This is a genomic window from Marinobacter antarcticus, assembly GCF_011049865.1.
GTDB lineage: Bacteria > Pseudomonadota > Gammaproteobacteria > Pseudomonadales > Oleiphilaceae > Marinobacter > Marinobacter antarcticus_A.
This window is the reverse complement of sequence record NZ_DRGY01000144.1, coordinates 1-57,671: the sequence shown is the minus strand read 5'-3', so window position 1 is coordinate 57,671 and position 57,671 is coordinate 1. Positions and strand designations below refer to the sequence as shown.

Below are 57,671 nucleotides of genomic sequence, written 5' to 3'. Positions count from 1 at the left end.
TAATCGGCATAGCCCAACTCTGCGCGCAGGGCCTCAAACAGAACCCAGTACCGTTTTGCGCATTGTTCACCGAACTCCTCAATCAGGTGCTGACGAAGATCCGCGGTAACCCGATCGTTATCCAGCAGCGTGTTGTCTACGTCGAGTAAAAAAACAAGCTCGTCGGAGGCGCTCATGATGTCTCCGGCTTCAACGTCGGGTTGTGCCACTTTCCGCTAGGCGCAATAAGCTCATCGGCCTCCTTGGGGCCCCAACTTCCGGCGTCATAGGGAATCACTTTGTGGTGATGGGCCAAGACCGGGTCAACAACCGCCCAAGCCGCCTCCACCGCGTGTTCGCTGGTGAATAACGATCGATCGCCGGCAATGGCATCTGACAACAACCGTTCATAGGGATTATCTTCCTGAAGATCGTCATCCGTTAAAACCAGTTCACGCTGATCGCCAATAAATTCCTTACCTGAACGCTTCACCCGCGCCGCCAAGGCCACGGCAGAGCTGGGGGACAGTCGAAATCGAACGTAATTGGCGCGACCGGTGTCGGGATGAGAATCGGCAAATAGCTTTGCCGGCGGTGGTTTTAATTGAACCAGTATCTCCGCCACGGTGTTCGGCAGGCATTTGCCCGAACGCAAATACCAGGGCACACCTTCCCAGCGCCACGAATCGATAAAAAGCTTCAAGGCACAGAACGTTTCAACATCTGAGTTTTTCGCTACCCGTGGCTCGCTGCGGTAATCGCGATATTGGCCTCGCACCAGGTCGTCAGGTTCCAAAGGTCGCATCGCTTCAAACACTTTGGCCTTTTCGGTGTGCACCGCACGAAAACCGCGATGAGCCGGCGGTTCCATGGCAAGCAAGGCGACAATCTGGAACAGATGGTTTTGAATGACGTCGCGTAAACATCCCGCCGTTTCGTAAAAACCGCCGCGTTCCCCAATGCCAAACGATTCGGAAAGAGTAATTTGCACACTGGACACGCAGTTCCGGTTCCAAATGGGCTCCAGAAAAGAATTGGCAAAGCGAAAATACAGAATATTCATGATCGCTTCCTTCCCCAGGAAGTGATCAATCCGATAAATTGCGTCGTTCGCGAACACCGATTGTGCTTGTTTGTTAAGCGCCCTGGCCGATGCCAAATCGCGACCGAACGGCTTTTCAACAACGACTCTCGCGGCGACCGCCAACTTTGCGGTATCCAGCGCGTTGATCACGGTGCCAAAAAGAGAAGGGGGAATGGCCAAATAGAAGGTTGGCCGTGCAGCGCCGTCCAACGCTTTTTTAAGCTTGCTGAACGTATCCGGCTTTTTGTAATCGCCATCTACGTAACAAACCAGCGCGAGCAGTTTTTCCAACGCCGGCTGGTCGTCGACCTTTCCTGAACTTTTGACACTGTCGGTTATTCGTTTACGCAGCTGTGCCTTGGTCATGGGCGTGGACGCCACCCCAACCACCGGTACGTCAAAGCCGTCGCGCTTAACCATTTGGTAAAGCGCGGGAAAAACCTTTTTGTACACCAGGTCGCCGGTCATGCCAAATACAACCAGTGCGTCAGACGCCAGCTTTTCATCGGGGGCGTCAGTCATCTCACGCGCCCTCCTTTTTTTCATCGTGACCGCCAAACTCTTTTCTCATGGCAGAAAGCACCCGGTTGGCGAAATCGCTGTTGCCCCGCGACGAAAACCGCGCGAACAAGGCCGCGCTGATAACAGGTGCCGGCACACCTACGTCAATGGCGGCGGAGACGGTCCAACGACCTTCGCCGGAATCTGACACCCGACCGGCGTAGTTATCCAGATCCGCATTCCCTTGCAGTGCATGCGCCGTTAAATCCAGCAACCACGAGCCAATAACGCTGCCGCGTCGCCACACCTCGGCAACCTCGGGCAGATCGAAATCGTATTCATACAGTTCGGGGTGCTGCATAGGCGATGTTTCGGCATCAGAGTCACGCTCTCGTTTGCCCGCATTGGCGTTGTGCAGAATATTCAGGCCTTCGGCATACGAGGCCATCATGCTGTACTCGATGCCGTTGTGAACCATTTTCACGAAATGGCCGGCGCCGTGAGACCCGCAATGCAAGTAGCCCTGTTCAGCCCGTGAAGGCTCGCCCTCGCAACCCACCGTGCGCTCGGCAGCCTCAACGCCGGGCGCCAGCGCCGCGAAAACCGGATCCAGATGCTCAACGATGTCGGCCTCGCCACCGATCATCAGACAATAGCCGCGATCAAAGCCAGACGTGCCGCCACTGGTACCCACATCCAGGTAATGGAGTTTCTTTTCTTTCAGTTCAGCGGCGCGACGTACGTCGTCATGATAGATGGAGTTCCCGCCGTCAATGACAATATCGTCGGGTTCAAGTAAGGGAACCAATGTTTCGAGGACCTTGTCCACGACACTTGCGGGCACCATCATCCAGACAACGCGCGGTTTCGGCAGTTTGGTGACCAGCTCTTCCAAAGAAGCCGCTGCCAAAGCGCCCTTCTCGACCAACGGTTGCGCGGCATCCGGGTGCGTGTCGTAGACCACGCAATCAACATCGCGCAATAGCATCCGCCGCACCATATTTGAACCCATGCGCCCCAATCCGATCATCCCCATTTGCATGGTTGTTCTCCTTTTAAAACGTATTTCCGGCGCGGCCAACGCCAGTCTAGAACAATATCAGTGTCGGTTAACGCTCTTCAGAAACGATGTGCACATCCACACGATGCGTCAATCCGTCATCCACGAGCGCAATAAACGGGCCGTCTTGCACCACGTCGTCAAGCAGTAAGCTTGGCGTCGCGTCTGTGGTTGAATGCTGTTGCACCTCAATCACATAAAGAGACTCACCAAAACGATAATTCAAGGTGTAAGACGCCCAGTCAGCGGGAATGCAGGGCTCGATACTCAGTGTATTGGCGCGCCGCTGAATGCCCAGAACAGACTCCACGATTAGCCGGTACATCCAGCCCGCCGACCCGGAATACCATGTCCAGCCGCCCCGGCCCGCGTGGGGCGCCAAAGCGTAAACATCCGAAGCCAGAACATAGGGTTCTGTCTTATACAAAGCGGTTGCCTCGGGGCTCGATGCGTGGCGAATCGGATTCAGCATCGCTAACAATTTGCCGGTGCGCTCAGTGTCGTGCAAAGCCGCGAAGGCCATAACAGACCACACGGCAGCGTGGGTGTACTGCCCGCCATTTTCCCTGACACCCGGAACGTAAGCCTGGATGTATCCCGGGTCTGGCTCGAACACGTCAAACGGCGGTGCCAGCAGTTTGATCACCGCATCCTCAGACTGAACCAGGCGTTCATCAACCGCCTCCATGGCCATGTGCATGCGCTCTTTCGATGCGGCGCCAGAAAGCACAGACCAGCTTTGCGCAATCGAATCGATTTGGCATTCTTCATCTTTGGCGGTGCCCAAAACCGACCCATCGTCAAAGTACGCCCGGTGGAACCAGGCGCCATCCCAACCGTGTTTTTCAAGGTTCAGCCGGAGCGCCGCCGATTCCTTTTCGCCGCGTGCGACAAATTCCTCATCGTGCCTTGCCCGAGCCAACTCCATGAACTGTTTTATGGCTTCGTGTAAAAAGAACCCCAGCCAGATGCTTTCTCCTTTTCCCTTCGCGCCGACCTTGTTCATGCCATCGTTCCAGTCGCCGGTTCCCATGAGGGGCAACCCATGAGCGCCAAAACCCAATCCGTGGGAAACCGCCCGTACACAGTGTTCGTAGAGGGTTGCAACCTCGGGGGATTCTTCGGGAAGTTCGTAGTAAGACTCTTCATCCGGATCAAGCGGGCGGCCTTTCAGGAAATGAATGTGTTCGTCCAGAATGCCGGCATCACCGGTTGTTGAAACATAACGGCAGGTTGCAAGTACCAGCCATAAATAGTCATCGGAGCAACGGGTTCGCACCCCGCGGCCCAAAGGCGGATGCCACCAATGTTGCACATCGCCTTCGGGGTATTGGCGCGAGGCGCTCAGCACTATGTGGGCGCGCACCAAACCTGGCTCGGTATGCACCAAAGCCATGACATCTTGCAGTTGGTCGCGAAAACCAAACGCGCCCGACGCTTGATAGAACGCGGTGCGCGCCCACAAACGGCTGGCCATAACCTGATAGACCAGCCAGCCATTTGCCAGGGTGTTCAAGGCTTTGTCTGGCGTTTCGACGTGTACTGCACCAAGCGCCTGGCCCCAGTATTTCGTGACGTTCGCAAGTTCTTTGCTGGCCTCAGCTGCGCCTTCAAAGCGTTGCAGCAAGGCACGTATTTCGATGTCGTCACGGGCCGCGCCCAGCTTGAACACTATGTCTTTTTGTTGCCCGTCTTTCAGATCGAACGGGACACGAATCGCAGCGCACGGATCGAGCGCCGCTCCTGTGTTGCCCGCAAGTCGCGGTTGAGCCATGGCAGCCGGGTTAATGTGTGAGCCATTGCGCCCCAGAAATTCCGTGCGGTCGCCCGTCACCGACTGGTTGCTGTCGCTATCGCCACCGCCATCGACCGCAAAAAAAGCAAGCCGATCGCCAAAATCCATACTGTAAGGGTTGCACGCAACCAACGCGCCGCTATCCGCGTCAAACCGGGTGCTTACCTGAGCCATCGTTTTGGCTCGCAGGTCCCCCAACACCCATTCCACATAACCGGTGGCCGACAAGCGCCGACTGCGGCCGGAGTGATTGGCGATTTTCAACACCGCAAATTTGATGGCTGCGTCGCGGGCAACGTAAATCCACAATTCGGATTCAATATTATCCTGTATGTGCGTGAATACGCTGTAACCAAAACCATGGCGACAACCATAGGTTCCGGTGCCCCGCACCGGCCAGGGTGACGGAGACCAGAACTGCCCCGTTTCTTCATCGCGCAGGTAGAATGCTTCGCCCGTCGAATCACTCACCGGGTCGTTGCACCAGGGGGTTAATAAAAATGCCTGGGAATTTTCACTCCACGTGTTGGCGCACCCACTTTCCGACACCAGTGTCCCAAACACGGGGTTTGCCAATATGTTGACCCAGGGCGCGGGCGTTGTCTGGCCCGGTTCAAGCGTTATGACATACTCCCGGCCGTCGGCTGAAAAGCCCCCCAGGCCGTTATTAAAGAGAAGGTCAGAATGCTGTTGGGTGTCTGTGGTCGAGGATGAAGCGCTTTCCTCCTCCTCTTGATCGGCCAACGGAGCTCTCTGTTCAACAGAGCCAGACGCTGAAGCCTGCGCCGCCATTTGCTCATCAAGGGTTTGGCCAGAATCGTGCAACACAATCTTGGCCACAGATTTGAACAGAACACGGTCCTCCGGTGCCAGATCGCTTTGCAAGCGCACGAACACACCGCCAGGCTTATCAAGCACATCCTCCTGATTGCTTGCGACAACCAGTTTTACTACCTCATCCTCAATGGATTGTTCAGCCGCTGCGCCCTCCTGATTACAAATTACCATGTCTACCGCTAATCCCCTGGAACGCCAGTAGGCATGGGCCAGAATCAACTGGCGGGTCAATTCCAGCTTCGACGCTGGACCCAGTTCCAGCAAAACGATCGGCAGATCACCCGAAATTGAAAAGCCCCACAAACCTGATTGATCCCGCTGATTTTTTAAGATCACGGCGGGATCAGCCCGCAAGTCGGAATGGCTATAAATGACAGATCCGGCAAGGCGATCAAAAACAGCAGCGTCGCGCTCAGTGAGTTCGAACGTCTTTAAATAAGACTCAAATCGTTGGCTGGCTTGATGAAAACAACGTTCGATGGCCGCGCGATTCTGATATTTCTTCAGCAAACTCAAGCAGGCTTCGCGGCTTTCGGCGGCGCCAAACAGATACGTAACGACGGCGGATTGCTCTGGGTCAAGATTGACCTGACTGCGAATGGAAACGATCGGATCAAGCACTGATCCCTGGGTTGCCGACAAGGGCGCCGGATGGGTCATCGCTTGCGGGTTCGCCGTTGTAGCACCCCGGCCGATAAAGCGGGCGCGGTCTGTCTCGTACGACATTCCGGATGCCATCGCACCGTCTGCAAAAAAACCATGGAACAGCCACGGCCGCTTAGTGTGGCCGCGGCGGTGGCAAAGAATAACCTGGGCGTTTTCCATTATTTCGGTTTGCACAAAAAGCTTGCTGAAAGCGGGATGGGCGTCGTCAACGGCGGGGGCATCCAGAACAACTTCGGCGTAACTCGTGAGATCAAGCTGCCTTTGATTGTGGGCGCCATTAACGATGGTTACCCGGCGTAATTCCACGTCGTCTTCCGGGGCAACAACCACCTCAGTGCGAGTGGATACGTCACAGACATTGCTGTCCAGAGTTGCTTTTCCACCTGCGAAGGACGCGTGATAATTTGCGGCAGGCTTGAGCGTTGGCTGAAAAGCCGTTGACCAGAAATCTTCTGTGGCTAAATCCCGGACATATATAAACGTGCCCCAGTTATCGCGGGTAAAGTCTTCTTGCCAACGCGTTAACGCAACGTCCCGCTGGCGACTGTACCCGCCGCCCGCGTTGGTAATCATTGTGTGATAACGACCGTTAGATAACAGGCAGGTTACGGGGGTTTGCGTGCTTGCGCTAATCATGTGCAACGTGAACTCATACACTTACCTCATTAGGTAAACAGATCGCTCAACATCGACAACTCATAACGGACTGCGGGTTCGAGAATCGAACCGCGTATGCTGACACTGACACTATTGAGAGTAGACCCTCCCAAGACATTGAGCCACCGAATAGCGGCTCCCTCGACTCCGTTATTTCCCTTATATTCCCGCGTACCAGGCATAGCCTCGATCTTCCCAGAACCCGCCGTTGCCCCCACCAATGTTGTCAAAGCTGTCTACCACTTCAATAGACATTATGTACTTGGCCATTTTATAGCCGAGCTGCCGTTCTACTCGCAGCCGAAGCGGCGCGCCATTGCCGATGGGCAGGGCTTCACCGTTCAGATCGTAGGCAAGCAGGGTTTGGGGGTGCTCTGCGTCTTCCATATCGATGCTTTCGTAATACCGGCTTTGGGAAGACCCGTATTCATCGGCGCAGTGGAACACCAGGTACCGTGCGCCGGGCAGCGGCTGCACTTGTTTCAATAAAGCGTTCAGGCGCGCGCCCGTCCACTCACCAATTGCGCTCCAGCCTTCAACGCAATCGTGCCGGGTAATCTGGGTGCGGGATGGCAAGGCTCGAATGGCTGCCATATCGAGATTCATCGGGTTTTTCACTCGCCCGCCCACTTTTAAAACATAGTCCTTGAAGTTGTTGGCGGCGAGCTTACGGTATTCAGACGTCTGGGGATTGGTACTGCCGTTCTGGCGGAATTGTGGTGAAATGTCTTCGCGGGCAAACTCCCTGGCCATGCCTTTCCTTGGGGTTATCGCATGCTGTGCCACATCACTCAGGGTTTCACCACTGCTCAGAATGTCTGTAAACCACGGGGTGCGGGACAAGCTGTCGCAGCCCGTAAGGGTCAGCAAACCCCCTGTGCCCGCCAAAGCTTTGATAATACTGCGCCGAGTGAAATCAGTCATCGTGCTTCTCCTTGTGATTGGTGTCAGTGCGGTACCGATAATGGCCGGTAATCATCGACCTCAGATTATTCAGAGGCCCGGTGACAATGACCTCAAACAGGTGTACCACCACGAACAACACCAGGCCAGAAGCCGCCAGAAAGTGAATGCTACGGGCAGATTGCCGGCCTCCATAAAAGGTCAGAAAATCACTCATAACGGTGTCCATGCGGGGAGACATGCAAAGGCCAGTGGTCACGATCAACGACCCAAGACCAAAAATAACAAACAGGTAGGCGAGCTTCTGCAACACGTTGTAGCGCGTAGCGGCTTCACCGGTAGGATGCTTGAATCTGAGGTGGTCCTTCACCGACTCGCCAAAGCCGAGCCAGTCAGCCCGAGTGGGTACCAACTGGCGTAGGTGGCCGCTGAACGCCGCCCAGATCAGGAACACAGAAGCGTTGATCACCAATAGCCAGGCGAAAAAGAAATGCCAGCTTCGGCCCATGGACAGCCAACGCCCGCCGGGAATGGTTAACCATGACGGAAAGGCCCGTTGGTCTGCATTGCCACCTTCGCCGCCGGAGAGCCCAAGTACGCCGGTGGTCTCAAGGCTATGGCCGTAAAGCCGGACTTGACCTTCAATACCCGACTGTTCCGTGTTGCGAGCGTCGATGGCTAACCAGGGCGCATTAAAATCCGAAGCGGAGCCCCAGTAAAGGTAAGGATGAGCATTGAAAATCTGAAGCCCACTCAATAAAAGAATGAACAAGCAGACGGCGCTGACCCAGTGGGCCAGACGCATAGGCAGGCGGTGCTTGTAGAACGTGCGGTGATGTCCCTTCAAACGCGGCATGTTGTTTGCTCCGTTGTTCGCGCCTTAGTCAGCGAGGGCACCTGACTCAACAGATAACCCTTCATCACATGGAATGCTACCCAATAGCACCCGCGGAGGTATCACTGATGTATAAAAAAATCCTAAACAGAAGGTCACGGCGGCCGAATGCTTTCCGTTACAGAATCGTGAAGTTTCCGCTACACACTTTTTAACACCTTGTGATTGCCACGTGATGGCCATCCCACAGTATTATTAACAGGCCGGCTCATCGGGCAGGCCGAAACCACTCAGGAGAAAAAACAATGAACAAACTCACGACAGTCGCTGCAATGTGTGTATTCGGTTTCACGGCAAGCGCCGCCCAGGCAGGCAGTATGGATGACGGCAAAGACATGATGAAGGACGGTTCGAAATCGTCGATGGAACACAACAGCATGAAAAGCGACGGCATGGCAAAAGACAACATGGGCATGAAAAATGATGGTATGGCCATGGACAACGGCAAAAAGCCCATGCATGACGACATGATGAAGGACGGTATGATGAAGGACGACATGAAGGCAGACGGTATGAAGCACGACAGCATGAAGAACAACAGTATGGAAAAATCAGACGCAATGAAATGATCTGATGGTTCCGGCCTGGTTTGGCCGCTTCCCGGGTTGTAGCGCTGCGCCAACTCCATTGACGTCAACGGCTAATGGTTAGTCAATCCGCGGGCTGTCATGGATAAAATCCGGAAAGCAGAAGCAAAAAAAGCAAATCAGTGCGTTACTGATTTGCTTTTAAGTATGTTGGACGAGTTAAAAGAAAAATCCGTTTGAACCCATAAAGTCGGATAGCAAAAACCTCCCCCCGGGAAACGGTCAATCCCATTGACCATTCTTGCCCCGTTAGTGCATTCTTTCCTACGCATCATGGCCTTATCCCCCGAGATCAAGGAGAATTATAATGAAAAAAATCGCTCTGAATACGCTGGCGTTCGGTATGTCACTGGCGTTGGCCGGTACAGCTTTTGCGTCCGAATTTACCAATATGGATCCTGTCACTCTGCGCTTGGCGCACGTGGTCAACGAACAGGACGGCTTTCAGATTGCCGCCGTCAAATTTCAGGATTTGGTGGCAAAGCGCACCGAGGGCGCGGTGAGCATCGAGATTTATCCCAACGCTTCGCTGGGCGACGAGCGCACCCTGCTGGAAGGCATGCAGATCGGCACCGTCGACATGGGAGTGATCACTAACGGCCCGGTTGCCAATTTTGTGGAGGAAATGGCGGTTTTCGAGCTCCCATTTTTGTTTCCTTCACCGCAAGCCGCCTATAAAGTACTCGACGGGCCCATCGGTCAGGAACTGCTCGACAAGCTTTCCGAGGTCAATCTGAAAGGCTTGGCCTATGCTGAACGCGGCTTTCGTAACCTGACGAACAGCGAACGCCCGATCAACACGCCGGAAGATCTGGAGGGCCTGCGCATTCGCGTTATGGAAAATCCGGTGTATGTGGATACTTTCCGTGAATTAGGTGCCAATGCCATCCCGATGGCGTGGACGGAGGCTTTGACCGCCATGCAACAAGGCACCATCGATGGGCAGGAAAATCCGGTTAACGTAATCAACTCATTCAAACTGAACGAAACTCAGGATTATATGACCCTCTCGCGGCACACCTATGCCCCGGCAATCTTCGTGATGGGCATGCCAGCCTGGAACAAACTGCCGGACGCGGCTCAGGATGTGCTGGCTAAAGCCGCCCAAGAGGCCGCGGAGTATGAGCGTAAAGTAAACGCCGAGATGGAATCGGGACAACTGGCGGAACTGCGTGAAGCCGGTATGCAGATCAACGACACCCCGGATATGGAAGCCTTCCAGGCCGCCGTTGCCCCGATATATGAAAAGTACGGCGAAAAGTTCGGTGATTACCTACCGCGCATTCAGGAGGCGCTCAAGTAAGTGCCCAACATTACCCATCCGCTGGTGAAACCGTTAAAGCAAATTGAGCGGGGGCTGGATGCGATCGTCCAGCCCGTGGTTTTTGCTGGCATGGTGGCACTGATCGGGGTAATAACCCTGCAGATCGTTTCCCGGGTGCTGTTTAGCGCAGTCGGCTGGACCGAAGAAGTCGCTCGCTTTCTGCTGGTGTGGATCACTTTTTTGGCAGCCACCCTGGCTTTTCAGCGTGGCCGGCATATTGCCGTAACCTTTGCCGTAGACGCCCTGCCCGGGCGTTTACGGCATGTCGCTCGCGCTGTCACTATCCTGACGGTGATCGCCTTCATGGTGGCATTGGTGGTGATCGGCTATCGCTATATGCAAGTCCAGAGCTTTCAAAAATCGGCCTCATTGCGGCTCTCCATGACTTACGTTTACGCCGTGATTCCCCTTAGTGCCGCCGTGATGGGCTGGTACGCTTTGGTTGATCTGTTAGAGCTACTGCTGGATGACGAACGTGTTGAGGAGCCTCCTCAATGACGTTACTACTGTTCGGGCTGTTTTTTGGGTTCATGCTGCTAGGCGTGCCTATAGCTTTGGCTATCGGTGCCAGCAGCATGGTTGCACTGAGCCAGGCAGGCGTGCCTTTGATGGTGGTCACCCAGCAAATGTTCCAGGGCATCAATTCGTTTGCCCTGGTGGCCATTCCCATGTTCATCCTGGCCGGCGACCTTATGGCGCAAGGCAAGGTGAGCGAGAGGCTCGTCAACTTCGCCGATTCTCTGTTCGGCTTTCTACGCGGAGGCTTGTCGGTAGTGTCGGTGATGGCGGGGATGTTCTTCGCGGCAATTTCTGGCTCCGGGGCCGCCACTACCGCGGCGGTAGGCGCAAGCCTTGTGCCGGAATTGCGTAAGAAGGGCTATGACCCCGCGTCAGCCGCCAGCCTGATTGCCGCAAGCGGAACCATCGGGGTGGTGATTCCGCCTTCCGTGCCCATGATCATTTATGCGGTGATTGCCCAGCAATCCGTATCCAAGCTGTTCCTGAACGGCTTTTTGCCGGGACTGGCCATGGGGTTGGGGTTGATGGCGATTGCCATTACCCAGGCCTACAAGCGCCAGTACCCAAAAGGTACACCGCTCTCCCTCAGCACTATCTGGCGCACGCTGAAAGGCGCCAGTTGGGGCTTGATGACACCGGTGATCATTCTGGGAGGCATATTTTCGGGTATCTTTACGCCCAGTGAGGCCGCTGTGGTGGCGGTGAACTACGCCTTAATTGTTTCGCTGTTCATTTACCGCGATCTCAAGCTGGGCGATGTGTATCGCATCCTGATTCGCTCGGCGATTACCACCTCGGTGATCATGCTGGTGATCGCCACCTCTGCGGTGCTGAGCTGGACGCTCGCCAGCTGGCAGGTACCTGCCGCCATTGCTCAGGCGGTGCTTTCAATATCTACCGATCCCTACGTGATCATGCTGCTGGTGGTAGGGGTCATCCTGCTAACCGGCGTATTCATCGAAACCGCCAGCGCCCTGATCATTCTGACGCCTGTCTTGCTGCCACTCGTGCTGCAACTGGGCATCGATCCGATTCATTTTGGCCTGATCATCGTAGTGGGGCTGGCGATCGGCATGATCACACCACCGGTGGCGATCAATCTTTATGTCGCCTCGTCAATTACGCAACTGCCATTGGAACGCATCACACGGGCGATCGTTCCCTACTTGCTGGGGTTGATACTTGTGCTGCTACTGATCGTGTATATTCCCATTCTTGCGGGCTGGTCAGGGGCTTGAATACCGGCGCCCAGGGCACCTTCAGAACAGCGCTTTTGCCGGATCAGTAACCGGAAAACTCCTCGGTACGGATACTGTCCTCGTTGACTTGCAGATCGACCAACAGCTGACGCATTGCTTTGACCATGCCCGGTGGGCCGGACAAATAGTAAATGGGTCGGTTCAGATCCGGCACGTATTTCTTCACCATTTCCGCATCGATCCGACCCCGCTCGCCGGGCCAGTCATCTGGTGCTGAGTCGGAGGCAACCGATATGTAACTGAAGTTCGGATTGTCTTTGGCCAAACGCTCGAAGTCGGCCTTGAGCGGCAGCTCAGCCGGTGTGCGGCTGGCATGCAAAAGCGTGATCTGATGAGCTGTTTTGTCGTGAGTAGCTTGGGCAATCATGCTGCGCACCGGCGTCACGCCGATACCACCGATGATAAAAACCGCCGGAGTGGATGTCGTATTGTGCAGCGTGAAGTCGCCATACGGCCCGTCCAGTTTGATTTCAGTACCGATCGGCAAATCCTTCCATGTTCGCTTGAACGCCGTGTCGCGCATCCGCATAGCCGCGACCAGTTCGGGCTCGTAAGGCGCGTGCATCAGCGTGAAAGTACGTTTGTTACCCTCCTCGTCGGTTTCCGGGGGATCCAATAAGGTGTAGTCGACGGATTGGCCGGCACGAAAATCGAACCCTGCTGGCTTGGCAAAATAAAAGGCCATGGTGCTCTCGGCAATCGATTCCTTCCTGATGAGCTTTACATTCGTAATCACAGCATGCCTCCCGAAACCGGAAATTGGCCCAACTGGGGAATTTCGAGACTTTGATCAACAGCGGTGGGCTCCGTCGGACCAGTAACAAGTCTACCATCCATGTTCATCGTATCGATTAATCCAGTCTGTGCGCTGGCTAACACAGAAGCCGTGCGGACAATGCGCGACGCTTTTGCGGAAATAGGTCACGACACCCGCAAAGCGGCGAGGCAACTGCATCCGAATGTGGGCCACCGAATAGCCCCTATTCGCTGTTGCGTTGGGCTCTCTCGGTTTTGTTAGCAACGCTGTTGCCGCCGATAAGGCCGATAAAAAAATCGAAAACGTCACCTGCGAAGAATTTCTTGCGCTCGATACGCAAAATCAGAACCAAATCGTCTACTGGATTCATGGTTACGAGTACGGGAAGAACGGGACCACTGAAACAACCATTGGCATGGATCAGTTCGATCAACCAATGGGCGAGATCATCGATGCCTGCGAAGCGACACCGAAGGAAACCGTTCCTAAAACCCTTAAAGAACGGATCACATCCAAGCCAGACTGATTAATCTGCCTGTCCGGCGCCTTAGCCCGTCAACGGCGAAGCCGCCGTTCAAAACATGGCGCTGGCGTGAAACTCTGGTCTAAAACCACTAGCAAAGACTCTTACCACTGAAGGTGGAGTCAAACATCCCGCCATGCGGCAAATTCGACAATGGGCTGCTCCACGTTACTTTTTTATAGCCTTCAACATGTTCTCGATTGAGAACTTCATCTATCTGCGGAGCACAAATCGCAGAATTTGAGATGATTAAAAGATTTATAGCCCACACAGTCCAGGAACTGATGCCTAACCCTGCTCGTACTCGCGAACCAACTCCTGCAGAAAATAGAGACCGCCGGAACTCAAAAAGCACCGACCTGCGCCCGAACGAAACAGCAAATTGCGTTTATCCAGGTAATCCAATGCTTCGGACAGGCCTTTTTCGAAGCGTGCCGCCCGGAGAATATCCTGATACTCGTCATCGCCAGCCATGGCACTGAAGTCTTGTTCATTCAAGCCGGCATCGGGGCGGCCCAGGTAGTCCAGGTCCCGACCACTGCGAGCGAAATAACGTCCGATAAGGAGCAGTACCACCTGCACGCGGAAGGCATTCTCGTCGTGCTCCTCGCTCTCGTCGTCACTGCTTTCTTTTAGAAAGAAGAATGCACCGATCTCATTGAATACCAGCTCACTGCCCAGGTGTTCATACAGAATCCTGAAATGGGAGAGGTGGTTATACAAAACATTATAGAGCGGGTTAGCACGCAGCTCCGACCGATTGCTGTCCCAGATATCCCTTACAATGATCCGCCCGGTCTGAAACTCCCGATAAATGGCGGCACTGTGGGCCGGAAGGATCTGCTCAAAGCTGTTTGAAGCGTCTCTCGCGTCCGGCGTGTTAGTGAAATCAGACATTGTCTGCCTCTGTTTCAGTTTTCGAAATGTCGTCTAGCAGGCGTCGCTTGCGATAGACGAATTGCTCTGTTTCCGGAGTCTGTTTGAGGGTGCGAAAACGATTGGTGGTTATCACCTGCATCCCTTTCGGGGGCGAGTTGACCAATCGGTTCAGGGCGGCTAACAGGTCCGGGAAACGGTAACCGGGGATGAAATTCTCCAATCGGCCATGCAGCTCCTGAACCAGATCCTGGGTTGGTCGCAGCTCCAGGGTTTCCAGCCACTGATAGAGCTGGTTGATGCGCTGAACATCAACACGGGGGTGTCGTCCACTACCCTCCACTTCCTCCAGCACCGGTACTTCAGCCGTGCGTATGAGGTCCGCAAGACGCAAATTCAACTCGCTGAACAAGAGCTGGTAATAACTGGCTGATTCACCAAACGCATAGTGTTTAGGTCGCTGTTGGGCTCGCAGGCCAACCAGGAAACCAACACGTCGGGCGAAGTCGCCACCCTCCAACCATTTCCGACGCAGGCTCAGGGTTTCGGTATCGTCCTTGAGCGAACGCAATTTTCCGTAAAAATGCTCCATGGCGTTGTACTGGGCCATGCCCCGGCGGGTTTTGCGCAGAAAGTGTTCAACCTCCTGAGCGACGGCCTGAATCGGTTTATGCAGGGCATTCAGGCTGATGGACGAACGAAAAAGCTGATCCGCCAGGCTTTGCTCGTCGTTTTTTTCCAGCAGGCTCACCATGCTTTCCAGAGTTTCGAACAGGTTGCTGCCGTCGGGCAAGCGCGTATCAGGATTCAGAAACATCATGGTGGGTTTGATGTGGCGGTCGTACAGAGTGACGATCTGCTCAAACAGGTTTTGGCGGAATGCCAGGTATTTGTCCGGCACCCGGCTGGCGTCACCGGACATCTCGGCCAGTTGGGCGCTGATGGTTTGCATGCGCAACACGTTCTGGCGCAGCAGGCCAATCAGCTGGCTGACCCGTTCATTCAGATCATCCCGCAGTTCCGTGTAGTCCGAATCGGCTTCACTGAAACTGCTGGTTTCCAGGCGGTTGCGAACATCCCGCAAGGTCACCAGATGACCCCGCAGGCGGGCATCCGTCAGTTCCTGGTAAAGGGACGCATTACAGGCCCGCATCAGGTTGATTAACGAGTCCTGAAACACCAATCGGCGCTCGCCCTCGTCCTTCATGATGTCAATGACCAGGCCCGTTCGGAACAGGTTATCGGTGTTCACGGCAAGCCGAACTCTTTCCCGGTCAGGCTTGCCAAGGTTACGGGTGTACTCCATCACTTCAGCCACCAGATCGCTCTCCCGAATGTAACGGGTTTCGTTGCGATCCATTCGCTCAATCAACCGAAACAGGATTTTCGGGTGATCGAAAAGCAGGCGTGTCGTATCTAACGTGCTGAAGCGTTTACTCATCCGCTGGTTCCAGCAGGCTGTTCTGAGTTTGATCTGCCCAGTAGCTCAAAGGCTCGCCGTTGGTGAAGCCTTCCGCTCCGCCCCAGAAAACAAGGGTTCGCTGCGAGCTGTAAGGGCGGGCCGTGCGCATCTGCCCAACCTCCAGATGGCGGCCGATCAGGTAAATCAATTCGGAACTGGCGCTGTGGGTAGCAGCGGAAAACAGGTTGAAGCCCTGCTTGCCAAGGCGCTCCAGCAGTGACGGCATCTGGCTGATGTCCACACTGGCCATCTCGTCCAGCACCATGGGGAACGACAGCGTTACGCCGGGGTACAACACGCGCTTGAGCAGACGGTACACCAGTTCCAGATTAATCAGGGCCGTGGTCGAAGTGGACTGACCTTTCTTGTCCAAAGTGGCGGCGTGTTCCTTACGGGTGCTGTAAGAAATGCCAGTAATGACCGCGTCCATCGTCAGGCGCGTGCTGCCGCCCTGCTCACCAAAGAAATCGGCCACAAATACCCGTAAACGGTCATAAAAAGCATCGGATTGCAGCTCGTTGCCATAGGGATTGATGTTGTTGGCCTCTTCCACCAAATTGCGGAATTTCGGGTCGGTATGGATCTGCACCCGGATTTCCACCAGATCATTGATCCGGACGCCCTTCAACTCGCGATTTAGCTGATCTTCAAAACGGGCAATATGCTCGTGGTTGGATTTCAATGCCTGACGGTAACTGGCGACGGTTTCGTTATGAACCGCAACCTGCTCTTGGAGCACCTGCCAGCGCTCTGTCATACCCGCAAACAGATCCGACAGGTTTTTAAAGGTTTCGCGGATAACAGACATCGCCGGGCTGTCTTTTTGCAGTTCACCGTCGCTGTCTTCATGAATGCCCTGATAAACAAACTGGCGCAGGTTGTCGAGGATGTTACGGCGACCGGTTTCCAGACTATCCAGCTGGGTCTGCAGGTCGTCGAAAACGGCCACAGACACCGCTTCAATCGCCAGCGGCTGCTCCACTTGAACGGCCTTCAGATGTGGAAAGCGGTGTTCCACCGTGCCAACACTTCGGCTAAGGCCCACCAGTTCCCGTTCGCGCTCTTCGATACGCTCCTTGTCGGCCTTGAGCCTTGCGGCTTTCTGCTGAACCGTGCCCTGCTTCGATTGCTCCAGGCCGGCTTGTTCTTCCAGTTTTGCCAGTTGCTCCTCAGCCGCCTGTTTTTCCTCAGTGGCATCTCGCAATGTGGTTGCCGCCAGCGGATAACGAACCAGCGTTTCCAGATCTTTCTCAATGGCGCGAATTTCCTTTTCCGTGCGCTCAATCAGCCGAGGTCTGTCTTGCTCTCGATCGTTGGTGTCGGCCAGCTCTCGCCGCTCCTTATCCAAACCATTGATTTCGCCCTCTATGCCCTGTCGCTGCCGGGCAAAATCCTCCGGTCGGGCCGGCTGAGCCGGGTATTCAGCATCAAACCAGTCAAAACCCCGGTCATTGGGCGCGAACAAACGGGCGAACGCTTCGATGGTATCCTTGCTGCCGGCATCCAACGCCTGGCCGGGGCTGGCCATCATCATGCGCGGGTCCACCGCTCTCAGCGGAGCGGCTGTGGCTTCATCCAGTTGGTTCTGGAGCTGCCATTGCTGATTGCTCTCGCGCTCATTGAGCCTGTCGAGTTTTTGTTCCAGCTTGCGCCTGGCGTTCTGGATCTGCTCCAAACGGATTTCGGCCTGTGCGGCACTTTTTAGCGCGGCCAGGTGATTTTTCTTGCGATCGAACTCCTCCTTCTGGATGTCTTCAATTTCCTGAAGCGTAAAATCACCGTACTGAGAGGCCAATAACTCGCCGTCTTTCTGATTCTGCTCGGCTTGTTTGATGCGCCGTTCCGCCGAACGGATCTCTCCTTTCAGGCTGTCTGCGTCCTGATTGAGCTGTTTAAGGGTTTGTTGCAGATATCGCAGCGCATCATTCTGCTCGGAATAGGCTTCAGCGGCGTGTTTGCGTTGGCTGCCAATGTCCTTCAGGGCGCTGAACATGCCGTCCCGGAACGCGGCGAAATCGTGCTGGCTTCGCAACAGATTCTGATACGCCAGGTATTCGCCGTTGAGTTTCTCGAACCGGGGCCGTTCCTTTTCAACCCGGTTCAGTTGAACCTGCTGCTGTTTTAGTTGCTCGTGGCGATTGAGAAAATCATCGATGTTGAAATCAAAGGCGTCGTCGGCAAATTTTTTATCAGCCTCGATGATGCTGGCCACCGCATTGGCCATGGCCTGATCGTCGGCCTTCATCTCAAACAGCAGAAGAATCAAGGTGCGCAGGGACTGCACTCTGCGCTCGTCAGATTCCCCCAGCGGCAGCACTGAGTAACGCACAACATCGGCGTTCATAAGCTCGCTGCTATACAGCATGGTTTTGAGCTTTGCCGGGTCATTCACAAAGCGGGTCGCTTTGGAAAGCTTTTTCAAAGCATCCGCCAGCCTGCTGAATGACAGCTCAGGCACCGCCCGCCCGATGCCATCTTCATCGTCGACATCCCAGAAAAAAGGCCGAAGCTGATCGTAACTAACCGGCACAAAAGCGCGGCCATAACTGAGCTGGCTGGCGTTGTCGCGGTACAGAATCTGACAGTGCACACCGGCTGGGTTTTCAGCCTCCATAATCAGGAAACTGAAACGATCGGGAAAGTAATGCTGATAGCTTTCTTCATTGGTATAAAAGCTGCCGGCACTGGCATTGCGGAAAGCGAATTTCTTGCGGCTATTTTTAAAGTTGTTCTCCGGCAACAGAAACAGGCGCAGAGAGTTAAGCAGACTGGATTTCCCCAGATTACCCGGCCCCAAAATCAGGCTATGGTTGCCTACTGGAATTTCCACGTAACAAAAGCCAGCTGAATCAACCAGAATCAACCGGCGAATGCCAAAATTAAAGGTGCTTGGGCTACCCTGTGCATCACTCATCCAGAATTACTTCCTGTTCCATAAATTTACCGGTCGCACGGAAAGCCTGTGCCAGTGACATGAACCCCAGATCTTCGGCCAGCGACAGGGCTTTTGTAAACCTTTCGGTAGAGTCCGGAATTTTATTGAAACAAGTCAGCCAGGGCTGCCAGTTGGTCGGCTGAACAAACTCAGCCGTCGTCCCAAGCGCAGCGGAGACGGTCGAGAACATCTGGAGTCCACCCGCATCGCAATCAAACGCACAGAATACGTCGTCGTAACCACCCAGCCATTCAAGAACGACGGCCCGGGTAATTCGATTGCCTCCGCCCAAAACCACATCGCATGTTCCCAGATCCAGTTGCCTGCCCAACAGCTCACTGGCAAAGGTCAGCATTTCGCGATAACAATAGAAATTGCGTTCATTCTCCACCACCAGCACACAGGGTGCGCGCTCAAAGCCGATATCCACGGAATCGCCACCAATGACCACGACATCCGGGCGACTGGACGGCAGGCCTTGATGGTAAGCCAGCAAAAAACTCACGTCGGTACCATGGCGGTGGGAGTTGCCCTTTTTGGCCGCATCGACACGGCTGACAGGGACTGCCACGACCTTCTGCAAAGCAGAGAAAGCAGCTTCATCCAAAATGGTGACCACCCAGCGATTAGCCTGCACTTTTTCCGGGGCAAACATTTCCCGATGGCGACGCCGAAACGGCTCCGGGAGCTTCTTTAAAAAAGCCTCATAATTGATGGGCTGGCCACGGAGGATTTTCTGGAGGTAGTTGTTCACGGGCTCACCACAATCACTCTGAATATTATTCATGAACGTATGTTTGGCGAGTTAGTGTAACGCTATCAGGTATCTACTGCATCGGGGATCGGTGATTCAAAATGCCAGTTTCAGCCTGTGCAAATTTGTTGAAGGTAAACCAATGAACCAAAGGCAAAGTACCAACCAAGACCCAACACTGGTCGCTTTCGATGGTCAGGAGAACGACCTGGAATGGGAATCCCTCGGTGATCCAGTTATGGGAGGGCAATCTGATGGCAAGGTTGCCCGCTCTGAGGAAGGCTATGGCCATTTCTGTGGCACTGTGCGGTTAGATAACGGCGGCGGCTTTGCCTCGGCCAAAGCGGACTTGCCCCAACCGCGGGATGCATCGGGCTGGACCGGTGTTGAACTGCTGGCTCGCGGCGATGGTAAAACCTACAAGATCGGGCTTCGAACCAGCACCAATCGGCGCAGCATCGTGTACCAGCACAGCTTTACACCGGATACGGACCAATGGCGTTGTATCCGGCTTCCCTTCAGTGACTTCATCCCTACCTGGCGGGGGAAGACAGTGACGGATGCGGAACCACTGGACATCCGGCACCTGGCATCGGTGAGTCTTTTTGTGTCTGGACGCCAGGCCGGTGAATTTCACCTCAGAATGCAGAGCTGGGCTCTATTCCAGTCGGCGTGACCTGCCCCTGCCAGACGCCACCAAGGGACTCGTTCAACTCACACCCCTATGCGAAAAAATCCAGCAACGCCCCAGCCACTGGCTCAGGCGCCTCCTCCGGCAGAAAGTGCCCGCAGTCCAGCGACCGGCCTTCCACGTGCCGGGCATAGTCGCCCCAGACCGCGAGCACGTCATAGGTGCGGTGAACAAAACCCTGATTGCCCCAGAGTACCAGCAGGGGACACTGGATCTTGCGGTGACGGTCCTGCTCATCGTGTTCCATATCGATGGTGGCCGCTGCCCGATAATCTTCGCAGGACGCGTGAATCGCAGCCGGATCGCTGAAACACCTGACATACTCCGCCACCGCGTCTGGATCGAATTGCGCGTCCGGGCCGCTCCACCGCTTCAGTTTCTCTGTCAGGTAATAGCCCGGATCGTAACCGATCATCCGTTCCGGCAGCCCATCCGGCTGAATCAGAAAAAACCAGTGATAGTAGCCGGTGGCAAACTGCTGATCCGTGTGACTGAACATGTGAAGCGTTGGGGCTATGTCCATGACACACGCCCGGCTGACCCGCTCCGGATAATCCAGCGCCATTCTGTGAACCACCCGGGCGCCGCGGTCGTGGCCGGCTACCAGAAACTGCTGATGGCCCAGTTCGGTCATCAACTCGGCCATGTCGGCAGCCATGGACCGTTTCGAATAGGTACTGTGATCACCAGCCGAATGAGGTTTCTCGCTGTCACCGTAACCGCGAAGGTCGGGGCATACGATTTGGAAATGGGGCGCCAGCAAAGGCATGATCCGATGCCACATCATGTGGGTCTGGGGATAGCCGTGGAGCAGCAGCAGGGGTTGGCTGCCCTGCCCGCCATGCAGAACGTTGATGGCGGCGCCAGAGGTCTGGACCAGGACCTTCCTGAAATTCTCTCCAACATGCATGCATGAGCTCCCTGTGCATGGATCTTTACCTTCTCAGAAAAGCCAGCCATCAGGCCAGACTCTCTGATACTATCGTATTGGATCAGCGGCTCGCCAAGCTATCTGAATCCGAAAGACTATTATTACACGGGATTTGACCCGCCGATGTCTTTGCCACCTGAACACTCAATCGACGTTCAAGAGCTCATAGAGCATGCCCGCCGCAACGAAAAGATTGCGCGCACGCTGTTCGAGATTGAAGTTGAACTGACAAACCTGAGCGACAGCGCCACTTTTCTGGATCGGCTTACGGCCCTGGTGCGAACCCGATACGAGCTGGATGAAGTGTGGTTGGTATTGACGAACATCGACAGCAACCAACGGCTCCGTGCATCAATGGCTGATCAGGGCGCCCTGGTGTTGCCCATGAAGGTACCCGCCGTTGACTACATCCGCCTGATCGGCAACATCCGCCAGCCGATTTTATTGGACCAGCCCCAGCGCTTTCGCCAACTGATACCTCCCGAAAACCGACAGACGATCGGCTCCATGGCTGTTCTGCCACTGGTTATGGAAGACCGTGTCGTGGGCGGTCTGTTTCTCGGCACCGTGGATCCAGAACGCTACCAACCCGGCATGGAGGCGTTTTTCCTGGAGCAACTGGCGGTCAAGGTTTCCATCGGGCTGACCAGCGTCTGGGCCCGGGACCAGCTAAGGGACCTGGCGACGCGGGATCCTCTGACCGGCCTTCGCAACCGGCGCGAACTGGATGACACCCTGAGCCAGAGCCTGAGCAGATCACGCCGTTATGGGCGGGCTCTCTCGATTCTTTTTATCGACCTGGATGATTTCAAAACGGTCAACGACACCTACGGCCACGACTGCGGCGACGCTTACCTGTGCTTTGTGGCTGACCAGTGCCAATCTCTGTTGCGGGAAGATGATTCAGTGTTCCGCTTTGCTGGAGACGAATTCGTGGTGCTGCTTCCTGACCAGAACCTGGCCTCAGCTCGGCTCATTGGCGAACGCCTGACCAGGCATTTCCAGCAGGCCGCTTTTCACTGGCAAGACCAGGAACTGAAGGCCCACTTCAGCTGGGGTGCGGCAAGCTCCGAGGAGCCCGGTTTGAACGCGCCCACCAGCCTGATGCGCATGGCAGATCAGCGACTCTACAACGACAAACGAAGCCGAAAAACCACACCTCAGTAGCAGGAATTTGGCTCAGAATCCGGATTGATATCACCGCTGACCTCTTCGGGATCGACGCCACGGTGAGCCAGCACTTCCCGAACAAATTTCACCTGTGCCTGAACCTTGTCGGTATCGTCACCGTACTCGAAGCGGTTGATCTCCATTGGGTGTGGCATAAACGTGAAAGCAATTTTAAGCGCTTGCAGAGTGTCTTCGTCGGCCATGCTTGGGCTCCCGTTATTGAATTGTCGGTAAACAAAGTTACAAAGTCCGCGATGAACGCGGCCCACGATAGTTTTTTATTTGATGAACAGGGCAGCAGAAGCGGCACGTCCCAAGCCACGATATCTGGTTACACCACAGACCAACATTGCCGCCTTTATCGCCCGGTTTATTCCCCACTCTATTCAGCGGAGGATATCGGGGTAACGCAACCATCCCACTGAAATCAACGCGAGCGAGAATGTCGCGCATTAAAACCGGGCTCTATAGTTTTGCGGCATCAAATGCACGTGCTGTTCAATTGCTCCCGGCAAAATGAAAAACCGCGAAGCCAAACCGAAGTCGTAGACGCGATAGAGACGAAACGCCTCCGAGAATTCAATAGAAAATGATCGCTCATTTTCGCTAATAAAAAACGGCTGGTACTTCCCAGATTTGGTCGCTTTAACCTCTAGGAAACGCTCTTGATCTCCCAACGCATCAAAAGAGCGAATGTCATATCCCAACCCATCGCCACGTTTTTCACTAGACCATTCGACTTCTGCGGCTAAGTCGGGCCGATTTTCTGCGATAAGACGCTGCTTCTCCATGCGAAGAACGAATTTCTCCGCGCTCTCCCCCAACTGGCGATTTCGCCGCTCACGTTCTGAGAAGTCGATACGTTTCGCCAAGTAGCTGGGCCTGCCTTCGGCGACATGAGGGATGCGCTCTGGCGGTTCCGGATCAAACACCGTCTCCCAGGCCCAATCATGATGATCCGATTCACCCACAACCTGATCAGCAACGAGATTTACGTCGTCGACGACCTTCTGATGGCCAGCAAGATAAGACAGAACTACCTGTTTGAGCTGTTGCTGGTAGTTAAACGCGGGTTTGTAGCCAGGGATGTATGGGAGCCCCAACTCCAATAACACAGCACTGACGTTCTGGTGTTTATATTCGATCGATCCCTCGGAGCGATTATTCAGGCGCGGCTGAAGCGCCCTGCGGTGGGCTGCTTTACTATAGGCCGCACCAACGAGGTGTTTCTCCAGCATCGTCACGTAATCATGGACTAGAAACTCGCATTCCAACCAGTCCCAACCACCGCGTTCAGGTTGTAGGAGGTCACGAATCGACGTTTCATCAAGGCTAGTTAACAGCGAGGATCTCAGAAGCTCACGTGCAAACTGGTTACCCAGAAGTTCAAACAGCTCGTCGTCCAAAAATACATGATCAATGTGAGCGTTAATAACGCCCTGCGACGTCGACGTTGTCAGTTGATCATAGGGCTCTTGCTGGCCGGGTCTGGTTTTGTGGTGCCAAAACCCCTCACTCCGTAGGTGGAAAAACGGCAAATGGGGGTTATTACGATCCGAAGGAGACGCTAATGCCTGAAAACGTTCGGTGAACTGGCGCTTGAGATCACCGTTAAAATAAAACCGATTATTCGTAACGTCGCCCGACTCTACGAGATCCATGACCGCCTGCAACATGGCCACTTTGTGAGGACTTTTGTTAGCACCGCCCCTATTCATTCGAAGCGACGCAAAGCGTTTCTCGTAATCAAGCAAACTCATCGGCCACTCCAGTAATCCGCTTTCTCCGGGATGACCCATCGCACGCCACCGCGAGGATCGTGTTGATCGCCCGCATACCGAGGAATCAAGTGACAGTGCATGTGCAAGACCGTCTGCCCTGCCGCCGCTCCACAGTTCATACCAATATTGTAGCCATCCGGCTGGTAACGTTCCTCAAGCCACTGCTTTCCTTGCTTGACCAACTCCATGATCGCTTGTTGTTCAGCCGAAGTAAGATCAAACCAGTCTGAGGCATGGCGATTGGGAATGATCAACAAGTGGCCTTTCGAGACCGGAAAGCCGTCCAGGCAGATATGAGCCAGCGCATTGGATGCCATGGGACCATGTTCTGATGTTTCATTGACGGCGCAAAATGGGCAATTCTGTTCCATTGCAAACTTCCAGCTATAGATTCCGGTCACGCGGACGCTGTGAATCGAGTAACGTTGACCTCTCAGCCCGTTATGTTGCTTTTACTGCTGATAATTCACAACGCCTTTTGGATCTGGCCAGTAATTGACGGTGTGGCGCTGACATGCTTTTCCAGGGTCTGTGATGGCTCAATGGCGGGATTCTGGTCTCCTGGAGCCACTGTCCAGCGAAATCGGTAAAGAGTGGAGTTTGATCCGGTTCCAATTGATCAGCAATCGCGCCGCCGCAGACTTTGGCACATAGGTGTCACAGGAACTTTTTGTCGGTCCAAACGAAAAAAGGCAAATCAGTAAATTACTGATTTGCCTTTAAATATGGTAGCGGGGGCAGGATTCGAACCTACGACCTTCGGGTTATGAGCCCGACGAGCTACCAGACTGCTCCACCCCGCATCAAACTAGTTGTTGCCGGGTCACCCCGATCAACGTGCGCGTATAATATGGGCTTACGCAGGAGTTGTCAATTACTGTTTTCAAACAGATCCGTCGGGTAGTTAAGGCATTCTGGTGCACGTGTCGCAGACTCCTTATAAGAACCAACCTGCTCGAGCGCTTCCCGAACCGGGCGGAAGGACGTTCGGTGCTCTGACGTCACCCCCAATCGAAACAGCGCTTCCATATGCACGGGTGTGGGATAGCCTTTGTGTTGGGCCAAACCGAAACCCGGGTATTTCAACGCCATCTCCGCCATCTCCCGGTCCCGGGTGACTTTGGCAAGAATAGACGCAGCGCTGATCGCCCCTACCCGACTATCACCTTTCACCACGGGCTCTGAGGACCAATGCCACTTCGGGCATTTGTTTCCGTCTACCAACACATACTCGGGTGCAACTTTCAGACCGGCAACGGCGCGCTTCATCGCGAGCATTGTGGCCTGATAAATATTTATCTGGTCAATCTCCTGGGCTTCGCAGCGGCCTAAAGACCAGGCCGTTGCGTGTTCGATTATTTCGTCGTAAAGAGCGTTACGTTTTTTTTCCGTGAGCTTTTTTGAATCGGCTAGCCCGGCGATGGGTCGGTCGGGGTTTAAAATCACGGCGGCCGTAACCACCGCGCCGATCAGTGGTCCCCGCCCTACTTCATCAACGCCGGCCAGAAGCCTGCCCTGATACGCACACTCGAAAGGCGGCAAAACAACAGCGCGGGCCATTCAGCGAGCTCTCTCTTCGAGCAGCCGGGAGATTGCCTGAGCGGCCTTCTCATCAGCATCCTGCCGCAATGTGTGGTGAAGCTCTGTAAAGGCTTCGATCAACCGATCACGCTCTTGCTGGTTTTCCAGACGCTCCAGCACCGCCGAGCCCAGTGATTCGGGTGTTGCGTCATCTTGCAAAAGTTCAGGCACCAACGGCTGCTTTGCCAACAGGTTAGGTAGAGAGACATAAGGCACCTTCACCAGGCGGGAGACAAGTGCATAGCTTACGCTGCTCAGGCGGTAACCGACGACCATGGGCTTTTTCAGCAACATGGCCTCAAGAGTCGCGGTTCCGGAGGCCAGCAACACTACGTCTGACGCGGCCATCACGTCGCGGGAGCGGCCTCTCACTATGGTGACCTGAAGTTTCACGTCGAGCGCTTCAATCAAATCTCGAACCTGCGCCTCTCGCTCGCGGTTAACGCAGGGGATGACCAACTGTACGTCCGGGCGTTTACTCTGAATCCAGCGCGCCGCTTCCAGAAACAGTGTGCCAAGGCGTTCAACTTCGCCCGCTCGGCTGCCGGGTAATAAAGCCAACAAGGGTACGTTTTCATCAAGCCCCAACTCATGGCGAGCTTTACCCGTCTCGGGAACGATAGGAATACGATCGGCTAGCGGATGCCCTACGAACACCACGGGCACTTGGTGCTCTTCATAAAATCTGGCTTCAAACGGCAGCAGGGTGAGCATAAGGTCAACGGATTTGGCTATTTTGAAGATCCGCTTCTGCCGCCAGGCCCAAACCGAAGGGCTGACATAGTGAACAGACGGAATACCGGCTTCTCGACAACGTCGCTCTATGGCAAGGGTAAAATCCGGGGAATCAATTCCGATGACCACATCGGGTGGTGTGGCAAAAAAATAACTCAGTAGCCGTGACCGGATACTGAAGAGCTCCCGAATGCGGCCAAGAACTTCCACCAAACCCATAATGGATAGCCGCTCCATGGGTACCAGGGAGCGAAAGCCTTCGGCAGTCATTTCATCGCCACCAATACCAACAAATCGCGCGTTCGGGTATCTGGTTCGAAGCGAACGTACCAGGCCAGCACCGAGAATGTCTCCCGATGCCTCGCCCGCAATTATTCCGAAGGTTACTTTGCGATTACTGATGAGCGCAGCATGGGGATCATTCATCGAACAGGGCTCCTGCCAGCTCAGCGGATAATACCGCGATGAGCTCCACGCAGAGAGTCAATCAGAACGCGCACCTCTGGTGTTTCAGCGTAGGCACCCTCCAACGCCTCAACGGCTTGCTCGGTGGTCAGGCCCTGTCGGTAAATGACCTTATAGGCCCGGCGCAGGGTGACCAGAACGCCCTTATCGAAACCACGGCGCTTAAGGCCTTCCACGTTCATACCATGGGGCTCTGCCGACTGGCCTGCCGCCATAACGTAGGCCGGAATATCTTTGAGAACGATGCTGCCACCCGCGGCCATGCTGTGGGGTCCGATGTGGCAGAACTGATGCACCATGGTGCCACCGCCAAGAATGGCGTGATCACCTACGACGACGTGGCCGGCCAGCGTTGCGCAGTTCGCAAGGATAATGTGGTCTCCCAGCACACAATCATGAGCTACGTGCACATAAGCCATCAATAAATTGTGGCTACCGATACGGGTTTCTCCGCGATCCTGAATCGTACCGCGATGAATCGTGCAATTTTCACGGATAACGTTGTTATCGCCGATAACCAATGTGGTGGGTTCTCCGGCGTACTTTTTGTCCTGGCATTCTTCCCCAATACTGCAAAACTGGAAAATACGGTTGTTTCGGCCAATAACCGTTGGGCCTTTTACAACCACATGCGAAAGAATCTCAGTGCCTTCGCCAATCTCGACATTTGGGCCAACGTAGCTCCAAGGGCCAATCGTTACGTTATCCGCAAGCTTGGCTGACGGATCTACAATCGCCTGCGGGTGAACCCCCGACCAGTCGTTTGTCGCCATTAAACTTCTCTCTCTGCGGTCAGTATTTCGGCAACGCAGACGACGTCTCCATCGACCAGTGCACGACATTCAAATTTCCAGATACCTCGTTTACCGGAGATCAATACCGATTCGAGGCACAGCTTGTCTCCCGGCAAAACAGGGCGCTTGAAACGCGCCTTACTGGACCCCGCCAGATATTGTACCAGTCCGTCTGCCGGTTTCCGCCCCACCGTTACAAAGCCGAGAATGCCTGAAAGTTGAGCCATGGCTTCGATAATGAGCACCCCGGGCATAATCGGGTTGTTGGGGAAATGGCCAGCGAAGAACGGCTCGTTAAAGGAGATATTTTTGTAGCCTTTGATCGATTTGGACTTTTCAATCTCGGTAACCCGATCCACCAGCAAGAAGGGATAGCGGTGCGGCAGATATTCCAGTATTTCATCGATGTACATCATGTTGATCGGCCTCAGCCCTCTGATTTCTTTTCTAATTCTTTTATACGTCGCGCCAGAGTGTCCAACTGGCGAAAACGTACGGCGTTCTTTCGCCATTGCCGATTCGTATCTGCACTGGTGCCGGAAGAATAGACTCCCGGCTCCCGAATATCCCCGGTAACCAACGTCATACCGGTGAGGTGCACCTGATCAGTGATTTCCAGATGCCCTGCTACTCCAGCCGCGCCACCAAACACACAGTGGCTGCCAATCCGCGTGCTGCCTGCAATCCCGACCATCGCGGCCATGGCACTGTGATCACCAATGCGAACGTTGTGAGCAATCTGGATGAGGTTATCAAGCTTCACCCCATTACCAATCACCGTGTCGTCCAGCGCTCCCCGATCAATCGTTGTATTCGCACCCACTTCCACATCATCCCCAAGGATAACGCGCCCAAGCTGAGCGATTCGGTGCCACTCGCCTCTCTCGCTTGCAAATCCGAATCCATCAGAACCAATCACGGCGCCGCTGAGAATATGGCATCTCTGCCCTATAACCACATCGTGGGCCAGAGTCACTCTGGGGCGAAAGACTGATCCCGCTCCGATGCGTGTTCGAGCGCCGATAACACACCCTGGTCCGATAACAACCTGTTCGCCAATGACAACATCTGCTTCAATAACGGCGCCGGGACCGATACAGGCGCTCGCCGCGATGGTTGCTCTGGCGTCCACCACCGCCGAAGGATGAATGCCCGGCTGCGCAACGGGTGCAGGATCAAACCAATGGCTTAAATGAGCATAGCCCAGGTACGGATTATCAAGTATCAAGGCGCTGGTCGGACAATCGGCGGCGGCCGCAGGCGACACTATAACCGCTGCAGCCCGGGTGTCCCCGAGGTGTTTTGCGTAGGTGGGATTTGCCAGAAAACTGAGCTGACCGGGTCCAGCCACCTGGAGAGTCGCAAGACCAGAAACCAGGGTTTCCGGATCACCGCGCAGCTCTGCTCCCAGAGCTTTTGCGATTTCTCCAAGCCGATAGGACTTCTGTGTCATCACGCGCTCCAAAACACGATCGTGAGCCCTGGGGCCCGCCGGCAGGAATTAACGGTTCAGCTTATCCAGAAGCTGAGAGGTCAGATTCATTTCCGGCTTCACATAGACAACAGCTTCGCTCGGCAAAATCAGATCAAGATCGTTTTCTTCCAGCAGCTCTTTCACCGCCGCGTCTACTTCGGGCCGGGCTTCTTCAAGAAACGCCTGCTTACGCTGGTTAACGGTGGAATCAAGACGTTGCTTAAGGAAGTTGAACTCTTTAACTTTCTCCTGGAACTCTCCGGCAAGTTTGTTGCGCTCACTTTCGTTCATCATTGCACCGTCTTTTTCCAGACGCTCTTTCAATTTGCGTGCGGCATCCTGAGCTTCGCGGACTTTTTCCTCATCACCCATGAAGTCTTTCTGGAGGCTTTCACTGAACGTTTTGGCATCATCAGACGAGAACAAAGCCTGGCGCAGATCTACAACGCCAATGCGAGTATCGGCCACCGCAGGCAATGCCATCGCCATAGCGGCTGCGAAAATCAGTGCGGTTCTGAACATAATAGGGCTCCTCGGTTTCATTCGTTTTTGTTTCTCGATTTTGGATTCAGAATGTCTGGCCCAGTGAGAACTGGAATATCTGGGTATTGTCGCCGGGCTTGTCATTAAGAGGCTTGGCAAGACTGAATGCCAACGGGCCTACCGCCGTAATCCATTGGAAGCCTATACCAGCCGACAGGCGCACCGCCCTCAACTCAGGACGAAATCCGCGGTCCGTATCGAACACTTGTCCGGCATCCAAAAAGAACGCTGTGCGCATGGACCGGGTATCGCCGGCAAACGGTGTAGGGAAAATCAGCTCCAGGGAACCTTCAGTCAAGAGGTTACCACCGAAAGGATCCGGGGCGGAGAAATCGTTAGGGGCGTTAGTGGCACGCCTTCCAAGCGAGTTGGCCTGATAACCGCGAACCGAACCATAGCCGCCAGCATAAAAATGTTCATAAAACGGCATAAGCGAGCGACTGCCATAGCCGTCTCCATAGCCAATATCTGTTCGTGTACGCAACACCCAACGATTGTTCTCTGTGAGCGGGAAGTAGAAATCGGTTTTATGGCTTAGCTTGTAAAACGTAAGATCGCTGCCAGGGACTGAAACATCCAGCGATACTGAGTGACTGTAGCCGTCTGATGGCAACACACCCCGGTTCAAGGTGCTGCGACGCCAGCTACCGAACAAAAAGTAGTTGCTAAAGGAATCGCCTTCCGTGTTGATGAAATCGGTGACTTCCCGGGATGAAAACGCCCCGTCTTTGACTCTGGAAAGCGTGTACCCCAGCCCGAAATTCAATCGCGTAATATTGTCGGTCGGATAGCCAAAGGTGAGGCGACCACCGTACTCATCCAGAAGATAGGACGTAACATACTGTTGCGCAAAATCTGTCTTGCGCGCAAACACACTGTAACCGCGACTAACGCCATCAACGGTGTAGTAAGGATCCATGTAAGAAACATTAGCACTCTTGACCGCGCCGCTGACGTTCACACCCAATGACACACGCTTGCCTGTGCCAAAGAAGTTGTTCTCCGAGATGTTGGCACCAAGAATTACGCCGGAGTTCTGAGAGAAACCCACGGAAGCCGAGAGGCTGCCTGTTGGTTGCTCCTTCACAGAGTAATTCACATCGACAAGATCGTCCGTACCCGGCACCGGAGCGGTATCCACATTAACCGTCTGGAAAAAGCCAAGCCGCTCGAGTCGGGTTTTGGAAAATTCAATGCGGTCCGATGAAGCAATGCCGCCTTCCATCTGTGTCATTTCCTGGCGCAAGACATCATCGCGGGTGGACACGTTACCGTCAAAGTTGATCCTGCGAACGTAGGCGCGCTTGCCCGGCTCAACAAAAAAGGTAACGACGGCCGTGTTGTCTTCACTTGGCTCAGGAACAGCATTCACGTTGGCAAACGCATAGCCCTCTTTGCCCAGCCGGAACGCCAGTGTTTCTGAAATCGAGATCATACGGGCGCGGGAGAAAACGTCGCCTTCTTCAAGCGGAATCAGTTCTCGCAATTCCTTCTCATCAATAATGAGATCGCCCCGGAGCCGGATATCCGAGATGGTGTACTGCTGTCCTTCGTTCAGGGCTATCGCAATAAAGACCTGACGCTTATCAGGCGAAATCGACACCTGGCTGGATTCCACATTGAAATCGAGGTAACCCTGGTCGAGGTAGAATGAACGCAGCGTTTCAAGATCGCCACTGAGGCGTTCCCGCGCGTACTTGTCCGAATTCGTAAGCGAGTTCCACCAACTGCTGGTTTTCAGCTCGAACAAATCGCGTAGTTGCTCATCGCTGAAGTCATGGTTGCCTACCAGATTGATGTGCCGGATGGCGGCCACCGTGCCTTCGTTAATATCCAGACGAATGGCAACACGATTACGGGGCAACACCTCTGCGGTTGCTTTGACACGGGCGTTGTAACGGCCCTGGCCAATGTAGGAGCGCAGAATTTCGAGTTCCAGCCGCTCCAGCGTTGCCCGACGAAACACCTGGCCTTCCTGAAGCCCTGCGCCGGCCAGAGCATCCTTAAGCATGCCTGTTTCAATGTTTTTGTTGCCCTCAATGTCGATCGACGTGATCGACGGGCGCTCTCGCACGGTGAGAATCAGAATACCGGCATCGCGGCTGGCTTCGATATCAGTGAACAATCCCGTCCGGAAGAGTGATTTTATAGACTCTGCCAGTTCGGTTTCATCCATCTGCTCGCCGATATTGATTGGAAAAGCGGAAAATACCGTACCCGCAGAAACACGCTGCAGGCCTTCCACTTCAATATCCGCAACCGTAAATTCGTCTGCAAAAGCTGGCGTCATGCTGGTTGCGGCAACAGCGAGGCCAACGGCTAAACCTAGAAGAAAACGTCTCATTCAATTATTTCGCCTGGTTAATGCGCGTAAGGAGCCCGCAATTCTCACAACCGCATCAGGTCGTTGTAAAGAGCAAACACCATTAAAGTGAGTATCATTGCCATACCAATTCGTAATCCAACCGTCTGAACCGCGTCCGAGAGCGGCTTTTTGCGAATTGCCTCGATGGTGTAATACAGAATATGACCACCATCCAGAACCGGAACCGGCAGCAAGTTCAGAATACCAAGGCTGACACTCAGATAAGCCAGAAAACGAACAAAATCTTCAAATCCGGAACTGACACTGGCTTCAGCAACCCGGGCAATCGTGATCGGCCCGCTGAGGTTACTGGGCGAGAGCAGTCCTGTAACCATTTTTTTCATGGCAACGAGCGTGAGGCGAGTGTCGGCCCAGGTTTCATCCAACGCAACGGGAATGGCTGCCAAGGGGCCATAACGAACCTCCCGCAATACATTATCCGGCCAGGAAACGATCTCAACTCCAGCGCCTACAAACCCGATTATTTCGCCATTATCCAGTTTTTTCTCTTTCGGGGTAATCTGTACGGATTGTTTGGCACCGGCTCGTTCAATGGTCAGAGTTAACGTTTGCTCGGGCGCGCCGCGAATAAAATCAACCATCCCAAACCAGCTATTCACCGGCTGATCATTGACCGCAAGAATGCGGTCCCCCGATTTGAGACCTGCCGCCTGCGCTCGACCGCCTTCTGATATCTCGCCAAGAACGGCCGGCACATCCGGGCGCCAGGGTGTTATACCAAATTCGGCAAGCGGATAAGGATTTTCATCGCTCAAGCTCCAACCACCAAGCTCACCGCTCACGGTTCCCGACGTTCCATCACCGGACACATCCAGAGTGATTGCACCCTGCTCACCCGCTCGCTCAAGAATACGCATATTCACGTCGCGCCAGGAGCTTACCCGGTGGCCGTCCACCGCACGAATCTCCATTCCTTTGCGCAAACCAACTTGCTCGGCGACGCTTTTACTCGCAATTTCACCGACAATCGGCGCAATTTGCGTAACCCCCACCACGCTGAGCAACCAATAGGCAAAAATTGCGAACAAAAAATTGGCTACAGGGCCTGCTGCGGCAATGGCGATTCGCTGAGAAGGCGGCTTGGAGGTAAAGGCCTGATCCCGAAGTTCCTCAGGGACCGGGCCCTCTCGCGCGTCGAGCATTTTAACATAACCGCCCAGTGGAATAGCCGCTATCGCAAACTCGGTGCCATGACGGTCATACCACGAGAACAGCGGCTTACCAAACCCCACCGAAAAACGCAGCACCTTCACGCCACAGCGGCGCGCTACCCAGAAATGCCCATACTCATGCAGGGTGACGAGTATGCCCAGGGTCAGTGCAAGAGCAAGTACGGTTTGAATAATCTGCATAGCTTTCCCGGTTTTGGCGCCAGCCCGGCGGAAGTCTTTGTTTCGTATCAGTCCGTTAAAAGGTCAATCTGTTCCTGCGCACGCTGCCGTGCTTCCGCATTTTTCGCAAAGATAATATCGAAGCTGTCTGCGGGCAATACGGGCGTCAAAGCCAGAGTTCTCTCGATAATGATCGGTATGTCCGTAAACGCGAGATTTCCTCTCAGAAACTCGGCTACTGCAACTTCATTGGCAGCGTTCAACACAGCAGGTGCGGTTCCACCAACCTCAAAGGCTTCAGCCGCCAATCGCAGGCAAGGAAAGCGCAGCAAGTCGGGACGCTCAAAATGAAAGCGACCGATGGTAAACAGATCCAACGGTGCAACCCCTGCGTCGATACGCTCCGGCCAAGCCAGACCGTTCGCAATCGGCGTTCGCATGTCGGGGCTGCCCAGCTGAGCCAGCACAGAACCGTCGGCGTACTCTACCATGGAGTGAATAATACTTTCCGGATGTACATGAACCTCGATCCGGTCTGGCGTGATGTTAAACAACCAGCACGCTTCGATCAATTCGAGGCCTTTGTTCATCAATGTTGCTGAATCTACGGATATTTTTTGCCCCATGGACCAGTTCGGATGAGCACACGCCTGAGCCGGTGTTACGGTGTGCAGATCTTCGGCGCTGTGCTCCCGGAAGGGTCCTCCGGAGGCTGTAAGGAGGATCCGGGTAATACCGGCTCCGTCCGGGTCACGAATTTTGTTTGCGGGCAGGCACTGGAAGATCGCATTGTGCTCGGAATCGATCGGCAACAACTCTGCACCCGATACGGAGACAGCGTCCATAAAGAGTTTGCCGGACATAACCAGCGCTTCTTTGTTCGCGAGCAATACACGCTTACCCGCGTGAACTGCCGCGAGTGTCGGAGCCAACCCGGCGGCACCTACGATCGCAGCCACAATGGTGCAGGCCTGCGCTGCAGAGGCCACGTCACACAAACCCTGCTCACCGCTCAGGACAGAGATATCGGGAAGATCCGACAACAGATCGGCCAAGTGCTGCGCCGCGGTAAAATCCGACATAACCGCAATTTTTGGGCGAAACTCACGGCACAGCGCCGCAAGTTCCTCAGCCCGGGTCCCGGCGGTGAGCGCATACACCGAAAATCGTGCAGGGTGACGACGAATAACGTCCAGAGTAGAAAGTCCGACTGATCCTGTGGCGCCAAGAATCGTGATGGAGCGAGCGACCATACTCAAAAGTGCCCGACTGTCGTCAGCCAACCAAGTTGGGTGACGATAAGCGCAAATATGGGTATTGCAGCGGTGAGACTGTCAATTCGATCCAGGATACCACCGTGTCCGGGCAACAGCCGGCTGCTGTCCTTGATACCCCTGAAGCGCTTGAGCATGCTTTCCAGCAAATCGCCAACCACAGACACCAGCCCGGTTATCAGGCTGGCGACGATCAACATGATGACGTCCGGTGTGCTAGCCGACGCAAGAACGCCTGCAATCAGCGCAAAAACACCCACCGCTGCCATGCCGCCCCAAACTCCCGCCCAGGATTTACCCGGGCTGACTCTCGGAGCGAGCTTGGCTTTACCAAACGCCCTGCCGGCAAAGTAGGCGCCGATATCCGCCACCCACACAACGCAGAGCACGTACAGGATAACCAGCAAATTGCTATCCGTGTCACCAAACTGAAACTCGCCCACACGAAGATGATTGAGACCAATCCAGGCGGGTACGAGCACCAGAACACCCATAACCGCTCTTACCGGCCGGCTGCCCCACCTCTCTGACCCAGCGGGATAGCTGCGCACCAGTAAAAAACAGACAACCCACCATAGAAGCGCAAGCCAAAGCACCGCAACGGCGGGTACATCGGCAAGGCCGAACAGGATGAGTGCAATCGCAACAGCATAGCCAACCCGGCCCATCTGCTGCTCAAAGCCCGACATATTGCCCCATTCCCAGGCGCCCAGTGTAATAATTGCAGCGGTGAACAGCGCAAAACCCGACGGTGGCAAGAAGAAGATGCCACCCATTACGATGGGGGCAAGAATGAGAGCGGTGATGACTCGGGCTTTTAGCACAATAGGGGGTCGCTGTGGTTCATTATTGTGGGGACGGAGTGGCCGTAATCTGGTCATCCGTCTGACCAAAGCGGCGCTGACGCCCGGCGTAGGCCAGCAACGCTTTTCGCATCTCGTCTTCTTTGAAGTCTGGCCAGAATACGGGCGAAAAATACAGCTCGGTGTAGGCCAGATGCCACAGCATAAAGTTGCTTATCCGCTGCTCACCTGCGGTACGAATCATAAGATCCGGCATGGGCAGGTCACCGATGCTCAGATGCTGCTGGAGAAGGTCGTCGGTAATATCGGATGGCTGAATCTGTCCGTCTTTAACTTTTTCGGCGACCTGTCTGGCAGCCTGGGCAATGTCCCAATGGCCGCCGTAGTTTGCGGCAATAACGAGCGTCATTCTGGTGTTGTTGCAGGTGAGCTCTTCAGCTTTTGCCATGAGCTCTTGCAAGGTCGAATTAAACGCGGAACGATCCCCGATGAGACGCAAGCGTATATTGTTGCGGTGAAGCTTTCTGACTTCACGCTCCAGCGCAAAAACAAAAAGCTTCATCAAGGCCGACACTTCGTCTTTGGGGCGCCGCCAGTTCTCACTAGAGAAAGCAAACAGCGTGAGCACTTCTACCCCTTCCCGGGCACAGGTTTCGACAACAGATTTTACCGCATCTACTCCGGCCCTGTGGCCTGCAACGCCTGTTAGCCGGCGCTCTTTGGCCCACCGGTTATTACCGTCCATGATAATAGCTACGTGCCGGGGCCGGCTATCAGCCGACACCGGAATACCTGCGGACACTGTTCCCGTCATGACATCCCCTGCACGGATAGCGGAGATTCCTCGCCAGCCGCGTGTTTCGCTTGAAAGTGAACCTGTTCGGTCAGACCGCCATCAGATCCTCTTCTTTAGACTTGAGCATTTTCTCAACCTCAGCGATGTAGCGATCTGTTAACTTCTGAATTTCCTCTTCACCTCTGCGCTCGTCATCTTCGCTGATGTCTTTGTCCTTCAACAGCTCTTTCATCATGCTATTGGCATCGCGACGGGCGTTACGAACAGAGACGCGAGCATTCTCAGCGTCCGCTTTCGATTGCTTGACCATTTCCTTCCGGGTTTCCTGAGTCAGCATCGGCATCGGGATGCGAATCAGATCACCGCTGGTCGCGGGGTTCAAACCCAGATCCGACGTCATAATGGCTTTTTCGATGGCCGGTATCAGGTTCTTTTCCCAGGGCGACACGGCCAACGTTCGGTTGTCTTCAACGTTAACGCTCGCGATCTGCTTTAGCGGCGTATCCTGACCGTAGTAGTTAACCATTACACTGTCCAGAATAGCCGGGTGGGCTCGGCCGGTCCGAATCTTGTTGAACGCCGAGTGCAGAGCCTCAAGGCTCTTCGTCATCTTCTTTTCGGCTTCAGCTTTTATGTCATCAATCACGTCATTATCCTCAATATGTTCGTCGGGCCGTCATGAAACCCGTTAATCAATCAATGTGCCTTCTTTTTCGCCGGTCACGATGCGCGTCAGGGCGCCAGGTCGATTCATGTCAAAAACACGAAGCGGCATTCCGTGATCCCGGGCTAAACAAATAGCGGTCAGATCCATTACGCCCAGCTTCTTGTCGAGCACCTGATCATAAGTCAGTTTGTCGTACTTTTCTGCTGTCGGGTCAAGGTGCGGGTCTGCGGAATACACACCGTCTACTTTGGTGGCTTTCAGAACGGCGTCTGCTTCAATCTCGATACCACGCAGGCAAGCTGCCGAATCGGTTGTGAAGAAGGGATTGCCGGTACCTGCGCAGAATATAACCACGTCACCGTCTTTCAAATCGCGAACGGCACGGCGACGGTCGTAATGTTCAACAATACCACTCATGGGAATCGCTGACATAACGCGAGTGCGGATGTTTGAGCGCTCCAGGGCGTCACGCATGGCCAGGCCGTTCATAACGGTTGCCAACATACCCATGTGATCACCGGTAACCCGATCCATACCGGCAGCGCTGAGTGAGGCACCGCGAAACAGGTTGCCGCCGCCAATCACGAGGCCGACTTGAATACCAATCCCGATCAACGCGCCAATTTCCAGCGCCATACGATCGAGAACTTTGGGGTCAATACCGAAATCATGCTCGCCCATCAGGGCCTCGCCACTGAGCTTGAGCAGAACACGATTGTATCTTAGTGGGTTTTTCGGTGGTGTCGGCATACTGATCCCCTTCTCGTCTGTTGGCTGCTATCCGGCGTGATACGCATTGCAGGCTTGTATCTGACATACCCCTCGAAAAGGAGGATCTCAGATACAAGCCCGCCACGAAAGCCGGAAAAATCCAGCAAACGTGGCAGACTCAGGTGACGCAATAACAGGATGCTATGGCGCCCGGAAAAATCAGGCCTTGCCAGTACCGGCTGCAGCAGCAACCTCAGCAGCAAAGTCTACTTCTTCTCTTTCAATGCCTTCACCCACTTCCAGGCGAGCAAACCCGATCAGCTCTCCGCCGGCGGCTTTAATCAGCTCACCTACAGTTTGCTCCGGGTTCTTGACGAAAGGCTGCTCTACAAGGCTGTGTTCCTTGAGGAACTTCTTGATGCGGCCGCCCATCATTTTCTCAACGATTTCTTCGGGCTTGCCTGCCATGTCCGGCTGGGCCTTGATGACGTCTTTCTCTTTTTCGAGCTCGTCAGCAGGCATATCTTCCGGCCTTGCCACACGCGGGTTAACCGCAGCAGCGTGCATGGCGATGTCGCGCGCCAGTTCTGGATCACCAGCAGTCAGAGCAACAACTGAGGCGATCTTGTTGGTGCTGTGAACATAGCCACCGACAACCGCGCCTTTTATCTCGACGATACGGCGTACCGTAACGTTCTCACCGATTTTCTGAACCAGTGCTTCGCGTTTGGCTTCCAGATCGCCAGCCATCAGCTTGGCAACGTCGGACTCGCCTTTCTCGAAGGCCACGTTCAGAACATCGTTGGCGAAATTGATGAAGTTGTCATCACGGGCAACGAAGTCGGTCTCGGAGTTCACTTCAACAATGTAGGCGGCGGTGTTATCGTCCGAAATCTTGATCAGCGAAACGCCTTCAGCGGCTGTGCGGCCGGCCTTCTTTGCAGCTTTGAGGCCGGAAGACTTGCGCAGCTCTTCAATCGCGGCGTCTACACTGCCTTCAGATTCAACCAGAGCTTTTTTGCACTCCATCATGCCAAGACCAGTGCGCTCACGCAGTTCTTTGACCAGTGCAGCGGTAATTGCAGCCATGTTCAATCCTCTTAACTTGTTCAATTCGGTGGGTAGATATGCCCGGCGACACCACCGGGCATACCTTACATCTCAATCGTGACGCTGACGCATCACTCAGCCGTCGGAGCGGTTCCTGCAGCTTCTTCACTGACTTCTACAAACTCGTCAGCGCCTGCGCCGCCAGACTGTGCGGACTCAAGACAGGTGTCAGCTACCGCTTTCACATAAATCTGGATCGCACGGATGGCATCATCGTTGCCTGGAATGACGAAATCAACGCCGTCCGGGTTGCTGTTGGTATCGACAACGCCGATAACGGGGATACCCAGCTTGTTGGCTTCTTTGATAGCGATACGCTCGTGATCAACGTCGATCACGAACAACGCATCGGGCAGCCCGCCCATATCCTTGATACCACCGATGGAACGTTCGAGCTTGTCCATTTCACGGGTGCGCTCAAGCGCTTCTTTCTTGGTCAACTTATCGAAGGTACCGTCTTTGCTCTGGGCTTCCAGGTCACGGTAGCGACGGATAGACTGACGAATGGTTTTGTAGTTGGTCAGCATGCCGCCGAGCCAGCGATGATTAACGAAAGGCTGGTTGGAACGCTCTGCTTCTTCCTTGATAACCTTGGCTGCGGCGCGCTTGGTGCCAACAAACAAGATCTTGTTCTTGTTCTCTGTCAGTTTCTGAACGAAATCGAGCGCTTCGTTCATGGCAGGAACAGTCTGTTCAAGGTTGATGATGTGAATCTTATTACGGGCGCCGAAGATGAACTTCGACATTTTCGGGTTCCAGTAACGAGTCTGGTGACCGAAGTGAGCACCTGCCTTGAGCAGGTCACGCATGTTTACCTGAGCCATGATAATTACCTTAAATGTACTTCGGGTTAGTCCTCCACGCGTCCGATTGCCCCAACCAGGCTCCTTTTACTCCGAATACTCTTGACTCAAAGATGAATCAGAGATCCAGAACAGAAGCAGGCACCCTGGGACAACGTGCTGACGCATGTGCGAATTTGCCGGATTCGTTTCCGGCGGGCGCGTTTATATCATAAAACGCTGCCCCTTCGCCATTAATTTTGCACCGGGGCTTCCTTGTACCCAGAGCTCGGGGCCCTTAAAATGGTCGTTTAACACATCAACGAGACACCTTATGCAAGTATCGATCAAGACTCCGGAAGAAATTGAAAAGATGCGCGTAGCCGGTCGCCTGGCGGCTGAGGTTCTCGAAATGATCGGGGAATATGTAAAACCTGGCGTTTCAACAGAGGAAATCAACCAACTCTGCCACGACTACATTGTTAACGAACAAAAAGCGATCCCCGCTCCGCTGAACTACAACGGCTTTCCTAAATCCGTGTGCACGTCCGTCAATCATGTTGTTTGCCACGGGATACCTTCAGAGAAAAAGATCCTCAAGGATGGCGACATTTTGAACATAGATGTCACCGTCATAAAAGACGAGTACCACGGCGACACCAGCAAAATGTGGACGATTGGCAAACCCAAGCCAGGCACCGAGCGCCTGATCAGCATCACTCAGGAGTGTCTCTACAAGGGCATTGAACTGGTCAAACCCGGCGCCCGCCTGGGAGACATTGGCCATGTCATTCAACAACACGCAGAAAAACACCGCTATTCCGTAGTACGGGATTATTGCGGCCACGGCATCGGCAAGGTGTTTCACGAAGAGCCACAGGTTATGCACTACGGCAAACCAGGCACCGGCCTGGAGCTGCAAGAAGGCATGATTTTTACCATTGAGCCCATGATCAACCAAGGCAAGTACCAAACCAAACTGCTTCCGGATGAATGGACCGTAGTGACCAAAGATCACAAGCTTTCCGCGCAGTGGGAGCACACCATTCTGGTGACAGCGGATGGCTATGACGTATTGACCAAACGACTGGAGGAGTCCTTCTAAGTGGATCGCCAGGATCTGGAAGCTCGCATCAGCCGTGACACCTCTCCTGTGGTAGCGGCAAGGGAGCTGCTGGGGCAGCGCTACAACGCAGACGCGGAAGCCTTCCGGCAAGGGGCCGACGTGCGGGCTCTGGTTCACTCCCGAGCGGATACGATCGATACGGTATTGAGATTGATCTGGAACCGCTATCCTTTTGCCAGCTCACCCGATATTGCCCTGATCGCCGTTGGCGGCTATGGCCGCGGTGAGCTGCATCCCCATTCGGATATTGACCTGCTGATTTTGACCCGCAACGGGATTGAGCCTGGCTGGCAAGACGATCTCGGCGCCTTTGTCACCCTGCTGTGGGATCTAAAACTGGATATTGGCCACAGCGTTCGCAGCATCGAAGAAAGTAAAGCGGCGGCCCGGGGCGATATAGCCACGCTCACCAACCTGCTGGAAACCCGCACCATTGCAGGCCCGGATGAGCTGCGCAAAGAGCTCAGTGAACAAGCCTACTCGGACAACATCATCACCGATCGTGACTACTTTATTGCCAAGCGCCAAGAACAGCAGCGGCGCCATAAAAAGTACAGCGACACCGAATACAACCTCGAGCCCAACGTAAAAAGCTCGCCCGGCGCGCTGCGAGACATACAAACCATTGGCTGGATTACCAAACGTCACTTTGGCCTGCAGAGCATCGCCGACCTGACGCGCTTCAGCATCCTCACAGATGAGGAACACCAGATTCTGGTTCAGGGCGAGACTCTGCTTTGGAAATTGCGCTACGGGCTTCAACTGATCGCAGACCGCAACGAAAACCGCCTACTGTTTGACCACCAGCGCGCTTTGGCACAGATGCTGGGTTACAAGGACGAAGGCAAACGATTAGATGTCGAGCTGATGATGCAGTCCTATTACCGTGCTGTACTGGCACTGGCAGAGCTCGCAGACGTCATTCTGCAGTATTACGATGAGGCGATACTGGGCACCGGCACAGAGGACAACATTCAGCCCATCAATAAGCGCTTTCAGATTCGCAACAGCTATATAGAAGCGGTAAACAACCAGGTGTTCGCCTACTCGCCCTACGCGATTATGGAAATTTTTGTGCTAATGGCACAGCACCCTGAAATTAAAGGCATCCGGGCCACTACCATCCGGTCTTTGCGGGCACACAGGCACTTGATCGACGATGCGTTCCGGTCGGACCTGGCGGTAACGTCGCTTTTCATTGAACTGCTGCGAACACCCCATGCGCTGGATGAAACCCTGTCCGCCATGAAAAAGTACAACGTACTGGGTCGCTATCTTCCTGAATTCGGTCAGATTATTGGCCAGATGCAGCACGATCTCTTTCACATTTACACCGTTGATGCCCATACCATGCGGGTTATTCGCAACATGGTTCGGCTGGGCGGAACCGAAGCGCTCGACGACTACCCCCTGGCAGCCCGTCTGTTTCACGGACTCCCGAAACGGGACGTTCTTTATATTGCCGGTTTGTATCACGACGTTGCCAAAGGCCGGGGTGGCGATCATTCAGAGCTTGGCGCCGAAGATGCCGAAGCCTTCTGCAAGCGCCACCACCTCAGTGAGCGCGATACCCAACTGGCATCCTGGCTGGTAGAAAACCACCTCTTGATGTCGATGACCGCGCAGCGCAAGGACATTTCCGACCCGGACATTATACAGTCGTTTGCCCGAGCCCTGCCCAGCCAGGCGCACCTGGATTACCTGTATATTCTTACCGTCTGTGACATCAGCGCAACCAACCCGAAGCTCTGGAATACCTGGCGGGCGTCTCTGCTGCGTCAGTTGTATCTGGAAGCAAAACGCGCCCTGCGGCGCGGCACACAGATTCCTGTTGATCGGCAGGCATGGGTTCGGGCAACACAGTCTGAGGCCCGTGACATTCTTCACGCCCAGAACATCACCACCCAACAGATTGATGCCATCTGGGACACGGTTGATGAAGACTACTTCCTCCAGGATTCCACCGCTGATATTGCCTGGCAAACGGCGGCCATTATCAACCATGTCGATACGCCCGGGCCGCTGGTACTTATACGGGACACCCGCAACGGCCCTACCGGTGGCTACTCTCAGATCATTATTTACATGAGCGACCGGCCAACCTTGTTTGCCGCAACAACCGCGGTACTGGAACAGCTAAACCTGAACATTATTGACGCCCGCATCAGCTCGAACGAAGGCCCTTACACGATCAGCTCATATGTCGTGCTGGATGAAAAAGGCCAACCTCTTGGTGTGGATCCGGCTCGTAAAGAGCGTGTGCGCATGCGCCTCAGCGAAGAGCTTGACGACCCGGAGGACTACCCCGACATCATTCATCGCCGCACACCAAGGCAGCTCAGGCATTTCGCATTCCCAACCGAAGTGCTGTTTTCCAATGACACCATCAATCGACGCACGATAATGGAGGTGGTTACGCCAGACCGACCCGGCCTTCTTGCGCGGATTGGGCAGGTACTGCTGGAGCACCGTATAAGGTTGAGCAATGCCAAAATCGCGACGCTGGGCGAACGAGTGGAAGACGTGTTCTTTGTTACCGATGAGCACGGCGAGCCTATCAGCGACTCCTCCGTATGCCGGGCCTTGCAACAGGACCTATGCAAAATGCTGGACGACATTCAATGAATCCGAACCTGAACAAGCTTCATCCTTACCCCTTCGAGAAGCTGGCGAAACTCAAAGCCGGCATCTCTGCGCCAAATCATCTGTCGTCCATTTCCCTGGGCATCGGCGAACCCAAGCATCCCTCTCCTGAATTTGTGAAACAGGTGATCGCGGACAATCTGGATCGCTTAGCCAATTACCCCACTACACGGGGTTTGAGCGAACTGCGAGATGCAATAAGTGACTGGGCTACGCGGCGCTTTCACCTGCAGGCCGGATCCCTGAGCCCCGATCACAACATCGTTCCGGTGAACGGTACCCGGGAAGCTATATTTTCGCTGGTGCAGGCCGTGGTTGATACGAGCAAGCCTGCAACGGTGGTGAGCCCAAACCCTTTTTATCAGGTGTATGAAGGCGCCGCGTTTCTCGCAGGCGCCACGCCGGTGTACCTGCCCTGCGACGGCTCCAACGGTTTTATTCCGGATTTTGACGCAGTACCCGAGTCGGTTTGGAGAGATTGCCAAGTGCTGTTTCTCTGTTCGCCAGGCAACCCCAGTGGCGCCGTTATGCCCAGGGAAACCCTGACGAAGGTTATCGAACTGGCAGACAGGCACGACTTTATTGTTGCTTCGGATGAGTGCTATTCCGAGCTCTACCCAGACGAAAGCAATCCGCCTGAGGGTTTGCTGCAAACCTGCGCGGCGATAGGCCGGAACGACTTCGCCCGTTGCGTGGTATTCCACAGCCTTTCGAAACGCAGCAACCTGCCCGGCCTGAGATCGGGGTTTGTCGCGGGCGATGCGAGCATTTTGAAAGGCTACCTGAACTACCGCACTTATCATGGCTGCGCTATGCCTGTTCACAACCAACTGGCCAGCATCGCCGCCTGGCAGGACGAAGATCACGTGCGCGAAAACCGGGCAGCTTATCGCGCCAAGTTTGAAGCCATTGTGCCCATCCTGCGCGAAGTCATGAACGTCGACTTCCCCGATGCCGGATTTTATCTCTGGCCGGAAACACCCATAGATGATGAGGCGTTCGCGCGAGAGCTGTCGGCCCAGCAGAACGTTCATGTTTTGCCCGGCCGCTATCTGTCTCGCACGGTGGATGGCTACAACCCGGGAGAAAACCGGGTGCGCATGGCCCTGGTTGCCCCGCTGGAAGAATGCGTGGAAGCCGCAAGGCGAATAGTTGAATTTGTGAAGGCAAACTGATTTATGAAACTGTATGGAATCCGGAACTGCGACACCGTCAAAAAGGCCCGAAAATGGCTTGATGCACAGAGCATTTCCTATGAGTTTCACGATTTCAAAAAAGAAGGGCTCGACGGGGATCGATTGAGCCAATGGGAAAAAGCCGTCGGCTGGGAGCGCCTTTTGAACCGGCGCGGCACTACCTGGCGCAAACTCAGCGACAAGGTTCGTGATACCATTAGCGCCCAATCCGCCCACGACATCATGCTGGAAAATACGTCCATCATTAAACGGCCCGTGCTCGAGCATGAAGGTTCTGTTCGCGTTGGCTTTGATGCCGACGACTGGGCAACACTGATTAACTAACCAGGAGTAATCACCACATGAGCTTTGCATTCGGTATCGGTATCGGCACCCAAAACAATCAGGGCGAATGGCTGGAGGTTTTTTACCCGCAGCCGATCATGACACCCGGAAGAGAGTTGATCGATGTGGTCGAAACCGCCCTCGACTACAAAGGCGGCAACCAGGCTATTCACGCAACCGCAGAGCAACTTACCCAGTTTGCCAATGCCTTGCGCCAGACCGACGCGACTGATCAGGCATCACTCGCGGAAAAAGCGGCCAACAGCAAGCGCCCGGTTGTGGTGACCGTTCTGGAAACAGACGATACAGCCTCCAGCACTCCAGAGGTCTACCTCAAGCTGCATCTGATTTCTCATCGCCAGGCCAAACCCCACGGCCTAAAGCTCGACGGTATTTTTGGCCTGCTGCCAAATCTGGCCTGGACCAACGAAGGCGCTATCGACCTGAACGAACTGCCGGAACGCCAGCTGAAGGCCCGCCTCGACGGACGCACCCTGGAAATTAAATCCGTCGACAAGTTCCCGCAAATGACCGATTACGTGGTGCCCAAAGGCGTTCGCATTGCAGACACAGCGCGGGTTCGTCTCGGCGCCTACGTAGGTGAAGGCACAACGGTAATGCACGAGGGCTTCATCAACTTCAATGCCGGCACCGAAGGCGCCAGCATGATTGAAGGCCGCATCTCGGCGGGCGTTATGGTGGGCAAAGGGTCTGACCTTGGTGGCGGTTGCTCCACTATGGGCACCCTGTCTGGCGGTGGCAACATGGTGATTGCCGTTGGCGAAAACTGCCTGATCGGGGCCAACGCCGGCATCGGCATTCCTCTGGGTGATCGTTGCAAGGTCGAAGCTGGCCTGTACGTCACCGCTGGCACCAAGGTCGCACTGCTGGATGATGACAACAAATTGGTAGAAGTCATCAAAGCCCGCGATCTCGCCAACAAGCCAGATCTGCTGTTCCGCCGCAACAGCCAGACCGGCGCGGTTGAATGCAAAACCAACAAATCCGCCATCGAGCTGAATGAAGAGCTGCATGCAAACAACTGATTCTCCAACACTCGAACTGGCTATCGACCTGATCAGCCGGGCGTCGGTTACGCCGGATGACGCCGGCTGCCAGGCATTAATGATGTCCCGCCTGGCCTCTTTAGGTTTTACCGGCGAACACATGCGTTTTGGTGATACAGACAACCTATGGGCCCGCAAAGGCTCCGAGGGGCCGCTGCTGACCTTTGCGGGTCATACCGATGTGGTTCCGACCGGGCCGGAGAAAAACTGGGCACATCCGCCCTTCGATGCCGTGATCAAAGACGGCTATCTGCTGGGTCGTGGCGCCGCCGACATGAAAGGCAGCCTCGCGGCTTTCATCACCGCCTGCGAGCGTTTTGTAAGCGCTCACCCGGATCACCGTGGGTCCATTGCCCTGCTGATAACAAGCGATGAAGAAGGCCCGGCTCAAAACGGCACGGTAAAGGTCATCGAAGCCCTGGAAGCACGCTCTGAAAAAATTGACTGGTGCCTGATAGGTGAGCCTTCCAGCACGCGAGAAGTCGGCGACGTGATCAAGAATGGCCGTCGAGGCTCACTGCACGGATACCTCACGGTGCAAGGGATTCAGGGCCACGTGGCCTACCCGCATCTGGCCGAGAATGCCGTTCATACCGTGGCGCCCGCTTTGGACGCGCTGGCAAATGAATTCTGGGATAACGGCAACGACTACTTCCCACCGACAACCTTCCAGATCACAAAGGTTGAAGCCGGCACGGGCAGTAACATTATCCCCGGTGAGTGCCTGGTGCACTTCAACTTTCGTTACTGCACCGAGAACACGGCGGAAAGCCTTGAGAAACGGGTGTTGACCATCCTCGATCGGCACAGTCTGAAATACGACCTGCAGTGGCACCTCAGCGGCCGCCCCTTCCTGACCGACAAAGGTGCCTTGGTCGCTGCCAGCCAGAATGCTATTCGCAATGTAACCGGGCGTGAAACAGAGCTTTCCACCTCAGGCGGCACCTCTGACGGGCGTTTTATCGCGCCTACGGGAGCGCAGGTTGTGGAACTTGGCCCGATCAACGCAACCATTCACAAGATAGACGAGTGCGTTAAAGCCGAGGACCTGGATACGTTATCCCTGATCTACGAGCAAATACTCGTGGAACTGTTGGTGTGATCGACTGACTGACGCAACCAAAATGCCGGAGCAAGCTGCCCCGGCATTGTCATTTAAAAGATCAGTAGTGGGGAGGAGGGGTTTCTTCCTCTTCACGCTTCAGATTGGAGGGCGACACCTCTTTCAGCTGGTTATGCAATAACCGTTTTGCGTTCCAGAGCTCACGGATATCCATTTCCTGCTTCGTCACCTGCTCACTCAGGGTATTGATAATATCGTCCTGAAAGGCAAGCCGTGTTTCAAGCTCGTCCAGTCTGGCTTGCAGATCGTTATGGCTCATCGAGTACTGAAACCTCCTCATATAATGTGATCAAAAAACTCTAAAAGACACGACTTCTCATACCCACTTGGTAAGCGGTCGGGATAATCTGTTATCATGCCGCTTTTGCCCGCCCGTACTTCCGTTTTCCGGAAATCAGGCGGTATTCACCGGCCGGATCCGTAATTTTACCCGATATCCGGTTCTTTATCGTCAGAGTTAATAAAAGATGGAGAATTCCCAGTCAATGCGTAATCCAGCCAAAGCGATCCTCGTTGCGCTTCTGATCGCTATTCCAGCACCGTTGGTACTTGCCCTGCTGCTCTCATTTACCCCTGAACCACTTCGCCTGATTGCCATAGGCGAATTTGTAGAGGCATTGGGTAGCACTCGCGGCATCGCCGCTTACATCATCACATTTATTGTTTTCGGTATTACCGGCTTTCTGGTTGTCGCAGTTTCAGCCAAACAACAGCCTGCTCGCAGCGCCGCCTCTCAGCGCGGAAGTTCACCGTCACGAAACCAGACATCCAATCAAGGTTCTAGCCAAGGTTCCAACCAGAGCTCAAACCAGAATTCTGGCCAGAACTATAACGATGACGATGACGGCTACGACGACGACAGCCCTGAAGGCGACGAAGAAGGCACCGTAAAGTGGTTTAACGTTAAAAAGGGTTTTGGCTTCATTGTTCGTGACAGCGGAGACGAAGTTTTTGTTCACTTCCGTGCTATTCGCGGAAGTGGCCGCCGGGTACTGCGCCAAGGTCAACTGGTTCGCTTCAGCGTGGTTGATGCGGATAAAGGCCTTCAGGCAGACAACGTTTCTATTCTGAGCGAATAAAGCGTCGGTTGAAATAAAAAAGGCAGCCCGCTATTCATTACGGGCTGCCTTTTTTTATCCCAGACTATTCAATTCCAGTCTATCTAATTCCAGATAACGAGTTGCTCGCCCCGGTTATCCAGCCGCCACCATTTCTCATCGTCTGCCGGCTCACCTTCTTTCCACTCTCCCGGGCTGCAGCGAATTTCTGTATCCACAATTCGCCGGGCGCTTCGCGCGCACTCCAGATCACTGCCCCAGGGTAGCCGCTCGCCCTCGATAATCAGTGACGTATAGCGCTTACCAAAAGCTTGCGGATACAACGTTACTTTCAAGTGGCTGTCATCGAAGCGGGCGGAGCCTTTTATAACAGATGAAACATCGCTGTCATCTAACACCAACTGCTCCACATGACTTTCCAACCAACGACAAACCACACCTGCCTCTAAGTCACGGATGTAAATTTCCAGATCCTGCACTCGCAGATTCTCCCTGCTGATGATCACAATGGAGCACATAGTGAACCGGCCCACGTTGCGCCGCAACCCAGCGTTCCAGTTCCTGACGCAAATCTTCCAACGTAAGCCGGCGCAGCGTACCCGCCGCTTTGCGTTCGTGCCACGCGACTTCCGTGGCGGCGCGCAACAGGCCTACTTCTTCAAGCGATTGTTCAATTTCTTTCAATGGCTCCTGCCGGGCCAAGGCAACCAGGCTTTGGCGCCTAAGCGTGTCCACCTGACCCGAAAACGCCACCAGATGTGCCGGGCCACGCCGGGCAAACCGATCGAGCCGTGCTGCGGCTCGCTCCACCCACTGCAACATCCCACCCGGTGTACTGACGCACCGGCTGTGTCGGGAGGCCGCAAATTGCGCGGCAGAATACGGCAACTGAATGTTCCAACGGCGCTCAATAGCGGCTTGGTGAGCAACAAGAATAGCTTTGCGCTGCGTGGCACTCGAACGGCACATATCACACGTCTCAAGCGCTCTGCCAAGGCGCCGCTCCAGCAAACGACCGCTTTCTTCACTGCCTGGCATATCAGGCCCCAGAAGTACGACAGGCCCCTGCCAACGCAGCACCAGCTCCGAGGCCAGTCCGGACGGAAGCTCCATGAGCGCCAGCAAGTCGGCCGGCGTTACATTATCCAGTACAAGAACCGGCCAGGGTTTTCTCGCGGCAACAGGAATAACGGCAAGATCACTGGCCATTATCTCCGCTTCACGGCGCAAATCCATTTCAACATAGGGTTGCGTCAGCGACGACAGCAGCGAGTTTAGCCAAGAGGACTTCCCGGCTCCGCGCTCACCTCTGACCCACACCAGGGCTTCAGGTGTTGCGGCAAGAGTGATGGCAACATCTTCCGCCAACTCAACCCACTCCGGATCGGTAATCACAATCGGCGCTGATTCATGCTCCTCAATACCAGGCTGATCCAGATCTACTCCGGCATCAACGGAATCACCTGGCTTTGGCCAGCGCGAAACCAGCTCAAGAACGGCAACGTAGGCCTTTCCCTGCAAACGTTCCGCATACCGTGCAAGCACTTCAAGAAGTTGAGGCCAATCCAGCCAGACGGGCATGCCAAAGGATTCACGCGATGCCGCCAACCAGTAGATTAACTGGGAGGAAAGCAGGCCTTCACCGCCTACCTCGGTCACAATGGGTTGCTCACACTGGATGGTACGGATCAACTCATCCATATCCACACCGGCGCTACGCAGAAAATTGCGTGCACAGAAGCTGGAGTCCAGCAGCGCAAGCAGGAAATCTTCAACCGTGATGACCGCACCGCCACGGCGATCAACATCATCGCGGGCAACCAGCAATGCTTTCTGACATTGAGGGGTAAGGCATCCCTGCCAATCTTCCATGAAACATCTCCTTGTTTTATCGCATCATCCTGATGCTGCAGGCGTTATACCCGTAACGTTCACTTTAACGCGCCTAATACTTTATAGGCGCCTTCATCTAACTACAGTTCTCTCGAACAAAGCGGTTCGTCTCACCAGGTGCCCGAATTTTCCATGCTGAACCAGGGCTCTCTGGGCGCCAATGCCTCACCTTTCTGCAGCAACTCGATAGATACGCCGTCTGGTGTGCGGATAAACGCCATATGACCATCCCGAGGCGGGCGATTGATGGTTACGCCGTTCGAACGCAAAGTTTCGCACAAGGCATAAATGTCATCCACCCTGTAGGCCAAATGGCCAAAATTGCGACCACCGGAATACGCCTCCGGGTCCCAGTTATAGGTTAACTCAAGCATCGGCGCCCTATCTTCGCCAGCGCGCAACTCGTCGTCTGATGCGGCCAGGAACACCAACGTGAACCGGCCCTTGTCGCTGCTTTTCCGATTAATTTCAACCATGCCGAGCAGATCACAGAAAAAATGCAGGGTTTGATCAAGATTGCTTACCCGGATCATTGTATGTAGATATTGCATGCTTTCTCCTGTTGGCTAGCCTTTCTTGAGCACCAGTTTACGGTATTGTGGAGGAATGAACGCAAACGTCGGCTCTTTTCTTATCAATTCCTTCCATACACCCGCGATAAGACATCTCGCCTGGTTATGCCAGGCGCCACAATTAATGCGCTCACCCATCACGTTTGACCCGGCAAAACACTTACCCGCGAACTATCCGAATATTCTGGCAGCCTGGGACCGTAATCCATCTGCAGCGCCGCCGCTCCTGAGCGAACCACCGCAGCGCAGGCTGGGCTTCTATTTCGAGAGGCTGTATCAGGTGTTGCTGGACGACCTGCTGGGCTGGCCCATTTTGCTGAAAAACCAGCAGATACAGTCAAATGGGCGCACAATTGGGGAACTGGATTTTGTGGTACACAATCGTGCAGACAATCGTATTGAGCACCATGAAATTGCCATCAAATTTTATCTTGGCGTGCCTGAACCCATCGGCCACACTCTCTGGTATGGCCCCAACGCCAGTGACCGGCTGGATATAAAAACAGCTCGTCTGCTCGAACAGCAAAGCCGCCGTACAGAGCTACCAGAAACCCTTGCATTGCTCGCAGAATCCAACATAACCGGCCCACTGACGCCGCGTGTGTTTATGCCGGGATATCTGTTCTATCCCGATGTTCCGCAAGCGATAACACCGCACTATGTTCCCGACGAGCATTTGCGCGGGCGTTGGATGTATGTCTTCGATGCTAAAGCGCTCAACACGTCGCATTGGGTTGTACTCAACAAGCCGCACTGGATTGGTCATTGGTTTCAGAGTGAACCACCGGATGCCGAACATGTCCTGGAAGCTTTAGCGCGGGTGGATACTAAAGCCGCCCCGCAGTTATTTGCTGTGATGCAGGAAAATGCGCAAACGGGGAGTTGGTTTGAGACTGACCGGATTTTTGTGGTGCCTGGGAGTTGGCCGTAAAGCCTCTATAAGTCTTCGTGAAGCCGTCGTGGTAACCGAGTTACTCAATCCGATGCTGCGGGCTAGTTCACTGAGCCGAACGAGGGCAACCTCATATTCCGCTTCGCTATTGTCACCAGGTAACGTTGGTTATATTCGGCCCGCCTGCACTTCCTCTGCATGAAGATCCGCGTAAAGATCCGTAATGGGTCGATCCGGCTTAGCCGCCCGCAAAACCCGGAGACGGTCGCTCAATCGCTTTAGCGTCTCGCTGGGCTTAGCCCATTCGCTTTCCGGCAGCGGTTGAGACCAGGCTTCCATAGACTCCGGCAGCGCCTGGTTGCTTAAGCGCTCCATCTTTTTGTTCTCCCATTCCACCAGCCGGTTGGGAATCGTCCAGAAGGTCATGATGTGGTACAGATACCAGAAGAATGTGTAGATCCAACCCACCTTGCCCGCCCTGCGTTGGCTGTGGAGTTTTCGATGGGCATTGTAGAAAAACGGTACGCCTTCGGAGGGCTCTTCCCCTTCGTCCATCAGCTCACCCTGGGGCTGGATTTCCTTGAGGGTATGCACCTCGTATTCCATGTAGGCCCGCAGCGCTTCCCAGTTGTAGATGGAGAGTGGCTTGCCATGAGTCTCAAATTCCAGGGTGAAGCGTTCACCCGTGTCCGGATGATAAAATCCAATGCCGAAACCGTACTGGCGGCGCACGCCGTACTCCGTTACTCCCTGCGCTTCCATGGTCCAGGCAGCCAGCTCTTCCCAAGGAATAAAAATGGGTTCGCTGTGGCCTTCCGGCATGAAGCAAACTTCACGACGTTGGCGATTGAAGCGGGTTGGGATGATTTTTTCTACTTTGGCGTACATTTGCCAGCGGAGGACCATGAAAAGAAACAGCCCTACGAGCCCCGCCCCCAGCCCCCACCGGAATCCCAGATCAAATGCTTGCCAGAAAAACGAATTCGCATCTTCTGCGCCATTCCCATAACCGTAACCATATAAAGACACTACGGTTGGAAAAATCAATGCACATAACAAAAACATGCCGAATGGCACGAACAACGTCATCTGCCACATAAAAACAGCAGACTTCCCGATACCAAAATCCAGATAACGATCATTCATCACGCCAACAGCATGACTATAATCCATCGGCAACGCGCCAGTTGGAAGAGGCTTTGGGGCCAAATAGGTCATATGGCCTGTTGGGAAAGCTTCAATGTCACCAGCGTAGTGTTGCTTCCGATGAGGGCGTGTAAGCGACGCCTCAAATTGACTCATTTATACAGCTCCAGCGCCAGCATCGGTTGCTGAATAGGGCGCCAAATTGGCTCTTCGTTCGGCGTTTCGTCTATAGGTGTTACCGGAAAGGCACTGTCTGGCGGCAGCTTTAGAAAGTAGTCGTCCTTGCGATACCGATCGTCAGATTGGCGTGTCTCCAACCTAAACATCAACATCAACTGGTCTGCTTTGCGCCCCAGGCGGGTTTTTATCGGCGCGGGAACCGTAAATTGCAACTGTAAGCATGATGCATCATCCAGCACCTTCATTGACTCAACAACATCAAACGTACAGCGTTCCCATACTTCCCCCACCGGTATGAATTTGCTCATATCCGCCAGCTGTACCTGCCAGGCAGACAGTGATAACCGATAAGGCTGGTCAGAAGATAAAGCCAAACGTTGCACCAGTGCGTTATTGGGCCATCCCTGAATATTCAGGATGACGGATTTTTGCCCTGCTCCCGCGGACTCTACAGCGGGTGTAATGCTGACCGGTTCGCTGAGCTTTGCGAGGCTGGCCTCATATTTCGCCAGTGATGCTTTGCGGTTTTTAGTAGAATCTGTAGTCCAGGGTGTGCTGAGTAACCATTTGTCCCGCTCGCTCAGATTGTAATGGTTATAAATCCATGTGCCGGCCAGCTCCAGCACCGTGAAAGCCAACCCAAATAGATTCAACCGGGCGAACAGACCCGAAAGACGCGTCCCGGCAGTGGCCCAGGCCTGCGCGCGTGCTTCGCCGGTAACTGAGCCTATTTGTATGGCAGAAAAGTAAGTACGCCCGAAGCCATAAGCACTTGTGGCCGTTAAGCCAGCACTACCCGACATTGCCATTGCGGCCCCGGCTCCCGCTGCTGCATTGCCCTGCTTGATCGCGTCGAGCCACTCAGCGCCATGTTTATAGGTACTCATGGCATAGGCCACTACGCCCAGTCCATAGCCGAAGAACCCTAAACCGACATGAAGTCGCCCCAGCCGGATATGGATCCCTTTAAGTGCGCCGAGTTGCCAATTATTTGCCAGTGCACTAGCACGCGCGGTGAGCAAACTGTCCGCAATGCCTTGGGCCGCCACAAAACCAGCGGTCGATGCCGCCAGGAAGCTTTCAATCATTGGTTTCATAGACGGCACAGGCTGCTTACTCGATGTAAACTCTGACACTACATTGTGAAAGTTAATAGCTTGCGCTACGGCAACCAAAACACTCAACCCATCCCCCATCATATTGACATGCATCGATGGCATTTTTCCCGAACGCGCTATCTCCATCGCATTGCCTATCGCCCGACTTCGTTCGGCAGATAGCATGAGCGTTAGACCCGCCCGGCCAGTAGTGGCAGGCTCCAGTTTCAATCCAGAATGAGTTTCTTCCACTGGGCTCAGTCCCGCTGCAACCTGGCGACCCAGCTTCCGATGCTCCTCTCTAGTTGCCTTAAACTCTTCAATCAGGTTTTGGGCTTTCGCCGAGCGATGGCCGTGATCGGTCTTGGCTCTATCATGTTCTTTTGAAAGCTCACTCAGCTTGTCAGCGAGCGCCATCAACCGTTGCAAATTACCTTTAAAAGTGTTCAATGCATTGGGGCTATCGATCCGGAACTGGGCTTCGCCGGCGTTGATCGCATCCAGCATTCGCCCTTTGAAGAAATACGGCAAGTCTCGGAAAATATCGTCCAGCGGCGGCAAGGAACCACCAGCACTGGCCTCATAAAGCGGCCGCAAGGCCCGCGCCAGCCCAATAGACACGGCTGGTGACAATGTATCGCCCACTGCGGCAGCCTTGCGTTGAATATCCGTTGATAGTTTTTTGAGCTCGGGCAGCTTGCCCGATTCAGCTTGCTTAAGCTTTTGCGCCCACTTCGCCGACTCTTCAACCAGCGCGTATCCCTTCTCCATTATGACCGCGTAGGTAGCCGTCGGCTCTCTATCAGGCGCCTGTTCCGCCAGGCTCAAGGTATGGAACAGTGGACGGGTGTACTGGGGTTTGGACTGCATCCACGTGTTAATTCTTTCAGCGGCCTCGTCACTGCGGCAGATGTCTTTCAGGCAACCATATTCCAGCGTGAAGGCCGCTTCTATCTGCGCTACGTCTGTACTGTCGAAATACCACGCAGCTTTATGGAAACGGCTGTCACACAGGAGGGTCGCGCGGTCGTCGGTAATGTCCTTCAACAGAGCGTGCCAACGGGCCTGCTTTTCCCGTTGAACTTTTAAAAAGGCAGCCATGCGGGGGCGATCAACCAGGTCATTGATACCTTGTTCACCAAGTTTGGCACCGTTGAGGCGGTAATAATTCTGCAGGTTTAAGGTATTGATGGTCGCCTGATGTTTGCGATATCGCGCGTCGCCCAGCGCGTCGTGCATATTCGAAAATGCATGAATCAGGGGGTTATCATTATGCTTTTTGCGGTAAAATTCCTCGGAACCTAGCACTAAGGGGCCACGATAATCCTTGCGCACATCAAGGTATCGGTAGATCGTCTGACGCTCTGCAGGAGTGGTGTCGCCAATCAGATCTTTAAGTTCCTCACTCCCGGTCGAAGCGGCAGTTCCCGCGAGTACCTCGTCTGTCACCGCCGTCATGGACTCGATAAAACAGCCGAGCACGTAATCACGCTCTGTGTCGCCCTCTTGCTCGCCGCTTTTCGCCCACTCATCGATCCAACCGACCACGTCGTCCTGATGCTGAGCCAGATCGAGCATCACGCCAATATCATCATTGAGTACGAGACAAAGGCACTCTGATGGGTCGCCTACGTTTTGTTGTTTGATGAGTGTGCCCGGGCTGGTTTTGTAGTAATAGGGCTGATTTTCCCAGAAGTAGGGCCTGGATTCCTGAAGATTGTGCCCCTCTTCAGCTATCAGTTCTTCATCCTCAGCAAATTCGGCGACCCATTGAGATGCCTGTTTAAGCGTGAGCAGGTCCTTGCCGCCTGAGCAGGCAGAGGCACCCGCCAGATCAATACACTGCATCAGTCCGATGCGTTCTTCGGGGTCATCTAGCACCTGTGCCTTTTTTCGTGCGGTCCAAGCTACATCTGAAAAACAAACATAGAGCGTGCTGTCTTTATCATATTCAAGACGACCTCCGTTGTGGCCGGATAAAGCAGCCGACGTGTATTCATATTCGTGAAGCGCGCCGGCATTCTCATCCAACACGTAGATATACCCATCCCGGAGCAGGCGAATGCCCAGGGGCCGGGAATTCAGCTCAAAGGGTGTACTGACACCCGGCACCAGAGACTCGACACGCCCATAACGTAGAGGCAACAGCGTGACTTTTTCGAGAACCGGGCAACTAACGCCCTTTTCTTCTGGTGTATCCGGCAATTCCCATGCTTTTAGAGCCCCATTTTCGCGGTCATCAACGGGTCTTTTCTTACGCGACATTCTGAATCATCCTTGAACAGCGGAGGGAAGAGAAACGAGAGGCTGTGCGGCTTGCAGCGCCTTATCAAGTCGCTCCATCGCGGCACCCTGGCCGTTCAGATGGGCGAGTAGAGCAGGAGGCAAGGTATCCTCCAACCATGGGCGGATCGCCGATCGTTGCAGCAGCTCAAGAAATAACGCCCGGCTTCTCGGTGTGTTGAATTCCCACTGCAGGGCCTGGTCGAAAGCGATAGTTATTCGTTGCACATGATCAGACCGCGTCCCGCTTCCGAGCCACGCCAGACCACTTTCACCGACCGTCTCAAGGTGCGCAATGACAGACTGTCGCTGGTTAAACTGGCGAAAGCCTTGCAGCAGCTTATCGTCCACAACCAATGCAGGTTCCTCGGCACTCGGCGCCATCAAACCTGCACTCTTCCGCTCATGATATATCCACTGTCCCTCCACTCCGTCGGGGGCAATCAACGCAGAGAACGGCCAATCTGGGCCACCGGAACCTTGTAGCAGGTGCTGTCCAATAACACGCCGTGCGATGTCTGGATGACCGATTCGCAAGAGCTCAGGAATGCCGTCGAAGCGTTCGACCTGCAACAAGCGTCGCATTGCAGCAGCCAGTGTTAATCGGTCCTGGCCGTCTGCGCCGACCAGCAAATAACCTGCCTCCCGCACGGCCTGTTCTTCTAAAAAACGATTAAGAACGGGATTGTTGGGGGCATCCAGGTAAACCAGCCAGGGTGACTTCGACTTAACCTGTTCCCATGGCGTTCCGATATATAGCCAGTCGGCTTCTAACTTGTCCTGCGCCCATTGGTAAACCTTAACCGGAAGATTATCGATGGCGATGCCATCCAGAACCAGCGCGACCTGGCCATATTCAGGCCATGCCCACGCGCCACCAAACAATCCTTTTTCAAATGACCAGCGTTTGCCTGTCACGACGCCTCCCCGCTGCCTTTAGATGGTCTTTCGCAGACGGGCGTCAGCGCGGCCCCTTTTTCCAGTGCCGCCTGTTGAGAGGCAGGGTTGATTGAATCGCCCACGAGCCGCTCATTCAGCTCGGCCAGCTCAACCGGCGCCACAGTTTCGCCGGTATTCTTTGACAGGCTTTGTGGCAACGCCGATACCCGCGACGATTGCCCCGCACCTGCCCCAGGTGCACCACCGGAGTTAATCTTAATCCCCGGCCCACTCAGCGTTACACCGCTGGGGTCCAGTTTGATAAAGCTTCCGCCACCCGAAATGGTGATTTCGACACCGGCATCCAGCACCACTTTGGCACCGGCTTTGTGGTGAACTTCACTACCGGCCTCACATAAGGTCGCGCTGCCGGATTTTTGATGCAGTGTGCCGCCAACGCTCTGGCTGCAATCCGCTCCGATGGCGATGCGTTTCTCGCCACCCACGGTGGTGTGGCTGTTGTTTTTTGTGTGACTGAAGTGATCGTTCTCAACGGTCAGATGGCTGTCGTTGCTGATGACTTCGGTGCGGTTGTGTTCGGTGAGTATGTCCAGGTCTTTCTGGGCGTGAACGTAGACCTGTTCTTTGCCGGCTTCGTCTTCAAAGCGCAGTTCGTTACTGCCCTCGCCCTTGTGGGTCTGGGTTTTCAGGGTGGTTCTTGTTTTGTGTTCCGGCAGCGCGTAAGGCGGTGTGTTCGTGGCGTGGTAGGTTCGGCCGGTAATGATGGGCTGATC

The 57,671-nt window shown here is 54.5% G+C and carries 53 protein-coding genes and 1 tRNA gene (1 of these 54 running past the window's edge); 15 read left to right on the top strand and 39 right to left on the bottom strand.

The features are described 5' to 3' along the window. From ENI00_RS17625 to ENI00_RS17600, 6 genes are all read right to left on the bottom strand, one after another. On the bottom strand, nt 1–176 hold the 5' end (the start) of the coding sequence (locus ENI00_RS17625; RefSeq protein ID WP_304105327.1) for an HAD family hydrolase. It extends 520 nt beyond the left edge of the window; only the first 176 of its 696 coding nucleotides appear in the window; its start codon is at nt 174–176; its stop codon lies beyond the left edge, outside the window. After that, nucleotides 173–1,585 (bottom strand): glucose-6-phosphate dehydrogenase, encoded by a 1,413-nt coding sequence (gene zwf / locus ENI00_RS17620; RefSeq protein WP_304105324.1) that lies wholly within the window; start codon nt 1,583–1,585, stop codon nt 173–175. Before zwf ends, ENI00_RS17625 begins: the two co-directional genes overlap by 4 nt. A 1-nt stretch (nt 1,586) precedes the next feature. Next, a complete protein-coding gene (gnd, locus tag ENI00_RS17615) occupies nt 1,587–2,606 on the bottom strand; it encodes a phosphogluconate dehydrogenase (NAD(+)-dependent, decarboxylating) (RefSeq protein WP_304105322.1) in 1,020 nt (339 codons plus the stop codon). A gap of 67 nt (nt 2,607–2,673) precedes the next feature. Next, complete coding sequence (locus tag ENI00_RS17610; RefSeq protein WP_304105318.1) at nt 2,674–6,558, bottom strand: GH36-type glycosyl hydrolase domain-containing protein; 3,885 nt, start codon at nt 6,556–6,558, stop codon at nt 2,674–2,676. 180 nt (nt 6,559–6,738) lie between these two features. After that, entirely contained in the window at nt 6,739–7,503 is a 765-nt protein-coding gene (locus tag ENI00_RS17605) for a molybdopterin-binding protein (protein WP_304105315.1), read from the bottom strand. After that, nucleotides 7,496–8,338, bottom strand: coding sequence for a cytochrome b/b6 domain-containing protein (locus ENI00_RS17600; protein ID WP_304105311.1), 843 nt, complete (start codon nt 8,336–8,338; stop codon nt 7,496–7,498). Before ENI00_RS17600 ends, ENI00_RS17605 begins: the two co-directional genes overlap by 8 nt. A gap of 284 nt (nt 8,339–8,622) precedes the next feature. On the opposite strand from ENI00_RS17600, the gene ENI00_RS17595 reads away from it, so the two are divergent. From ENI00_RS17595 to ENI00_RS17580, 4 genes are all read left to right on the top strand, one after another. Then, entirely contained in the window at nt 8,623–8,946 is a 324-nt protein-coding gene (locus ENI00_RS17595) for a hypothetical protein (protein ID WP_304105308.1), read from the top strand. A 325-nt stretch (nt 8,947–9,271) separates the two neighbouring features. Next, nucleotides 9,272–10,267 (top strand): TRAP transporter substrate-binding protein, encoded by a 996-nt coding sequence (locus tag ENI00_RS17590; protein ID WP_304105305.1) that lies wholly within the window; start codon nt 9,272–9,274, stop codon nt 10,265–10,267. Then, on the top strand, nt 10,268–10,786 hold the full coding sequence (locus tag ENI00_RS17585; protein ID WP_304105302.1) for a TRAP transporter small permease: 519 nt from the start codon (nt 10,268–10,270) through the stop codon (nt 10,784–10,786). After that, nucleotides 10,783–12,045 (top strand): TRAP transporter large permease, encoded by a 1,263-nt coding sequence (locus tag ENI00_RS17580; RefSeq protein WP_304105298.1) that lies wholly within the window; start codon nt 10,783–10,785, stop codon nt 12,043–12,045. Before ENI00_RS17585 ends, ENI00_RS17580 begins: the two co-directional genes overlap by 4 nt. 43 nt (nt 12,046–12,088) lie before the next feature. Here the strand turns inward: ENI00_RS17580 and ENI00_RS17575 are convergent, their stop codons facing one another. Further along, nucleotides 12,089–12,802, bottom strand: a complete 714-nt coding sequence (locus ENI00_RS17575) for an FAD-dependent oxidoreductase (RefSeq protein ID WP_304105295.1) — start codon at nt 12,800–12,802, stop codon at nt 12,089–12,091. Nucleotides 12,803–13,061: 259 nt separating this feature from the next. On the opposite strand from ENI00_RS17575, the gene ENI00_RS17570 reads away from it, so the two are divergent. Next, nucleotides 13,062–13,349, top strand: a complete 288-nt coding sequence (locus tag ENI00_RS17570; RefSeq protein WP_304105292.1) for an HdeA/HdeB family chaperone — start codon at nt 13,062–13,064, stop codon at nt 13,347–13,349. A gap of 285 nt (nt 13,350–13,634) precedes the next feature. Here ENI00_RS17570 and ENI00_RS17565 read toward each other — a convergent pair whose 3' ends face one another. Genes ENI00_RS17565 through ENI00_RS17550 form a run of 4 tightly spaced genes read right to left on the bottom strand, consistent with a single transcriptional unit; the run spans nt 13,635 to nt 19,373 of the window. Next, on the bottom strand, nt 13,635–14,243 hold the full coding sequence (locus ENI00_RS17565) for a condensin complex protein MksE (protein ID WP_304105289.1): 609 nt from the start codon (nt 14,241–14,243) through the stop codon (nt 13,635–13,637). Then, nucleotides 14,236–15,663 carry a hypothetical protein gene (locus ENI00_RS17560; RefSeq protein WP_304105285.1) on the bottom strand — a complete coding sequence of 476 codons (1,428 nt, stop codon included), beginning with the start codon at nt 15,661–15,663 and terminating at the stop codon, nt 14,236–14,238. The genes ENI00_RS17565 and ENI00_RS17560 overlap by 8 nt, the downstream gene beginning before the upstream one ends. Beyond that, entirely contained in the window at nt 15,656–18,598 is a 2,943-nt protein-coding gene (locus ENI00_RS17555) for a hypothetical protein (RefSeq protein WP_304105282.1), read from the bottom strand. Before ENI00_RS17555 ends, ENI00_RS17560 begins: the two co-directional genes overlap by 8 nt. Further along, nucleotides 18,591–19,373, bottom strand: a complete 783-nt coding sequence (locus ENI00_RS17550; RefSeq protein WP_304105279.1) for a hypothetical protein — start codon at nt 19,371–19,373, stop codon at nt 18,591–18,593. The genes ENI00_RS17555 and ENI00_RS17550 overlap by 8 nt, the downstream gene beginning before the upstream one ends. 142 nt (nt 19,374–19,515) lie before the next feature. On the opposite strand from ENI00_RS17550, the gene ENI00_RS17545 reads away from it, so the two are divergent. Next, nucleotides 19,516–20,049 carry a CIA30 family protein gene (locus ENI00_RS17545; protein ID WP_304105277.1) on the top strand — a complete coding sequence of 178 codons (534 nt, stop codon included), beginning with the start codon at nt 19,516–19,518 and terminating at the stop codon, nt 20,047–20,049. A 46-nt stretch (nt 20,050–20,095) separates the two neighbouring features. On the opposite strand, the gene ENI00_RS17540 is transcribed toward ENI00_RS17545, so the two are convergent. Continuing rightward, nucleotides 20,096–20,974, bottom strand: coding sequence for an alpha/beta fold hydrolase (locus ENI00_RS17540; RefSeq protein ID WP_304105275.1), 879 nt, complete (start codon nt 20,972–20,974; stop codon nt 20,096–20,098). Between the two features lie 144 nt (nt 20,975–21,118). On the opposite strand from ENI00_RS17540, the gene ENI00_RS17535 reads away from it, so the two are divergent. Continuing rightward, entirely contained in the window at nt 21,119–22,162 is a 1,044-nt protein-coding gene (locus ENI00_RS17535) for a sensor domain-containing diguanylate cyclase (RefSeq protein WP_304105272.1), read from the top strand. On the opposite strand, the gene ENI00_RS17530 is transcribed toward ENI00_RS17535, so the two are convergent. The 19 genes from ENI00_RS17530 to rpsB all read right to left on the bottom strand — a co-directional run bounded on the left by ENI00_RS17530 (nt 22,156) and on the right by rpsB (nt 39,440). After that, nucleotides 22,156–22,368, bottom strand: coding sequence for a penicillin-binding protein (locus ENI00_RS17530; RefSeq protein WP_304105269.1), 213 nt, complete (start codon nt 22,366–22,368; stop codon nt 22,156–22,158). The genes ENI00_RS17535 and ENI00_RS17530 overlap by 7 nt on opposite strands. Nucleotides 22,369–22,617: 249 nt before the next feature. Then, nucleotides 22,618–23,925, bottom strand: coding sequence for a DUF3883 domain-containing protein (locus tag ENI00_RS17525; protein ID WP_304105266.1), 1,308 nt, complete (start codon nt 23,923–23,925; stop codon nt 22,618–22,620). After that, a complete protein-coding gene (locus ENI00_RS17520) occupies nt 23,922–24,317 on the bottom strand; it encodes an HIT family protein (RefSeq protein ID WP_304105264.1) in 396 nt (131 codons plus the stop codon). The genes ENI00_RS17525 and ENI00_RS17520 overlap by 4 nt, the downstream gene beginning before the upstream one ends. A gap of 355 nt (nt 24,318–24,672) precedes the next feature. Further along, a tRNA-Met gene (locus ENI00_RS17515) sits at nt 24,673–24,749 on the bottom strand. 67 nt (nt 24,750–24,816) lie between these two features. Further along, complete coding sequence (gene rnhB, locus ENI00_RS17510) at nt 24,817–25,506, bottom strand: ribonuclease HII (protein WP_304105261.1); 690 nt, start codon at nt 25,504–25,506, stop codon at nt 24,817–24,819. Continuing rightward, nucleotides 25,507–26,688, bottom strand: coding sequence for a lipid-A-disaccharide synthase (gene lpxB, locus ENI00_RS17505; protein WP_304105258.1), 1,182 nt, complete (start codon nt 26,686–26,688; stop codon nt 25,507–25,509). 20 nt (nt 26,689–26,708) lie between these two features. Further along, nucleotides 26,709–27,500, bottom strand: coding sequence for an acyl-ACP--UDP-N-acetylglucosamine O-acyltransferase (lpxA, locus tag ENI00_RS17500; RefSeq protein ID WP_304105256.1), 792 nt, complete (start codon nt 27,498–27,500; stop codon nt 26,709–26,711). Then, the gene (fabZ, locus tag ENI00_RS17495) at nt 27,500–27,937 is read right to left on the bottom strand and encodes a 3-hydroxyacyl-ACP dehydratase FabZ (protein WP_304105253.1); all 438 of its coding nucleotides are present in this window, start codon (nt 27,935–27,937) and stop codon (nt 27,500–27,502) included. Before fabZ ends, lpxA begins: the two co-directional genes overlap by 1 nt. 11 nt (nt 27,938–27,948) lie before the next feature. Continuing rightward, nucleotides 27,949–28,974, bottom strand: a complete 1,026-nt coding sequence (gene lpxD / locus ENI00_RS17490) for a UDP-3-O-(3-hydroxymyristoyl)glucosamine N-acyltransferase (protein WP_304105250.1) — start codon at nt 28,972–28,974, stop codon at nt 27,949–27,951. Between the two features lie 48 nt (nt 28,975–29,022). Then, nucleotides 29,023–29,517, bottom strand: a complete 495-nt coding sequence (locus ENI00_RS17485) for an OmpH family outer membrane protein (RefSeq protein WP_304105247.1) — start codon at nt 29,515–29,517, stop codon at nt 29,023–29,025. 46 nt (nt 29,518–29,563) lie between these two features. After that, nucleotides 29,564–31,882: an outer membrane protein assembly factor BamA gene (gene bamA, locus ENI00_RS17480; protein WP_304105244.1), complete on the bottom strand. Its 2,319-nt coding sequence runs from the start codon at nt 31,880–31,882 to the stop codon at nt 29,564–29,566. A gap of 44 nt (nt 31,883–31,926) precedes the next feature. Further along, nucleotides 31,927–33,276 (bottom strand): RIP metalloprotease RseP, encoded by a 1,350-nt coding sequence (gene rseP, locus ENI00_RS17475; RefSeq protein WP_304105241.1) that lies wholly within the window; start codon nt 33,274–33,276, stop codon nt 31,927–31,929. A 47-nt stretch (nt 33,277–33,323) separates the two neighbouring features. Beyond that, on the bottom strand, nt 33,324–34,508 hold the full coding sequence (gene ispC, locus ENI00_RS17470; RefSeq protein ID WP_304105238.1) for a 1-deoxy-D-xylulose-5-phosphate reductoisomerase: 1,185 nt from the start codon (nt 34,506–34,508) through the stop codon (nt 33,324–33,326). 2 nt (nt 34,509–34,510) lie between these two features. Continuing rightward, nucleotides 34,511–35,353 carry a phosphatidate cytidylyltransferase gene (locus ENI00_RS17465; protein ID WP_304105235.1) on the bottom strand — a complete coding sequence of 281 codons (843 nt, stop codon included), beginning with the start codon at nt 35,351–35,353 and terminating at the stop codon, nt 34,511–34,513. A gap of 22 nt (nt 35,354–35,375) precedes the next feature. Beyond that, nucleotides 35,376–36,146 (bottom strand): polyprenyl diphosphate synthase, encoded by a 771-nt coding sequence (gene uppS / locus ENI00_RS17460; protein WP_304105232.1) that lies wholly within the window; start codon nt 36,144–36,146, stop codon nt 35,376–35,378. A 70-nt stretch (nt 36,147–36,216) separates the two neighbouring features. Continuing rightward, the gene (gene frr, locus ENI00_RS17455; RefSeq protein WP_304105229.1) at nt 36,217–36,774 is read right to left on the bottom strand and encodes a ribosome recycling factor; all 558 of its coding nucleotides are present in this window, start codon (nt 36,772–36,774) and stop codon (nt 36,217–36,219) included. A gap of 42 nt (nt 36,775–36,816) precedes the next feature. Then, nucleotides 36,817–37,545: a UMP kinase gene (gene pyrH / locus ENI00_RS17450; protein WP_304105226.1), complete on the bottom strand. Its 729-nt coding sequence runs from the start codon at nt 37,543–37,545 to the stop codon at nt 36,817–36,819. A gap of 180 nt (nt 37,546–37,725) precedes the next feature. After that, nucleotides 37,726–38,595, bottom strand: a complete 870-nt coding sequence (gene tsf, locus ENI00_RS17445; protein WP_304105224.1) for a translation elongation factor Ts — start codon at nt 38,593–38,595, stop codon at nt 37,726–37,728. Between the two features lie 92 nt (nt 38,596–38,687). Next, entirely contained in the window at nt 38,688–39,440 is a 753-nt protein-coding gene (gene rpsB / locus ENI00_RS17440) for a 30S ribosomal protein S2 (RefSeq protein WP_304105221.1), read from the bottom strand. 292 nt (nt 39,441–39,732) lie between these two features. On the opposite strand from rpsB, the gene map reads away from it, so the two are divergent. The 6 genes from map to dapE are packed head-to-tail and all read left to right on the top strand — an operon-like array spanning nt 39,733 to nt 46,856. Next, nucleotides 39,733–40,503, top strand: coding sequence for a type I methionyl aminopeptidase (gene map / locus ENI00_RS17435; RefSeq protein ID WP_304105218.1), 771 nt, complete (start codon nt 39,733–39,735; stop codon nt 40,501–40,503). Next, complete coding sequence (locus tag ENI00_RS17430) at nt 40,504–43,149, top strand: [protein-PII] uridylyltransferase (protein WP_304105215.1); 2,646 nt, start codon at nt 40,504–40,506, stop codon at nt 43,147–43,149. It begins immediately after the preceding gene. Further along, the gene (dapC, locus tag ENI00_RS17425; RefSeq protein WP_304105212.1) at nt 43,146–44,342 is read left to right on the top strand and encodes a succinyldiaminopimelate transaminase; all 1,197 of its coding nucleotides are present in this window, start codon (nt 43,146–43,148) and stop codon (nt 44,340–44,342) included. Before ENI00_RS17430 ends, dapC begins: the two co-directional genes overlap by 4 nt. A 3-nt stretch (nt 44,343–44,345) precedes the next feature. Next, entirely contained in the window at nt 44,346–44,687 is a 342-nt protein-coding gene (locus ENI00_RS17420) for an ArsC family reductase (protein WP_304105211.1), read from the top strand. A 17-nt stretch (nt 44,688–44,704) separates the two neighbouring features. Continuing rightward, complete coding sequence (gene dapD / locus ENI00_RS17415; RefSeq protein WP_304105209.1) at nt 44,705–45,733, top strand: 2,3,4,5-tetrahydropyridine-2,6-dicarboxylate N-succinyltransferase; 1,029 nt, start codon at nt 44,705–44,707, stop codon at nt 45,731–45,733. Then, a complete protein-coding gene (gene dapE / locus ENI00_RS17410; RefSeq protein ID WP_304105206.1) occupies nt 45,720–46,856 on the top strand; it encodes a succinyl-diaminopimelate desuccinylase in 1,137 nt (378 codons plus the stop codon). Before dapD ends, dapE begins: the two co-directional genes overlap by 14 nt. A 61-nt stretch (nt 46,857–46,917) precedes the next feature. Here the strand turns inward: dapE and ENI00_RS17405 are convergent, their stop codons facing one another. Continuing rightward, nucleotides 46,918–47,136, bottom strand: coding sequence for a SlyX family protein (locus ENI00_RS17405; protein WP_304105203.1), 219 nt, complete (start codon nt 47,134–47,136; stop codon nt 46,918–46,920). Nucleotides 47,137–47,362: 226 nt separating this feature from the next. Between ENI00_RS17405 and ENI00_RS17400 the strand changes: the two genes are divergently transcribed. Further along, nucleotides 47,363–47,956 (top strand): cold-shock protein, encoded by a 594-nt coding sequence (locus ENI00_RS17400; protein WP_304105201.1) that lies wholly within the window; start codon nt 47,363–47,365, stop codon nt 47,954–47,956. An 83-nt stretch (nt 47,957–48,039) separates the two neighbouring features. On the opposite strand, the gene ENI00_RS17395 is transcribed toward ENI00_RS17400, so the two are convergent. The 3 genes from ENI00_RS17395 to ENI00_RS17385 all read right to left on the bottom strand — a co-directional run bounded on the left by ENI00_RS17395 (nt 48,040) and on the right by ENI00_RS17385 (nt 50,379). Further along, nucleotides 48,040–48,414, bottom strand: coding sequence for a hypothetical protein (locus tag ENI00_RS17395; protein WP_304105198.1), 375 nt, complete (start codon nt 48,412–48,414; stop codon nt 48,040–48,042). Next, nucleotides 48,386–49,807: a hypothetical protein gene (locus ENI00_RS17390; RefSeq protein ID WP_304105195.1), complete on the bottom strand. Its 1,422-nt coding sequence runs from the start codon at nt 49,805–49,807 to the stop codon at nt 48,386–48,388. Before ENI00_RS17390 ends, ENI00_RS17395 begins: the two co-directional genes overlap by 29 nt. Nucleotides 49,808–49,938: 131 nt before the next feature. After that, nucleotides 49,939–50,379, bottom strand: coding sequence for a VOC family protein (locus ENI00_RS17385; RefSeq protein WP_304105193.1), 441 nt, complete (start codon nt 50,377–50,379; stop codon nt 49,939–49,941). Between the two features lie 55 nt (nt 50,380–50,434). Between ENI00_RS17385 and ENI00_RS17380 the strand changes: the two genes are divergently transcribed. Then, nucleotides 50,435–51,331, top strand: a complete 897-nt coding sequence (locus tag ENI00_RS17380) for a DUF1853 family protein (RefSeq protein WP_304105190.1) — start codon at nt 50,435–50,437, stop codon at nt 51,329–51,331. Between the two features lie 129 nt (nt 51,332–51,460). Here the strand turns inward: ENI00_RS17380 and ENI00_RS17375 are convergent, their stop codons facing one another. From ENI00_RS17375 to ENI00_RS17360, 4 genes are all read right to left on the bottom strand, one after another. Next, a complete protein-coding gene (locus ENI00_RS17375) occupies nt 51,461–52,594 on the bottom strand; it encodes a hypothetical protein (RefSeq protein ID WP_304105187.1) in 1,134 nt (377 codons plus the stop codon). Further along, entirely contained in the window at nt 52,591–55,980 is a 3,390-nt protein-coding gene (locus tag ENI00_RS17370) for a toxin VasX (RefSeq protein ID WP_304105184.1), read from the bottom strand. Before ENI00_RS17370 ends, ENI00_RS17375 begins: the two co-directional genes overlap by 4 nt. Before the next feature lie 6 nt (nt 55,981–55,986). Then, on the bottom strand, nt 55,987–56,916 hold the full coding sequence (locus tag ENI00_RS17365; RefSeq protein ID WP_304105182.1) for a DUF4123 domain-containing protein: 930 nt from the start codon (nt 56,914–56,916) through the stop codon (nt 55,987–55,989). Then, nucleotides 56,913–57,671: bacteriophage T4 gp5 trimerisation domain-containing protein (locus tag ENI00_RS17360; protein WP_414674282.1), on the bottom strand; the 759-nt coding region annotated here is incomplete at its 5' end. The genes ENI00_RS17360 and ENI00_RS17365, both read right to left, overlap by 4 nt.

Coding starts and splice junctions, on each gene's coding strand:
- map (WP_304105218.1), top strand. CDS start 39,733: ATGCAAGTATCGATCAAGACTCCGGAAGAAATTGAAAAGATGCGCGTA.
- ENI00_RS17390 (WP_304105195.1), bottom strand. CDS start 49,807: ATGGAAGATTGGCAGGGATGCCTTACCCCTCAATGTCAGAAAGCATTG.
- ENI00_RS17380 (WP_304105190.1), top strand. CDS start 50,435: ATGAACGCAAACGTCGGCTCTTTTCTTATCAATTCCTTCCATACACCC.
- zwf (WP_304105324.1), bottom strand. CDS start 1,585: ATGACTGACGCCCCCGATGAAAAGCTGGCGTCTGACGCACTGGTTGTA.
- rseP (WP_304105241.1), bottom strand. CDS start 33,276: ATGCAGATTATTCAAACCGTACTTGCTCTTGCACTGACCCTGGGCATA.
- ENI00_RS17370 (WP_304105184.1), bottom strand. CDS start 55,980: ATGTCGCGTAAGAAAAGACCCGTTGATGACCGCGAAAATGGGGCTCTA.
- ENI00_RS17400 (WP_304105201.1), top strand. CDS start 47,363: ATGCGTAATCCAGCCAAAGCGATCCTCGTTGCGCTTCTGATCGCTATT.
- dapC (WP_304105212.1), top strand. CDS start 43,146: ATGAATCCGAACCTGAACAAGCTTCATCCTTACCCCTTCGAGAAGCTG.
- lpxD (WP_304105250.1), bottom strand. CDS start 28,974: ATGACACAGAAGTCCTATCGGCTTGGAGAAATCGCAAAAGCTCTGGGA.
- ENI00_RS17535 (WP_304105272.1), top strand. CDS start 21,119: ATGTCTTTGCCACCTGAACACTCAATCGACGTTCAAGAGCTCATAGAG.
- ENI00_RS17385 (WP_304105193.1), bottom strand. CDS start 50,379: ATGCAATATCTACATACAATGATCCGGGTAAGCAATCTTGATCAAACC.
- ENI00_RS17405 (WP_304105203.1), bottom strand. CDS start 47,136: ATGAGCCATAACGATCTGCAAGCCAGACTGGACGAGCTTGAAACACGG.
- ENI00_RS17530 (WP_304105269.1), bottom strand. CDS start 22,368: ATGGCCGACGAAGACACTCTGCAAGCGCTTAAAATTGCTTTCACGTTT.
- ENI00_RS17525 (WP_304105266.1), bottom strand. CDS start 23,925: ATGAGTTTGCTTGATTACGAGAAACGCTTTGCGTCGCTTCGAATGAAT.
- ENI00_RS17545 (WP_304105277.1), top strand. CDS start 19,516: ATGAACCAAAGGCAAAGTACCAACCAAGACCCAACACTGGTCGCTTTC.
- ENI00_RS17590 (WP_304105305.1), top strand. CDS start 9,272: ATGAAAAAAATCGCTCTGAATACGCTGGCGTTCGGTATGTCACTGGCG.
- ENI00_RS17375 (WP_304105187.1), bottom strand. CDS start 52,594: ATGAGTCAATTTGAGGCGTCGCTTACACGCCCTCATCGGAAGCAACAC.
- ENI00_RS17600 (WP_304105311.1), bottom strand. CDS start 8,338: ATGCCGCGTTTGAAGGGACATCACCGCACGTTCTACAAGCACCGCCTG.
- fabZ (WP_304105253.1), bottom strand. CDS start 27,937: ATGATGTACATCGATGAAATACTGGAATATCTGCCGCACCGCTATCCC.
- ENI00_RS17610 (WP_304105318.1), bottom strand. CDS start 6,558: ATGATTAGCGCAAGCACGCAAACCCCCGTAACCTGCCTGTTATCTAAC.
- pyrH (WP_304105226.1), bottom strand. CDS start 37,545: ATGCCGACACCACCGAAAAACCCACTAAGATACAATCGTGTTCTGCTC.
- uppS (WP_304105232.1), bottom strand. CDS start 36,146: ATGACGGGAACAGTGTCCGCAGGTATTCCGGTGTCGGCTGATAGCCGG.
- ENI00_RS17565 (WP_304105289.1), bottom strand. CDS start 14,243: ATGTCTGATTTCACTAACACGCCGGACGCGAGAGACGCTTCAAACAGC.
- bamA (WP_304105244.1), bottom strand. CDS start 31,882: ATGAGACGTTTTCTTCTAGGTTTAGCCGTTGGCCTCGCTGTTGCCGCA.
- rpsB (WP_304105221.1), bottom strand. CDS start 39,440: ATGGCTCAGGTAAACATGCGTGACCTGCTCAAGGCAGGTGCTCACTTC.
- ENI00_RS17595 (WP_304105308.1), top strand. CDS start 8,623: ATGAACAAACTCACGACAGTCGCTGCAATGTGTGTATTCGGTTTCACG.
- ENI00_RS17540 (WP_304105275.1), bottom strand. CDS start 20,974: ATGCATGTTGGAGAGAATTTCAGGAAGGTCCTGGTCCAGACCTCTGGC.
- ENI00_RS17580 (WP_304105298.1), top strand. CDS start 10,783: ATGACGTTACTACTGTTCGGGCTGTTTTTTGGGTTCATGCTGCTAGGC.
- ENI00_RS17485 (WP_304105247.1), bottom strand. CDS start 29,517: ATGTTCAGAACCGCACTGATTTTCGCAGCCGCTATGGCGATGGCATTG.
- ENI00_RS17520 (WP_304105264.1), bottom strand. CDS start 24,317: ATGGAACAGAATTGCCCATTTTGCGCCGTCAATGAAACATCAGAACAT.
- rnhB (WP_304105261.1), bottom strand. CDS start 25,506: ATGGCCCGCGCTGTTGTTTTGCCGCCTTTCGAGTGTGCGTATCAGGGC.
- lpxB (WP_304105258.1), bottom strand. CDS start 26,688: ATGAATGATCCCCATGCTGCGCTCATCAGTAATCGCAAAGTAACCTTC.
- ENI00_RS17605 (WP_304105315.1), bottom strand. CDS start 7,503: ATGACTGATTTCACTCGGCGCAGTATTATCAAAGCTTTGGCGGGCACA.
- ENI00_RS17555 (WP_304105282.1), bottom strand. CDS start 18,598: ATGAGTGATGCACAGGGTAGCCCAAGCACCTTTAATTTTGGCATTCGC.
- ispC (WP_304105238.1), bottom strand. CDS start 34,508: ATGGTCGCTCGCTCCATCACGATTCTTGGCGCCACAGGATCAGTCGGA.
- ENI00_RS17560 (WP_304105285.1), bottom strand. CDS start 15,663: ATGAGTAAACGCTTCAGCACGTTAGATACGACACGCCTGCTTTTCGAT.
- tsf (WP_304105224.1), bottom strand. CDS start 38,595: ATGGCTGCAATTACCGCTGCACTGGTCAAAGAACTGCGTGAGCGCACT.
- dapE (WP_304105206.1), top strand. CDS start 45,720: ATGCAAACAACTGATTCTCCAACACTCGAACTGGCTATCGACCTGATC.
- gnd (WP_304105322.1), bottom strand. CDS start 2,606: ATGCAAATGGGGATGATCGGATTGGGGCGCATGGGTTCAAATATGGTG.
- dapD (WP_304105209.1), top strand. CDS start 44,705: ATGAGCTTTGCATTCGGTATCGGTATCGGCACCCAAAACAATCAGGGC.
- lpxA (WP_304105256.1), bottom strand. CDS start 27,500: ATGGCGACAAACGACTGGTCGGGGGTTCACCCGCAGGCGATTGTAGAT.
- ENI00_RS17420 (WP_304105211.1), top strand. CDS start 44,346: ATGAAACTGTATGGAATCCGGAACTGCGACACCGTCAAAAAGGCCCGA.